This window comes from Nocardia nova, assembly GCF_002933465.1.
Lineage (GTDB): Bacteria > Actinomycetota > Actinomycetes > Mycobacteriales > Mycobacteriaceae > Nocardia > Nocardia nova_B.
The window spans coordinates 1-57,671 of sequence record NZ_PSZE01000035.1; the positions used below are offsets into that span (position 1 = coordinate 1).

43 protein-coding genes and 3 pseudogenes (1 of these 46 running past the window's edge) are annotated in these 57,671 nt (G+C 68.4%); 11 read left to right on the forward strand and 35 right to left on the reverse strand.

Annotated features, from left to right (window positions below; all coding sequences use genetic code 11):
* The 3 genes from C5E41_RS28915 to C5E41_RS28925 all read right to left on the reverse strand — a co-directional run.
* On the reverse strand, nucleotides 1-565 hold a 565-nt coding region (locus C5E41_RS28915; protein ID WP_146097728.1), incomplete at its 3' end, for an NAD(P)-binding protein.
* A 74-nt stretch (nucleotides 566-639) separates the two neighbouring features.
* Nucleotides 640-1,500, reverse strand: a complete 861-nt coding sequence (locus C5E41_RS28920) for a class I SAM-dependent methyltransferase (RefSeq protein ID WP_219823279.1) — start codon at nucleotides 1,498-1,500, stop codon at nucleotides 640-642.
* Nucleotides 1,501-1,635: 135 nt separating this feature from the next.
* Complete coding sequence (locus C5E41_RS28925; RefSeq protein WP_104378894.1) at nucleotides 1,636-2,907, reverse strand: adenosylmethionine--8-amino-7-oxononanoate transaminase; 1,272 nt, start codon at nucleotides 2,905-2,907, stop codon at nucleotides 1,636-1,638.
* 120 nt (nucleotides 2,908-3,027) lie between these two features.
* Here C5E41_RS28925 and C5E41_RS28930 point away from each other — a divergent pair, with 120 nt between their 5' ends.
* The 3 genes from C5E41_RS28930 (at nucleotide 3,028) to treY (ending at nucleotide 8,815) form a co-directional block, all read left to right on the forward strand.
* Nucleotides 3,028-4,017, forward strand: a complete 990-nt coding sequence (locus C5E41_RS28930; RefSeq protein WP_258081330.1) for a bifunctional helix-turn-helix transcriptional regulator/GNAT family N-acetyltransferase — start codon at nucleotides 3,028-3,030, stop codon at nucleotides 4,015-4,017.
* 128 nt (nucleotides 4,018-4,145) lie between these two features.
* Nucleotides 4,146-6,392 (forward strand): glycogen debranching protein GlgX, encoded by a 2,247-nt coding sequence (gene glgX, locus C5E41_RS28935; RefSeq protein WP_146097729.1) that lies wholly within the window; start codon nucleotides 4,146-4,148, stop codon nucleotides 6,390-6,392.
* On the forward strand, nucleotides 6,389-8,815 hold the full coding sequence (gene treY / locus C5E41_RS28940; RefSeq protein WP_104378896.1) for a malto-oligosyltrehalose synthase: 2,427 nt from the start codon (nucleotides 6,389-6,391) through the stop codon (nucleotides 8,813-8,815). The genes glgX and treY overlap by 4 nt, the downstream gene beginning before the upstream one ends.
* Nucleotides 8,816-8,833: 18 nt before the next feature.
* On the opposite strand, the gene C5E41_RS28945 is transcribed toward treY, so the two are convergent.
* The 3 genes from C5E41_RS28945 to C5E41_RS28955 all read right to left on the reverse strand — a co-directional run bounded on the left by C5E41_RS28945 (nucleotide 8,834) and on the right by C5E41_RS28955 (nucleotide 12,449).
* On the reverse strand, nucleotides 8,834-9,364 hold the full coding sequence (locus C5E41_RS28945) for a transglycosylase SLT domain-containing protein (protein WP_104378897.1): 531 nt from the start codon (nucleotides 9,362-9,364) through the stop codon (nucleotides 8,834-8,836).
* Between the two features lie 525 nt (nucleotides 9,365-9,889).
* Nucleotides 9,890-11,134, reverse strand: a complete 1,245-nt coding sequence (locus C5E41_RS28950) for a DUF2235 domain-containing protein (protein ID WP_104378898.1) — start codon at nucleotides 11,132-11,134, stop codon at nucleotides 9,890-9,892.
* Nucleotides 11,135-11,234: 100 nt separating this feature from the next.
* Entirely contained in the window at nucleotides 11,235-12,449 is a 1,215-nt protein-coding gene (locus tag C5E41_RS28955; RefSeq protein WP_104378899.1) for an RNA-guided endonuclease InsQ/TnpB family protein, read from the reverse strand.
* Between the two features lie 591 nt (nucleotides 12,450-13,040).
* On the opposite strand from C5E41_RS28955, the gene dnaE reads away from it, so the two are divergent.
* The gene (dnaE, locus tag C5E41_RS28965) at nucleotides 13,041-16,586 is read left to right on the forward strand and encodes a DNA polymerase III subunit alpha (protein WP_104378901.1); all 3,546 of its coding nucleotides are present in this window, start codon (nucleotides 13,041-13,043) and stop codon (nucleotides 16,584-16,586) included.
* A gap of 53 nt (nucleotides 16,587-16,639) precedes the next feature.
* Here the strand turns inward: dnaE and C5E41_RS28970 are convergent, their stop codons facing one another.
* Nucleotides 16,640-16,879: a hypothetical protein gene (locus C5E41_RS28970; protein WP_104378902.1), complete on the reverse strand. Its 240-nt coding sequence runs from the start codon at nucleotides 16,877-16,879 to the stop codon at nucleotides 16,640-16,642.
* 108 nt (nucleotides 16,880-16,987) lie between these two features.
* Here C5E41_RS28970 and C5E41_RS28975 point away from each other — a divergent pair, with 108 nt between their 5' ends.
* Nucleotides 16,988-17,431 (forward strand): nitroreductase family deazaflavin-dependent oxidoreductase, encoded by a 444-nt coding sequence (locus C5E41_RS28975; RefSeq protein WP_104378936.1) that lies wholly within the window; start codon nucleotides 16,988-16,990, stop codon nucleotides 17,429-17,431.
* Nucleotides 17,432-17,594: 163 nt separating this feature from the next.
* Nucleotides 17,595-18,950 (forward strand): threonine ammonia-lyase IlvA, encoded by a 1,356-nt coding sequence (ilvA, locus tag C5E41_RS28980; RefSeq protein WP_104378903.1) that lies wholly within the window; start codon nucleotides 17,595-17,597, stop codon nucleotides 18,948-18,950.
* A gap of 64 nt (nucleotides 18,951-19,014) precedes the next feature.
* Here the strand turns inward: ilvA and C5E41_RS28985 are convergent, their stop codons facing one another.
* A complete protein-coding gene (locus C5E41_RS28985; protein ID WP_258081331.1) occupies nucleotides 19,015-20,265 on the reverse strand; it encodes a serine hydrolase domain-containing protein in 1,251 nt (416 codons plus the stop codon).
* Between the two features lie 190 nt (nucleotides 20,266-20,455).
* Here C5E41_RS28985 and C5E41_RS28990 point away from each other — a divergent pair, with 190 nt between their 5' ends.
* The gene (locus tag C5E41_RS28990) at nucleotides 20,456-21,919 is read left to right on the forward strand and encodes an alpha/beta hydrolase family protein (RefSeq protein ID WP_104378905.1); all 1,464 of its coding nucleotides are present in this window, start codon (nucleotides 20,456-20,458) and stop codon (nucleotides 21,917-21,919) included.
* Between the two features lie 39 nt (nucleotides 21,920-21,958).
* Nucleotides 21,959-22,576 carry a class I SAM-dependent methyltransferase gene (locus C5E41_RS28995; protein WP_104378906.1) on the forward strand — a complete coding sequence of 206 codons (618 nt, stop codon included), beginning with the start codon at nucleotides 21,959-21,961 and terminating at the stop codon, nucleotides 22,574-22,576.
* A 63-nt stretch (nucleotides 22,577-22,639) separates the two neighbouring features.
* Here C5E41_RS28995 and C5E41_RS29000 read toward each other — a convergent pair.
* The 8 genes and pseudogenes from C5E41_RS29000 to lspA form a co-directional block, all read right to left on the reverse strand.
* Nucleotides 22,640-22,951: pseudogene (locus tag C5E41_RS29000) on the reverse strand (VOC family protein); the annotation flags it as partial.
* A 1-nt stretch (nucleotide 22,952) separates the two neighbouring features.
* The gene (gene rarD / locus C5E41_RS29005) at nucleotides 22,953-23,837 is read right to left on the reverse strand and encodes an EamA family transporter RarD (protein WP_308706041.1); all 885 of its coding nucleotides are present in this window, start codon (nucleotides 23,835-23,837) and stop codon (nucleotides 22,953-22,955) included.
* Between the two features lie 226 nt (nucleotides 23,838-24,063).
* Entirely contained in the window at nucleotides 24,064-24,903 is an 840-nt protein-coding gene (locus C5E41_RS29010; RefSeq protein ID WP_104378907.1) for a PhzF family phenazine biosynthesis protein, read from the reverse strand.
* A 93-nt stretch (nucleotides 24,904-24,996) separates the two neighbouring features.
* Entirely contained in the window at nucleotides 24,997-27,444 is a 2,448-nt protein-coding gene (locus C5E41_RS29015; RefSeq protein WP_104378908.1) for a cation-translocating P-type ATPase, read from the reverse strand.
* Between the two features lie 271 nt (nucleotides 27,445-27,715).
* A pseudogene (locus C5E41_RS29020) lies at nucleotides 27,716-27,893 on the reverse strand (ADP-ribosylglycohydrolase family protein); the annotation flags it as partial.
* A gap of 67 nt (nucleotides 27,894-27,960) precedes the next feature.
* A complete protein-coding gene (locus C5E41_RS29025) occupies nucleotides 27,961-28,620 on the reverse strand; it encodes a hypothetical protein (protein ID WP_258081332.1) in 660 nt (219 codons plus the stop codon).
* Between the two features lie 12 nt (nucleotides 28,621-28,632).
* On the reverse strand, nucleotides 28,633-29,559 hold the full coding sequence (locus tag C5E41_RS29030; protein ID WP_030514692.1) for an RluA family pseudouridine synthase: 927 nt from the start codon (nucleotides 29,557-29,559) through the stop codon (nucleotides 28,633-28,635).
* Nucleotides 29,556-30,224 (reverse strand): annotated as a pseudogene (lspA, locus tag C5E41_RS29035) (signal peptidase II); the annotation flags it as partial. The gene C5E41_RS29030 and the pseudogene lspA, both read right to left, overlap by 4 nt.
* A 296-nt stretch (nucleotides 30,225-30,520) precedes the next feature.
* On the opposite strand from lspA, the gene C5E41_RS29040 reads away from it, so the two are divergent.
* Both C5E41_RS29040 and C5E41_RS29045 read left to right on the forward strand, forming a co-directional pair.
* On the forward strand, nucleotides 30,521-31,516 hold the full coding sequence (locus C5E41_RS29040) for a hypothetical protein (RefSeq protein ID WP_308706039.1): 996 nt from the start codon (nucleotides 30,521-30,523) through the stop codon (nucleotides 31,514-31,516).
* Complete coding sequence (locus tag C5E41_RS29045; RefSeq protein ID WP_104378910.1) at nucleotides 31,513-32,211, forward strand: sensor domain-containing protein; 699 nt, start codon at nucleotides 31,513-31,515, stop codon at nucleotides 32,209-32,211. Before C5E41_RS29040 ends, C5E41_RS29045 begins: the two co-directional genes overlap by 4 nt.
* A gap of 5 nt (nucleotides 32,212-32,216) precedes the next feature.
* Here the strand turns inward: C5E41_RS29045 and C5E41_RS29050 are convergent, their stop codons facing one another.
* The 3 genes from C5E41_RS29050 to C5E41_RS29060 form a co-directional block, all read right to left on the reverse strand.
* On the reverse strand, nucleotides 32,217-35,486 hold the full coding sequence (locus tag C5E41_RS29050) for an arabinosyltransferase domain-containing protein (protein WP_104378940.1): 3,270 nt from the start codon (nucleotides 35,484-35,486) through the stop codon (nucleotides 32,217-32,219).
* Nucleotides 35,487-35,670: 184 nt separating this feature from the next.
* Nucleotides 35,671-36,168: a hypothetical protein gene (locus tag C5E41_RS29055; RefSeq protein WP_104378911.1), complete on the reverse strand. Its 498-nt coding sequence runs from the start codon at nucleotides 36,166-36,168 to the stop codon at nucleotides 35,671-35,673.
* A gap of 112 nt (nucleotides 36,169-36,280) precedes the next feature.
* Nucleotides 36,281-37,609: a DNA polymerase IV gene (locus C5E41_RS29060; RefSeq protein WP_258081336.1), complete on the reverse strand. Its 1,329-nt coding sequence runs from the start codon at nucleotides 37,607-37,609 to the stop codon at nucleotides 36,281-36,283.
* A gap of 236 nt (nucleotides 37,610-37,845) precedes the next feature.
* On the opposite strand from C5E41_RS29060, the gene C5E41_RS29065 reads away from it, so the two are divergent.
* The gene (locus tag C5E41_RS29065) at nucleotides 37,846-38,724 is read left to right on the forward strand and encodes a UTP--glucose-1-phosphate uridylyltransferase (RefSeq protein ID WP_104378913.1); all 879 of its coding nucleotides are present in this window, start codon (nucleotides 37,846-37,848) and stop codon (nucleotides 38,722-38,724) included.
* 77 nt (nucleotides 38,725-38,801) lie between these two features.
* Here the strand turns inward: C5E41_RS29065 and C5E41_RS29070 are convergent, their stop codons facing one another.
* The 16 genes from C5E41_RS29070 to C5E41_RS29145 all read right to left on the reverse strand — a co-directional run.
* Nucleotides 38,802-39,377, reverse strand: coding sequence for a C40 family peptidase (locus C5E41_RS29070; RefSeq protein ID WP_104378914.1), 576 nt, complete (start codon nucleotides 39,375-39,377; stop codon nucleotides 38,802-38,804).
* A gap of 621 nt (nucleotides 39,378-39,998) precedes the next feature.
* On the reverse strand, nucleotides 39,999-43,226 hold the full coding sequence (gene ileS / locus C5E41_RS29075) for an isoleucine--tRNA ligase (protein ID WP_104378915.1): 3,228 nt from the start codon (nucleotides 43,224-43,226) through the stop codon (nucleotides 39,999-40,001).
* Nucleotides 43,227-43,541: 315 nt separating this feature from the next.
* Nucleotides 43,542-43,742, reverse strand: coding sequence for a hypothetical protein (locus C5E41_RS29080; RefSeq protein ID WP_104378941.1), 201 nt, complete (start codon nucleotides 43,740-43,742; stop codon nucleotides 43,542-43,544).
* A 133-nt stretch (nucleotides 43,743-43,875) separates the two neighbouring features.
* The gene (gene wag31, locus C5E41_RS29085) at nucleotides 43,876-44,709 is read right to left on the reverse strand and encodes a DivIVA-like cell division protein Wag31 (protein ID WP_104378916.1); all 834 of its coding nucleotides are present in this window, start codon (nucleotides 44,707-44,709) and stop codon (nucleotides 43,876-43,878) included.
* Nucleotides 44,710-44,784: 75 nt separating this feature from the next.
* Complete coding sequence (locus tag C5E41_RS29090) at nucleotides 44,785-45,087, reverse strand: YggT family protein (protein ID WP_030514706.1); 303 nt, start codon at nucleotides 45,085-45,087, stop codon at nucleotides 44,785-44,787.
* 124 nt (nucleotides 45,088-45,211) lie between these two features.
* Nucleotides 45,212-46,015: a cell division protein SepF gene (locus C5E41_RS29095; RefSeq protein ID WP_104378917.1), complete on the reverse strand. Its 804-nt coding sequence runs from the start codon at nucleotides 46,013-46,015 to the stop codon at nucleotides 45,212-45,214.
* Between the two features lie 187 nt (nucleotides 46,016-46,202).
* Nucleotides 46,203-46,925 (reverse strand): YggS family pyridoxal phosphate-dependent enzyme, encoded by a 723-nt coding sequence (locus C5E41_RS29100; protein ID WP_104378918.1) that lies wholly within the window; start codon nucleotides 46,923-46,925, stop codon nucleotides 46,203-46,205.
* 44 nt (nucleotides 46,926-46,969) lie between these two features.
* A complete protein-coding gene (pgeF, locus tag C5E41_RS29105) occupies nucleotides 46,970-47,695 on the reverse strand; it encodes a peptidoglycan editing factor PgeF (RefSeq protein ID WP_104378919.1) in 726 nt (241 codons plus the stop codon).
* A gap of 387 nt (nucleotides 47,696-48,082) precedes the next feature.
* Nucleotides 48,083-49,303: a cell division protein FtsZ gene (ftsZ, locus tag C5E41_RS29110; RefSeq protein ID WP_104378920.1), complete on the reverse strand. Its 1,221-nt coding sequence runs from the start codon at nucleotides 49,301-49,303 to the stop codon at nucleotides 48,083-48,085.
* 424 nt (nucleotides 49,304-49,727) lie between these two features.
* Nucleotides 49,728-50,504, reverse strand: coding sequence for a cell division protein FtsQ/DivIB (locus C5E41_RS29115; protein ID WP_104378921.1), 777 nt, complete (start codon nucleotides 50,502-50,504; stop codon nucleotides 49,728-49,730).
* Between the two features lie 46 nt (nucleotides 50,505-50,550).
* Nucleotides 50,551-51,996, reverse strand: coding sequence for a UDP-N-acetylmuramate--L-alanine ligase (gene murC, locus C5E41_RS29120; protein ID WP_219823280.1), 1,446 nt, complete (start codon nucleotides 51,994-51,996; stop codon nucleotides 50,551-50,553).
* 101 nt (nucleotides 51,997-52,097) lie between these two features.
* Nucleotides 52,098-53,273: an undecaprenyldiphospho-muramoylpentapeptide beta-N-acetylglucosaminyltransferase gene (gene murG / locus C5E41_RS29125; RefSeq protein ID WP_104378923.1), complete on the reverse strand. Its 1,176-nt coding sequence runs from the start codon at nucleotides 53,271-53,273 to the stop codon at nucleotides 52,098-52,100.
* The gene (gene ftsW / locus C5E41_RS29130; RefSeq protein WP_104378942.1) at nucleotides 53,270-54,769 is read right to left on the reverse strand and encodes a putative lipid II flippase FtsW; all 1,500 of its coding nucleotides are present in this window, start codon (nucleotides 54,767-54,769) and stop codon (nucleotides 53,270-53,272) included. Before ftsW ends, murG begins: the two co-directional genes overlap by 4 nt.
* Before the next feature lie 20 nt (nucleotides 54,770-54,789).
* The gene (gene murD / locus C5E41_RS29135) at nucleotides 54,790-56,253 is read right to left on the reverse strand and encodes a UDP-N-acetylmuramoyl-L-alanine--D-glutamate ligase (protein ID WP_104378924.1); all 1,464 of its coding nucleotides are present in this window, start codon (nucleotides 56,251-56,253) and stop codon (nucleotides 54,790-54,792) included.
* A 48-nt stretch (nucleotides 56,254-56,301) separates the two neighbouring features.
* Nucleotides 56,302-57,378 carry a phospho-N-acetylmuramoyl-pentapeptide-transferase gene (gene mraY, locus C5E41_RS29140; protein ID WP_062966230.1) on the reverse strand — a complete coding sequence of 359 codons (1,077 nt, stop codon included), beginning with the start codon at nucleotides 57,376-57,378 and terminating at the stop codon, nucleotides 56,302-56,304.
* Nucleotides 57,375-57,671: the 3' end of a UDP-N-acetylmuramoyl-tripeptide--D-alanyl-D-alanine ligase gene (locus C5E41_RS29145; RefSeq protein ID WP_104378925.1), read on the reverse strand. It continues 1,224 nt past the right edge of the window; the window shows 297 of its 1,521 coding nt (coding positions 1,225-1,521); its start codon lies off the right edge, out of view — the gene reads right to left on this strand; its stop codon occupies nucleotides 57,375-57,377. Before C5E41_RS29145 ends, mraY begins: the two co-directional genes overlap by 4 nt.

Genomic DNA, 57,671 nt, shown 5'->3' on the forward strand with positions numbered 1-57,671 from the left:
TCGCGGCGGTATCCGGCCCCCGTCCCCCGCCGGTTGCCCGGACATCTCCGGCGGTGTCACGCGCCTCCGGAGCCTTGTTCACCGCGGCGTTCCGTCGGGTCACACCCGTCGCCGGCGCCGGGTCGCCGGGGCGGCCACCACCGACCGGTTCCGTTGTTCCCCAACGGCTTTCGATGTCTACGCCGGTGACGGCGCGTCCCAGTCGCAGCCGGTCGTCGCCGAGTGCGGTGCGCAGAATGTCGAACAGGTCCGCACGGTGGACGGCCACCACCGGGCCGTACCGCTCGGCCATTGTCCCGGTGTCGGTGCGGGTCAGCCAGCGGCCGGAGCGGTCACGGATTCCGCCCTCGGTATCGGCCAGCGCCCGCGAGCGCACCCGCGCGCCCACTCCGATCGCATCCAGGGCTCGTAACCCGTTGGGCCACAGTGTCAATCCCGACCCCGCCTGGCCGATATCGGCGGCCCGCTCCCAGACCTCGACATCGTGCCCGCCCCGGCGCAGGCCGATCGCGGCGGCCATTCCGCCGATTCCCCCGCCGACGACGATCACTCGCAGTGCCCGCATTCCCCACTCCTCGGCTCCTAGGCGTCGGAGTCCAGCCAAACACACCGCGCCCACCGCCGCAGGCCACGGCGGCGTCACCCACCGATGCGCGCATGTGCCAGCCGGCACAGGTCCACCGGCTGCAGCGCATCGGCCCGCTTCCACCGATCCGCCGGTACGGCCGCTCGGTGGCTGATGTGCTCGACCGTGGTGAATCCGTACCGGCGCAGGACCTCGTCGAGGATTTCCGGAGCGAAGGTGCTCAGCCACGGTTCGCCCTGCGCGCTGGTGATCGGCTGGACGGATTCGGCGTAGGCGTGTCCGTTGCCGTCGCGCAGTGCCGGATCGAGCATGTACTCCATCACCAGTTCCGTGCCGGGGGCCAGACCGGAGAGGGCGGCCAGCGTGGTGTCGATCGCCTCGGCGGTGAGATACATGCTGACGCCGAGCCAGCTGACCAGTGCGGGACGGGCACGGTCGAATCCGGCATCGGCCAATCGCCGCGGCAGATCGTCGCGTTCGAAATCGACGGGTACGAAAACCACCTCGCCGACCGGGCGGATATCGCCGATGGCGAGGATTTCCCTTTTCCACCGCTGGGTGCTGGGATGGTCGACCTCGAATACCCGGATACCTTCGGCCGCATCGCGATATCCGAAACTGTCGAGTCCCGCCCCGAGAATGACATATTGCGCCGCGGCCGATTCCGCGAGGCGCTGTTCGACCCACTGGCTGCGCACCGTCGCCTGCGCCCGGACCGCGGCGAGCAGCGGATGTTCGCCGTGGTGCAGGTGGTAGCCGATGAGCTCCTCCGCATGGGGGCCGAGCAGGGCGGACGCCATGGTGTCGCGGAACAGATAGGGCTCGTTGTCGACCAGCAGGTGGGCGGCACGGGCCGCGGCCGCCATCATCGCCGAGCGACTGGGTTCGGTGCCGATCATCGAATTCCCTTTCACCGTCCGAAGGATCCGGTGGATATCACCGCGCGAATGCCGATGATAGACAGGAATTTTCGTGCTCGCTGTCACCGTATCACACGAAGATAAATTTCCGATATACGACGAACCGCGGCGGAGGGGAATTCGGGGGCCTCAACCGGCCGCGGCGGTGGCGACCACGCCGGCGGCGATGCGGGCGATATCGTCGGCACTGCTGATGAACGGCGGCATGGTGTAGACCAGATTGCGGAACGGCCGCAGCCACACGCCGGCCTCGACGGCGGCGCGGGTCGCGGCGACCATATCGATCGAGTGGTCGAGTTCCACCACCCCGATCGCGCCGAGCACGCGCACGTCCACCACGCGCGGATTATCCCGCGCCGCAGCGAGTCCCGATGTCAGCCCGGCTTCGATCGCGGCGACCTCGCCCGCCCAATCCCGTGAGAGCAGCAGTTCCACCGAGGCGACCGCGACCGCACAGGCCAGCGGATTGCCCATGAAAGTGGGCCCGTGCATGAGCCCGCCGTGGGCCGCGCTGACGGTTTCGGCGATCCGGGTGGTGCACAAGGCGGCGGCCAGGGTCATATATCCGCCCGTGATGGCCTTGCCCACGCACATCACATCGGGCGCCACCCCCGCGGCCTCGGCGGCGAAAAGCGTTCCGGTGCGGCCGAATCCGGTGGCGATCTCGTCGAAGACCAGCAGCACGCCGTGCTCGTCGCACAGCCGGCGCAGCTCGTTCAGGTAGCGCGGATGATGGAAACGCATCCCGCCCGCGCCCTGCACGACCGGCTCGACGATCACCGCCGCGGTCTCGTGCGCATGCGCGGCCAGCAGCCGGTCGAGCTCCGCGACGTAGCCGGGATCGAAGTCGACCGGCGGTACGGGCGCGAAGATCTGCTCGGCCAGCACATCGGTCCACAGCGAGTGCATGCCCCCCTCGGGATCGCACACGCTCATCGGAGTGAAGGTGTCACCGTGATACCCACCGCGCCAGGTGAACAGCCGCCGTTTCTCCGGTTGTCCGAGCGCCCGCCAATACTGCAGGCACATCTTGGCCGCGACCTCGACCGACACGGAGCCGGAATCGCAGAGGAACACCTTGTCCAAACCGTCGGGAGTCAGCTCCACCAGCAGTTGGGACAGCCGCACCGCCGGTTCGTGGGTGAGCCCGCCGAACATGACGTGACTCATCCGCTGCGACTGCTCGATCAGCGCGGCGTCCAGCACGGGGTGCCGGTAGCCGTGCACCGCCGCCCACCATGAACTCATCCCGTCGACCAGTTCGCGGCCGTCGGCGAGGGTCAGGCGGGTGCCCGCGGCCGAGGCGACCACCAGCGGTTCGGTGCTCGCCGGGAAGCCACCGTAGGGATGCCAGACGTGCGCGGCGTCGAGGGCGGTGATTTGGTCGGCTGTCAGGGCCACGCGAATCCCTTCACGAGACGGTCTTGAACATCGTTCAAGTTATCACCGCGGCGAATCGGGTGTACACGGGGCCGTCGCGCGATATATTTGACTCAGTCAAAGAACTGCGAAAGGAGGGCCGTGACGATCTCCGCACTCGATCAGGACGACGTCGACGCCGTGCGCGCGTTCAACCGCCGCTACACCCGGGTGATCGGCGTGCTCGAGGAACACCTGCTCGACAGCGACTTCTCGCTCACCGAGGCACGGATCCTGTTCGAACTCGCGCACTCCGGACCGCTGGGCGTCCGCATGCTGCGCACCGACCTGGGCCTGGACCCCGGCTATCTGAGCCGGATCCTCACCCGCTTCGAGAGCGCCGGGCTGGTGCGCCGGCACCGATCCGACTCCGACGCTCGGCTGCAACTCGTACAGCTCACCGAAGCCGGACGGGCCGCGGCCGACGATCTCGACCGCCGCTCCGCACGCGACATCGCCGCACTGCTGGCCGGGCACAGCGCCGCGGACCGGCGTCGCCTGCGCACCGCGATGCGCACGATCGAACAACTGCTCGCCCCATCCACCCCGGCGAGCCGCGCAAGCGTCCCAGCGGCGAGCCACACCAGCGCACCAGCGGCGGACCGTACGAACGAGGTCCGCCTCCGATCTCCACATCCCGGCGACTACGGCTGGATCATCCAGCGCAATGCGGTGCTCTACGCCGCCGAATACGGCTGGGACACCGACTACGAGGCGCTGGTCGTGAAGATCGTGGCCGACTTCCTGGCCGGGCACGATCCGGACACCGAGCGGGCGTGGATCGCCGAGACCGGCGGCGCGGCGGCCGGTGCGGTGTTGTGCGTGCGCGAGGACGAGACCACCGCCCGGCTGCGGCTGCTGCTCGTGGAACCGTCGGCGCGCGGGCTCGGCGTCGGCACCGCACTGGTCGAGCAGTGCCTGCGGTTCGCGACCGAGGCCGGATACCGGGACATGGTGCTGTGGACCAACGATGTGCTCACCGCGGCGCGGCGGATCTATCAGCGCGCCGGATTCGAGCTCGTCGATTCCCGGCCACACCACAGTTTCGGCGCCGACCTCGTCGGCCAGACCTGGCGGCGCAGCCTGCGGTAACCGCGGTGCCGCGGGAACCGCGAGGCCCGTCGGCCGCGGCCGGGCCATCGATAGCCACCGGATTACCGGCCCGGCACGACTCGGCCCACCCGCACCGGCGGCTCCGGCGCGACGGTTACTGTCGGTATATGGTTCGGCCCGATACATCCGGTGAGATGACGCCTCTCGGCGTCTGGCCGGGTGCCGCCTATCCGCTGGGCGCGACCTACGACGGCGCCGGCACCAACTTCTCGGTGTTCTCCGAAGTTGCCGAACAGGTCGAGCTGTGCCTGATCGATCGCGCGGGCGGTGAGCACCGCATCCCACTCGACGAGGTCGACGGATACGTCTGGCATGCCTATCTGCCCACCGTCGCCCCCGGGCAGCGCTACGGGTTCCGCGTGCACGGCCCCTACGAGCCCGCCCGCGGATTGCGCTGTGACAGCAGCAAACTACTGCTCGATCCGTACGGCAAGGCCTTCACGGGCCGGTTCGCCGCCGATGCCACCCTGCACACCTACGGCGCGGATACGCTGGGACACACCATGACCGGCGTGGTGGTGAACCCGTACTTCGACTGGGCCGGTGACCGCGCGCCGCGGCGGCCATTTCACGAAACCGTCATCTACGAAGCCCATGTCAAGGGTATGACGATGACGCATCCGGCGGTTCCGCAACGACTGCGCGGCACCTACGCGGGTATCGCGCATCCGGCGATCATCGACCATCTGCTGTCGCTGGGTGTCACCGCAATCGAACTGATGCCGGTCCACCAGTTCCTGCACGACCGAATCCTGCTCGACCGCGGACTGCGAAACTACTGGGGGTACAACAGTTTCGGCTATCTGGCACCACACCACGAGTACGCGGCCGATCCGCGGGCCGGGGCCGCGGTCACCGAATTCAAGGCGATGGTCCGCGCACTGCACAGCGCCGGCATCGAGGTGATCCTCGACGTGGTCTACAACCACACCGGCGAGGGCAATCACCTCGGGCCGACGATCGGCCTGCGCGGGATCGACAACGCGGCGTATTACCGTCTGGCCGAGGACGATCCGGCGCACTACATGGACTACACCGGCACCGGCAACAGCCTCAACGTGCGCCATCCGCACACCCTGCAGCTGATCATGGATTCGCTGCGGTACTGGATTCTCGATATGCACGTCGACGGCTTCCGCTTCGATCTGGCGGCCACGCTGGCGCGCGAATTACACGATGTGGACCGGCTTTCCACGTTCTTCGATCTGGTGCAGCAGGACCCGGTGGTCAGTCAGGTCAAACTGATCGCCGAACCGTGGGATGTCGGCGAAGGCGGCTACCAGGTCGGGAACTTTCCGGGGCTGTGGACCGAATGGAACGGCAAGTACCGCGATACCGTGCGTGACTACTGGCGCGGCCGACCGGCGACCCTGGGCGAATTCGCCTCCCGGTTCACCGGCAGTTCCGATCTGTACGAGGCCACCGGCCGCCGCCCGGGCGCGAGCATCAACTTCGTCACCGCTCACGACGGGTTCACGCTGCGAGATCTGGTGTCCTACAACGACAAACACAATCACGGCAACGGCGAGGACAACCGCGACGGCGAGAACGACAACCGGTCCTGGAACTGCGGGATAGAGGGTCCCACCGACGATCCGGAGGTCTGCGCGCTGCGAGATCGTCAGAGCCGCAACATGATCGCCACCCTGGCGCTGTCGCAGGGCACACCCATGCTGCTGCACGGCGACGAGATCGGGCGGACCCAGCAGGGCAACAACAATGCCTATTGCCAGGATTCGCCACTGTCCTGGATGGACTGGGGCGCCGCGCAAAAGTACGCCGACCTGCTGACGTTCACCCGCACGGCCTTCGCACTGCGCCACGCCCATCCGGTGTTCCGGCGCCGGCGCTTCTTCGACGGACGTCCCGGCACTCTCGACCGCAGGCGCCCCGGCTCGGTATCCGATGGGCGCCCCGGCGCCGTATCCGATGGGCGCCCCGGCGCCGTGTCCGATGGGCGCCCCGGCGCCGTGTCCGATGGGCGCCCCGGCGCCGACTCCGGCGATATCGCGTGGTTCACCCCCGGCGGCACGGAGATGACCACCGCCGACTGGAATACCGGCTTCGCCCGCTCCCTGGCGGTGTTCCTCAACGGCGAAGCGATCGCCGAACCGGGCCCGCGCGGGGAACGAGTGCGCGATGATTCCTTCCTGCTGTGTTTCAATGCCCACGACGCACCCCTCGAATTCGCCGTACCCGGACCGGAATTCGGCGCGCACTGGACGGTAGCGCTGGATTGCTCGACACCCACCGGGCGCACAGATGCCACCTACCCCGCAGCGGCCACGGTCGCCGTACCCGCCCGCTGCCTGCTCGTTCTCCGCCGTACCGAATCCACACCGATATCGAGATGACAGACACCCCTTCCCCTGAACACCGCACCGGCCCGATCGCTCGCCGGACCCCCGTGCGCAGCACGTACCGGCTACAGCTGCGCCCGGACGCCCTGACCTTCGCCGATGCCCGCGCGATCGCCGAATATCTGCAGCAGCTGGGTATTTCGCATCTGTATCTGTCCCCGGTGATGACCGCGATGCCGGGCTCCGCGCACGGCTACGACGTCACCGATCCGACCACCGTGTCGGCGGCACTGGGCGGGCCGGGCGGGCTGAAGGCGCTCGCCGACGAGGTGCGCGGCCGCGGCATGGGCCTGATCGTCGATCTGGTGCCCAATCATGTCGGTGTCGGCGATCCGCGGCGCAATCCGTGGTGGTGGGATGTGCTGCGCAACGGCAAGAATTCGAAATTCGCGCATTTCTTCGACATCGACTGGAGCTCGGGCAACGGCGCGGGCGGGCGGCTGGCGCTGCCCGTCCTGCACAGCGAGAACGATCCGGCCGCGCTGACCGTCGACCGCTCGGGCCCCGAACCCGTCCTGGCCCTGCGCGATCTGCGTTTCCCGATCGCCCCCGGCACCGACGGGGAGAACGCGCTGCGCATCCACGACCGCCAGCACTATCGCCTCGTCAGCTGGAAAGCCGGGATCTGCAGCTATCGGCGATTCCTGGCGGTCTCGGAGCTGGCGGCGATCCGGCAGGAGGAGCCGGCGGTCTTCGACCTGACCCATCGCGAACTGGCCGCCTGGTGCGAACACGATCTCATCGACGGGGTGCGCGTCGACCATCCCGACGGATTGGCTTATCCGGCCGCCTATCTGGCGAAATTGCGCCGACTGATCGGCCCGCAGCGGCTGCTGCTGGTGGAGAAGGTGCTCGGCCGCCACGAACCGCTCGACGCCACCCTGCCGGTCGACGGCACCACCGGATACGAAGCGCTCGCCGAGGTCGGCGGTATCTTCGTCGATCCGGCCGGGGAGAACGCGCTCACCGAGCTGTCGCGGCGGATGTCGGGACACGGCAGCGATGCCGCCTGGATGGCCGATACCGAACACCGCATCAAACGCGCGGTGGCCGAACGCCTGCTCGTGCCCGAGGTCCGGCGACTGGTCGGCGCGGTGAAGCGCGACGCCGCGGTGAACGGATTCGATTCGGCCGCGATCAGCGATATGGCGCTGACCAACGCCACCATCGAGGTGCTGTCCCATCTGCCGGTGTATCGCACCGACTACGCACCCCTGTCCGGGGTGCTCAGCACCGTGGTGGCCAAGGTGCAGCAGCGCAACCGGGAGCTGACCGCCCCGCTGTCGGTCCTCGTGCGGGCGCTGGCCGCCGGCGGGGAAGCAGCGCGGCGGATGCATCAGGTCGGCGGCGCGGTCGCGGCCAAGGCGGTCGACGACACCATGTTCTATCAGGCGGCGCGTCTGGTGTCGCTGCAGGAGATGGGCGGTGACCCGGGCAGGTTCGGCCGTTCGGTGCTGGAATTCCATCTCGCCAATGCCGAACGCGCGGGGCGTCGCCCGGCCACCATGACGACCCTGTCGACGCACGACACCAAGCGAGGCGAAGATGTGCGCGCCCGCATCACGGTGCTGTCGCAGGTCGCCGACAGCTGGGCCAAGGCGGTGGGCGCCTGGTTGGACCTCGCGCCCGCACCGGATGGGCCGACCGCGAACTTCCTGCTGCAGAACATGTTCGGTGTGTGGCCGGTCGACGGGCGCCGCCCCGCCACAGTGCCGAGGTTTCGCGAACGCCTGCACCTGTTCGCGGAGAAGGCGGTGCGCGAGGCCGGCCTGCGTTCCTCGTGGGAGGAACCCGACGTCGACTTCGAGGCCGAGGTGCATCGCTGGCTCGACACCGTGATCGACGGGCCGGTCGGCGCCGAACTGGGCGAGCTGGCGACCCGGCTCGCACCGCACGCGTGGTCGGATTCGCTGGGGCAGAAGCTGCTTCAGCTGTGCGGTCCCGGCATCCCCGATGTGTATCAGGGGTGCGAGTTGTGGGAGGACTCGCTGGTCGATCCGGACAACCGGCGGCCGGTCGATTTCGGGCATCGGCTGGCGATGCTGCAATCCCTCACGGGCACACCGGAATTGGAGAACTCCGGTGCGGCGAAGATGTGGATCGTCGCCTACGCCCTGTGGTTGCGGCGAGAGCGGCCGGACTGCTTCGTCGGCGGCTCCTACACACCACTGTTCGGCAGCGGCGACCGCAGCGAACACCTGGTGGGATATGCGCGCGGCCGCAGCGGTGAGGCGCCACAGGTGATTGTTGCCGCGACCCGCTACAGCGTGGCCCTGGCCGAGGGCGGGTGGGCCGATACCGTCCTCGACCTGCCCTCGGGCACCTGGACCGACCGCCTCACCGGCCACACCTTCACCGGCCGCACCCGGTTGGAGAAGCTGTTCGCCCGCCTGCCGGTGGCGCTGCTGGTGCGCTGAGGCCGGATCGAGCCCGGATCAGTACGCGGAGAACACGTGGTCGATCGAGCCGTAGCGGTGCGCGGCGTAGTTGCAGGCGGCGGCGATGTTGGCGACCGGGTCGTAGATGTCCCCCGAGGTGCCGTCGACGTGGTAGGCGGCGAAGGTGGGATCGATGACCTGCATCAGGCCCTTGGAGGGGATGCCGGCCGCGGCGTTGGAGTCGTAGAGGTTGATGGCACGCGGGTTGCCGCCCGACTCGCGCATGACATTGCGGTAGATGCCGTCGTAGCTGCCCGGAATGCCGTGCTGCCCCATCACGAAGAGCGCGTGCTTGATCCAGCCGTCGAGGTTGTCGGTATAAGTCTGCGGGATCACCTGCTGCAGCGGCTGCGGCAGGGTCTGCAGGAATTGCTGAGCCTGATCCTGCTGCGGCTGCGGCAATCCGTGCACCCACTGCTGGGCACTCTGCTGCAGCTGCGGCGGCACGCCGGCATCGGCGTGGGCCGCGACGGGCACGGTGACGACGGCGGCGAGGACGGCGAGGGGTAACAGTCTTCTGATCTGCATGGTGATGCGAACTCCGGATGCGTCGAACGGTGGTGGGACCAACGCGACGATCCACAGGACGAAAGCCCGCTCGCCGCGGTGAAAACAGACCGTTTGTCTGCTTCTTGGCAAGTCACAGAATGATTGCGGCAAGTTAACGTAAACATAACGTCAAATGAACAATGGATTTTATTACGCTGAGAAAAATCGGCTGGACCTGCAGTGATGTGTGCGACCGATCACACCCCGGTTTTATCTCGATCAGGTCACGCGTCCTCGCCGCATGCACGGTTCGGACCGCCGCGGCCGTCTAAGGCACTGAGACACAAGCGAACCCGGGCGCGCACCGGACGCGCCCGGGGAGGGGTTCGGCCGACGGGCACCGCCCGGCGACTCGGCAGCACCACACGGCGAACGAGGCGCCGCCGATCCGCCGTCGGCCGCCCCGGCGGTCGCCGAAACCGGTCATTTCCGGCAGTTCAGCAGGGCCGTAGCTCCGCACCGCCGGCGAGCGCGCCGGGCGAGCGCCGAGATGGGCGGCGGCGATCAGGCGGCGGTCCCGGCCACGGAGCCGCTACCCGTCGGGTGCTGTCCGCCCGCGACATATTCACCTGCCGGGTGATCGCCGATGCTGTCGTCGCTCGCACCGACCGGCAGGGTGGGCAGCGGTCCGGCCAGTTCCTCGGCCCAGCGGACGACGTTCGGTGGGCGGTAGGTCGCGCACGGCGCGGCACAGTCGGCGAGGTAGACACGTCGATCACCGGGGGCGGACAGACGGCGCCAGGAATCCGCGTAGAAGCGGGGGTTGCGCGGATGCAGCGCCCAGCCCACGCGATTGAGGACGCGGTAGAAGACGGTGAGCGAATCGTGCGCCCGCGGAGGCGAATCCGGCACCGCGACCGCCGGCTCCGGCGCGGCGGCCGATTGCGCGGAGGTACGGCGGTTCAGGAGTTGTTCGATGCGCTCGTCGTCGAAGCTCAGTCCCGCGGTCCGAGCCTGGTCCACCATCCACCGCAGCGTGATGTCGGAGAGCCGGCTGTCGACGTAGCCACCGCCGATATCGGTGTGCACACCCTCGAACCAGACCTGCTGCACCCGGTCGGCGCCGCTCGGGCCGCCCTCGGGGTCGTCGGTGATTTCCCACAGGCACGGCGCGTACATCCGGCGGCGTTCGTCGATCGCGAGCGCCTGGCGCGCGTACCGCACATTTCGCGACAGCCGTACGTCGTGGAAGCGGTAGCGCCACGACGTCAGCAGCGGCACCCCGAGCGCGCCGACGGTGTCGAAGACGCCGAGGAAGGTGATCGGCACCGGGTAGACGCAGTGTCGTTCACGGAATTCGATCCACTCCGGCCGATCCGGACCGTCGGGATCCACTTTGCGCTGACGGTAGATCTTCAGCGCCTCGGGATAGGCGCGCTCGACCATCGCGTCGGCGGTGAGCAGCCCGAGCCGGTTGATCATTCCGACCAGACTGCGGGCGGTATAGGCGCCACGACTGAAGCCGAAGACGTAGATCTCGTCCCCTGGTTCCCAGTTCAGTGCCAGCTGCCAGTACATCGTGGACAGGTTGGCGTCGAGGCCGAGCCCGAACGCGCCGCCGAGCAGTTTGTCGGCCAGATAGCCGCGGGAGCCGGGGCCGTCGACATAGAAAACCCGTTGTCCCACATGGTCGCCCGCATCGGTGACGGCGCTCGACCGCACCGACTCGGCGATCTTCACAACGTTGGAGACCGTCGGATTGCTCTCCGATCCCCACGTGCCGTCACAGCACACAACCAAACGCTTCATACCGGCAATCCTCGCGCCCCGTACCGTGCCGCTCGCGAGTAGCGAACTACTCGAATTTTGACAGTCCTCCCACGAATGAACGCGGAAATCTCCGCACCGGCTAGGGCGGAGGCAGTAATTCCTCACGGTTTCCTGCTGGTTCCTGCTTCCCAGACCGACCGTTGTCGAGGTCTCCACAGGCTGTGACCGCCAGCCCGGCGGCCAAGATGTTCCGTGCAGCGTTGATGTCCGCATTCAACGTCATGTCGCAGCGGGTGCATACGAAACGCGCTTGGCTCTTACGCGATCTCGCGTCCACCGCGCCACACGCTGAACACGCCTGTGACGTGAATGCTGCCGGGACTTTGACAATCGTACTCCCGGTGTACCGGGCCTTCGCCTCCAGCGCAAGCTGAAGCTGATACCAACCCTTGGCGAGAATGGCGCGGTTCAGTCCAGCTTTTTGCCGTACATTGGTGCCCGGAGCGTTCACGCTGCCCTTCGCGCTGCGGGTCATGCTCCGAATCTTCAAATCCTCCAGCACCACAGTCGCATTCGCTGTCGCGATCCGGTGCGCGACCTTGGCAGCAAAATCTTTGCGCTGGTCTCTTTCGCGCCTCCGAAGGCGGCGTATCCGGCCGACCGTATCCGCCCGGTTGTGCGAGTTCACCTTCTGCCGAGACAACTTCTTCTGCAAGCGACGAAGCCGGGCTACCGCGCCGTCGGCACCGAAGGATCCGTTCAGCGTCGCACCATCCGAACAGGCGACCGCAACGCTCACACCGCGATCCACGCCGACCGCGCTGCCCGGCCGCCCATGACATCGGGGGCGTGCTTGTCCGTCGTCGATGAGAAAGGACACCATCCATCGGTCACCATCACGTCTCACCGTCGCAGACCGTATCTTCCCGCCGAGCGGACGCGACCATCGGAAGCGCACCCATCCCAGCTTCGGCAGCTTTACACGGCCCGCTTTGCGCCCCCACCGCTCCACGACAATCTTCGAGCCTTCCGGGAATCGGAACGATGGGGCCCACCGGCGCCGCGAACGCCACCGCACCTTCCATGTGCCCTGCGTGCGGCAAGCCCTGTCCAGGTCCATCAACGTCTGCTGAAGACAATGCGCGGGCACACTTTTCAGCCAGTCGTGTTCCGATTTCGCCTCGGGCAACTGCGCGGCCTGCTCCGCGTAATTGATCCATGCACCCCGCGAGCGGTACATGCGTCGTTGCTCCAGCCCAGTATTCCAGACGGACCTGCAGCCGGCGGCAAACGTCTCGCACCGAGCCTGCTGATCGGAAGTGAGTTCGAGACGGTACCTCCGCCCGGTCAACACGGCGGGGTCACCACTTCCGGTGCCGGTCGGCGTGGCGTCCGATCACCGTACCGACAGGAGTACTCGCTTCTACTTCGAACGCATCTGCCGTCCCGCTCACGTTCCGCCCCCTGAGCCAATTACGTTGTGCGTCAACGCCTGCCCTTGACTGCCTCAGTGTTACCGAGCAGCTGTCGAGTCACAAGATATCAGTGACGCCCGACAAGCCGGCCTCCTTGCAGGACCTCTGCACCACCCGGCTTCCCGAAGAGAATGATGACGGCCGACCGCCCTCGTCTCGGTCGACCGTCATCGGCGAGACGGGGAGCGGCACGCTGACCGCCGACCGCCGTGACGCACCGATCTGCCCTTCCGGACCGTTCGTCTCTCGCAGCCGGGTTATCGCCGCCGGGCCCGCGTGGCGTTACCGGTGCGACTCGAATCCGTTCCGGCTGTCGCCCGCCCGCCGCGGTCGCGGTGGTGAGGTTCGCCACGGCGATGCGCGACACTCCCCGGCGAATCCGGGAGACTCGCCCGACACGCCGAGCTCCGAATTGCACGCATGTAGTTCCCTGGCATCGGCTGTCGGTCCGGTCGACTAGGATTCCTCGCGTGGCCGACTCGGGATTCGTACATCTGCACAATCACACCGAGTACTCGATGCTCGATGGCGCCGCCAAGATCACGCCCCTGTTCAAGGAGGCGGAGCGGCTCGGGATGACCGCGGTCGGGATGACCGACCACGGCAATATGTACGGCGCCTCGGAGTTCTACAACTCGGCCAAAAAGCAGGGCATCAAGCCGATCATCGGCATCGAGGCCTACATCGCGCCCGAGTCCCGGTTCAACACCAAGCGCGTGCAGTGGGGTGACCCGAGCCAGAAGAGCGACGACGTCTCCGGTTCCGGCGCCTACACCCATATGACCATGGTCGCCGAGACCGCGACCGGTCTGCGGAATCTGTTCAAGCTGTCGAGTCTGGCCTCGATCGAGGGCCAACTCGGCAAGTGGGCGCGCATGGACGCCGAGATCATCGCCCAGTACGCCGAGGGGATCATCGCCACCACCGGCTGCCCGTCGGGCGAGGTGCAGACCCGGCTGCGACTGGGGCACGAGCGCGAGGCGCTGGAGGCCGCGGCCAAGTGGCAGGAGATCTTCGGCAAGGACAACTTCTTCCTCGAACTCATGGACCATGGATTGTCCATCGAGCGCCGGGTGCGCGAGGGCCTGATCGACATCGGCAAGAAGCTGGGTATCCCGCCGCTGGCCACCAACGACTGCCACTACGTACACGAATCCGACGCCACGAATCACGAGGCGCTGCTGTGCATTCAGACGGGTAAGACGCTCTCGGACCCGACCCGGTTCAAATTCGACGGCAGCGGCTACTACCTGAAGTCGGCCGCGGAGATGCGTGAGATCTGGGACGGCGAGGTCCCCGGCGCCTGCGACAACACCGTGCTGATCGGCGAGCGCGTGCAGTCCTACGAGGATGTGTGGACCCACCGCGACCGGATGCCGAAATTCCCGGTGCCCGAGGGTGAGACCGAGGCGTCGTGGCTGCGCAAGGAGGTCGCGCGCGGCCTGGAGTACCGCTTCCCCGACGGCGTCCCGCAGAAGTACCTCGATCAGGTCGAGTACGAGATCGACGTGATTTTGAAGATGGGCTTCCCGGCCTACTTCCTCGTCGTCGGCGACCTGATCAACCACGCCCGCGAGGTCGGGATCCGGGTCGGGCCCGGCCGTGGTTCGGCCGCCGGTTCGCTGGTCGCCTACGCGCTGAAGATCACCAATATCGACCCGCTGCCGCACGGTCTGCTGTTCGAGCGATTCCTCAATCCCGAGCGCGTCTCGATGCCCGATATCGATATCGACTTCGACGATCGCCGCCGCGGTGAGATGGTCCGCTACGCCACCGAGAAATGGGGTAGCGACCGGGTCGCCCAGGTCATCACGTTCGGCACCATCAAAACGAAAGCGGCGCTGAAGGATTCGGCCCGCGTCCTGTTCGGCCAGCCCGGCTTCGCGATCGCCGACCAGATCACCAAGGCGCTGCCGCCGCCGATCATGGCCAAGGACATCTCGGTATCGGGTATCACCGATCCCGAGCACGAGCGGTACAAAGAGGCCGCCGAGGTCCGCACCCTCATCGAATCCAACCCCGATATCGCCAAGATCTACGACACGGCGAAGGGTCTGGAAGGCCTGATCCGTAACGCCGGCGTGCACGCCTGCGCGGTGATCATGTCCTCGGAGCCGCTGACCGACGCGATCCCGGTGTGGAAGCGAGCCCAGGACGGCGCCATCATCACCGGCTGGGACTATCCGTCGTGTGAGGCCATCGGCCTGCTGAAGATGGACTTCCTCGGCCTGCGCAACCTCACCGTGCTCGGGGACGCGATCGACAATGCCAAGGCCAACCGCGGCGTCGACGTCGATCTCGACGCGCTGCCGCTGGACGATCCGAAAACGTTCGAACTGCTCGCCCGCGGCGACACGCTGGGTGTGTTCCAGCTCGACGGTGGGCCCATGCGCGATCTGCTGCGACGCATGCAGCCCACCGCCTTCGAGGACATCGTGGCCGTCGGCGCGCTGTATCGCCCCGGCCCGATGGGCATGAACGCGCACAACGACTACGCCGACCGCAAGAACGGGCGCCAAGAGGTCAAGCCGATCCACCCGGAGCTCGAGGAACCACTGAAGGACATCCTCGGCGAAACCTACGGTCTGATCGTCTATCAAGAGCAGATCATGCACGTCGCGCAGAAAGTGGCCGGCTACTCGCTCGGCCGAGCAGACATCCTGCGCCGCGCGATGGGTAAGAAGAAGGCCGAGGTGCTGGCCGCGGAGTTCGAGGGCTTCGAGGCGGGCATGTTGGAGAACGGCTACTCCAAGGCCGCGATCAAGGCGCTGTGGGACACCATCCTCCCGTTCGCCGGTTACGCGTTCAACAAATCGCATGCCGCCGCCTACGGATTGGTCTCCTACTGGACCGCCTATTTCAAGGCCAACTATCCGGCCGAATACATGGCCGCCCTGCTCACCAGCGTCGGCGACGACAAGGACAAGGCCGCGGTCTACCTGTCGGACTGCCGCCGCCTCGGTATCACGGTGCTGCCGCCCGATGTCAACGAGTCCGAGCAGAACTTCGCGCCGGTCGGCACCGATATCCGTTTCGGTCTGGGCGCGGTGCGCAATGTCGGCACCAACGTGGTGTCCTCGATCATCGCCGCACGCACCGAGAAGTCGAAGTTCACCGACTTCTCGGACTACCTGAACAAGATCGACACCATCGCCTGTACCAAGAAGGTCACCGAATCCCTCATCAAGGCAGGCGCTTTCGACTCGCTCGGACATCCGCGCAAGGGCCTGCTGCTGGTGCATTCCGATGCCATCGACGCGGTGATGGCCACCAAGAAGGCGGAGGCGATCGGGCAGTTCGACCTGTTCGGCGGGCTCGACGACGCCGACGATTCGATCTCCTCGGTCTTCGACGTCAAGGTGCCCGACGAGGAGTGGGAGGCCAAGCACAAGCTGGCCCTGGAGCGAGAGATGCTGGGACTCTACGTATCCGGCCATCCGCTCAACGGGGTGGAGCACGTGCTCGCCGCACAGGCGGATACGCCGATCCCGGCGATTCTGCAGGGCGATGTCAAGGACGGCGCGCAGGTGACCATCGGCGGCATCCTCGCCTCGGTGACCAGGCGCGTCAACAAGAACGGAATGCCTTGGGCCTCCGCACAATTGGAGGACCTCACCGGTGGTATCGAGGTGCTGTTCTTCCCACAGGCCTATTCGGTGTACGGGATGGATATCGCCGAGGACGCCGTCGTACTGGTGAAGGCACGGGTCTCGGTGCGCGACGACCGGATCTCGCTGATCGCCAACGATCTGGTGGTCCCGGATCTGTCGTCGATCGGCATGGAGAAGCCACTGGCGGTGACGATTCCCACCCGGCTGTGCACGCCCGACAAGGTGAGCGCGCTCAAGCGGGTCCTGTCCAGCCATCCCGGCACCGCCGATGTGCACATCCGCCACGTCGGATCCCGCGAGAAGACCACGATGCTCAAGGTCGCCGACAACCTGCGGGTCTCGCCGTCCTCGGCACTGATGGGTGATCTGAAGGCGCTGCTCGGCCCGGGTTGTCTGGCCGGTTGAGGACGTGCGTGACGTCGGCGGCCCCGACCGGGCGTCGCGCCACGAAGGGCGGGTCAGCCGGCGGTGCGCGGCGGGCGTCCGGCCGTGACACCCACGATCCAGCGCAGCGCCGCGGCACCGGCGGCAACCAGGACGGCGAGCTGTGCAGATCCGGTGATCAGGCCCAGAACCAGCGCGACCAGCGCACCCAGCGCGACGGCCTCGAGCTTGTACACCGGCCACGGCACACCCGCGAGCCGCACCGTCTGCGTGGTACGGCGGACCGGGCGAACGATGGGGCTGACCGCTGTCATGTCGTCAGGCTACATGTATCCGGAATTTCGGTCCACCGAACATTTGCGGCGATCCGGTCACGAACGCCGCCGGGAACACATCCGCGGCCATCGATTGTTATGCGGGTCATGCCACTCACCGGAGAATACGCACCCAGCCCGTCCGCCTGGTCCCGCGAGCAAGCCGAGAAGTACGAGGCCTCCAACGGGACCGAAGCCAACACCCTGCCCGACCGGGGAATTCCGATCGTTCTGGTCACCAGTGTCGGCGCCAAGACCGGCAAGTTGCGCAAGACCCCGCTGATGCGGGTCGAGCACAACGGCGAGTACGCGGCGGTGGCCTCACTGGGCGGCGCCCCGAAGCATCCTGTCTGGTACTACAACCTCAAGGCCAACCCGACCGTCGAGCTGCGCGACGGCGATGTGGTGAAGGACTACACGGCACGCGAGGTGACCGGCGAGGAGAAGGCCGTCTGGTGGGAGCGGGCCGTCGCGGCCTACCCGGACTACGCCGACTACCAGAAGAAGACCACCCGCGAGATCCCGCTCTTCGTCCTGACCCCGAAGTCCTGATTCACCCGGATCACGACGGTCACCGGTTCACGACGGTCACCGGTTCACGACGGTCACCGCTGCGACGCCCGGCCCACGGCCCGGGCGGCGCCGGTTTCGGGCGTACCGGACCACTACGGAAGCTGCCGCGCGCCGGAGCTAGCGCGACCGATAGCATGTTCGGGTGTCTGAACCGCTGGATGTCGTAGAGAAGGTATCCGCTCCGCTGCCCGAACTGAGCGCGGACGAGATCGACGCGGCCGCCAAGCGAATTTCCGACATCGTCGAGCCGACGCCGCTACAGCGAATCGAGCGGTTGTCGGCGGCCACCGGCGCGAACGTCTACCTCAAGCGCGAGGACCTCACCGCGGTGCGCTCCTACAAGTTGCGCGGCGCCTACAACCTGATCGTGCAGCTCGATGCCGGCGAACGCGCGGCCGGAGTCGTCACCGCCAGCGCCGGCAATCACGCCCAGGGCGTCGCCTTCGCCTGCCGCGCGATGGGGATTCAGGGCCGCATCTACGTACCGACCACCACACCCAAGCAGAAGCGCGACCGCATCCGCGCCCACGGCGGCGAATTCGTGGAATTGATCGCCGTCGGCGACACCTTCGACGCGGCGGCCGCGGCGGCCGCCGGCGACGTCGCCCGCACCGGCGCCACCATGGTCCCGCCGTTCGACGACGCCCGCACCGCGGCCGGGCAGGGCACCGTGGCGGTGGAGATTCTCGAACAGCTGCCCAGCGTCCCCGATCTGGTGATCGTCCCTGTCGGCGGTGGCGGGTGCCTGGCCGGCATCGGCACCTATCTGCGTGACCGCTCGCCGGCTACCGCCATCCTCGGCGTCGAGCCGGCGGGTGCGGCCTCGATGACGGCCGCACTCGTCGCGGGCGGTCCGGTCACGCTGCCGCAGATCGATCCTTTCGTCGACGGCGCGGCCGTGCGGCGGGTGGGCGACCTGCCCTATGCCACGGTCTCGAAATTCGGTGGGCGCGTGGTGTCGCATGCGTCGCTGCCGCTGCTCATCGGCACCGAATCGCCCAGGGGCGCGGGGTCTTTCCGCATGATGCAGGTCGACGAAGGCGCCATCTGCACCGCCATGCTCGAGCTGTACCAGAACGAGGGTGTGATCGCCGAACCGGCGGGTGCGCTGTCGGTGGCCGCGCTGGCCGAGATCGATATCGAGCCGGGGTCGACGGTGGTGTGCCTGCTGTCGGGCGGCAACAACGACGTCTCGCGCTATGGCGAGATCATCGAGCGGTCGCTCGTGCACCGGGGCCTCAAACACTATTTCCTGGTGAACTTCCCGCAGGAACCCGGTGCGCTGCGCCGGTTCCTCGACGAGGTGCTCGGCCCCGACGACGACATCACACTTTTCGAATACGTCAAGCGCAACAACCGGGAGACCGGGGCCGCGCTGGTCGGCATCGAACTGGGCGCGCCGTCCGGCCTCGAAGCACTGCTGGCGCGCATGGAGGCCTCGCCGATCCAATGCCAGCAGCTGGATCCCAACTCCCCCACGTACCGGTACCTCACCTGATCTCGACGAACGAACTGCCCTGTGCTGCACGAGTTTCTGCGGCACAGGGCAGTTCGGCGTCCGATCAGGCGGCGGGTCGCTGCGACGAACGACGGCCGTCCTGCATGGCTCGCGCGCCGCGAACCACCAGCGGCAGCACCCAGGCCGCGGCCAGCTGATCCCACACGAACGAGTGGGGCGTGAACCGGTTGTGCACGAAGCCGACGGACAGGCCCAGCCGCGGTTCGGCCCAGCCGAAGGATCCGGCCAGGCCGATATGGCCGAATCCGGAAGAGGCCCCCGGAATCGGGAACGTGTGATAGCCCAGATGCCACATCATCGGGAAGTAGAACAGGGCGTGGTCGAGCCGGCGGGTCTGCACGCGCCGGATATGGCGCATGGTCTGCGCCGACAGATACCGGCGACCGCCGATCATGCCGTCGTCGGCGAGCACGCCGTAGACCGAGGCCAGCGCGCCCGCGGTGAAAACGCCGTTGCCCGCGGGCATTTCGGTCGCGAGGATGGACGGCTCGTCACCATCGAAGAGGGCATGCAGGCCCGGCAGGAACAGGGCGCGAATCGCGGCGCCGGGCGGACCCGGAAAACGCCCCGCCTGCCCGAGGACCAGGGCACCGAGTGCGGTGCCGGCCACGGCTAGCCGAGAACCGGCGAGAGCGGCGACCGTGGTATTCGATCCGGGCGCCGGGCGTCCGAGATGCAGGCCGTCGATGCCCAGCGGCTCGGAGACTTCGGTGCGGAACAGCTCGCGCATACTCATACCGGTGACCGCGCGGGCCAGCCCCGCCAGCAGCCATCCGTAGGTGAGGGCGTGGTAGGCCGGTACCCCCAGCAACCGGTCCGGCGCGGCGGCGGCCAGGCGGTGTTCCATGAGTTCGTGGTCGAGCACCTCGTCCAGTCCGCCGGCGACACTCGGCAGCGAGGACAGTCCGGCGCGGTGAGTGAGCAACTGCGCCACCGTGATTCGCGATTTTCCGGCCGCGCCGAATTCCGGCCAGTATTCGGCCACCGGGGCCGCGTAGTCGATCAGGCCGCGGTCGGCCAGGCGATGGATGACAGTGGAGGCGATGCCCTTGGTCGCGGAGAACGCGACGCTACCCGTATCGCGGGTCCAGGGCGTGGTGAGATCGGAGTAGCCGGTCCAGACATCGACCACCGGCTCACCGTGCCGAAGCACGGTCAGACCGCCTCCGGCTCCGGCACGGCCCCCGACAATCCGCGCGAAATTGCGCACCAAGGGTTCGAACTCGACCGCGGCCGAGCCACGCACACCTGCGGGCAGAGCCGCAGAACCTGCGGGTAAAGCGTCGTTGCTCACATACCCTACGGTACGGGCGTACCGTTGCGCGGGCAACGACGTTGTCCGCACGGTGACACCCCCGAGACCGGTTCGAGGCGGACCCGACGCGGCACCGATCGTTTCCGTGACCTTCACGACCGCTTCGACACCCGGTGTCGTGATCTGCCGAAGCACCTTTGTGCCCGCGGCGGTGTGCCATCGTTGAGGCATGCGATCGTCGCGATCAACGAGGTCCGATCTGCCGGGTGCCAACGCGGGGAGCCCACCGAGATCCGAGCGGCACGGACGTCTGATCGTCGTGGTGGCCGCGCTGCTGGCGGTGGCCCTGGTGGCGGCCTGCTCGAGTTCCCAGAAGACGACCGTCACGCCGCGCCCCGCGCCGGTCACCGGCGACTGGAACGGGGTGCTGCCGGTGCCGGGTCCGCAGCTGCCGATCGGAGTGACATTCACCGAAAACGGTGGCAGCGTGACCGTTCCGGCGCAGGGCATCTACGATCTCCCGCTCGAACAGGTCGACGTCGCGCCGAACGCCGTCGCCTTCACGATTCCCGGGTTGCCGGGCGACCCGCATTTCCACGGCCGCTACGACCGTTCCGCGGACGCCGTCACCGGCACCTTCACCCAGTCCGGGCAGGATCTGGCACTGACCATGCATCGCGGGAAGGTGCCCACTCCGCCGCGTCCGCAGGAACCCCAGCCGCCGTGGCCCTACACATCCGAGGACGTCAGCTACCGCAGCGACGACATCACCATCGCCGGGACGCTCACCCGGCCGCGCGGGCGGGGACCGTTTCCGGCGGTCGTCCTGGTGACCGGCAGCGGACCCCAGGATCGCAACGAGGAGATCGCCGGGCACAAACCGTTCCTGCTGCTCGCCGATACGCTCACCCGCGCCGGATACGCCGTCCTGCGCACCGACGACCGAGGCGTGGGTGGCACCGGCGGGCAACTCGACACCTGCAGCTACACCGACCTGACCGACGACATCATGGCCGGACTGGGCTATCTGCGCAGCCGTCCCGATATCGACGGCAACCACATCGGCCTGCTCGGCCACAGCGAGGGCGGCTATCTCGCACCGCTGGCCGCCACCCGCCCCGACAGCCGGCTCGCCTTCGTGATCATGATGGCCGGACCCGCCGTCTCCGGCTCGGAGGTGCTGCTCGCGCAGAACGACCTGCTGCTGCGCAGCGAGCACGCCGACGCCGACGCCATCCGCAAGCAGGTCGGCTACATCACCACCCTGACCACGTTGATCCGCACCGGCGACGACGAACACATCCGCCGTTTCGCCACCGAACACAACGACTCCCTGCCACCCGAGCAGCGGCAGCCGCAATCGGCGATCGATCAGTTGACCACCCCGTATTTCCAGGCCCTGGTCGACTACGACCCGGCACCGGCCCTGCAGGCACTGCGTATTCCGGTGCTGGCTTTCTACGGAACCAAGGACATGCAGGTTCCGGCCGCCCAGAGCGCCCCGGCCGCGCGGGCCGATCTCGCGGGCAACCCGAATGCCGACATCCACGTGTTCGACGGGCTCAACCATCTGATGCAGCCCGCCGATACCGGCAGCCCGAGGGAATACCCGACCATCGAAACCACGATCGCACCCGAGGTGCTGAGCTACATCACCACCTGGCTCGGCACATACGTCACCCCCGTGCCCTGACGGGTAGCGGCGCGCAGGGTGACTTGACACAGTGAGAGGGTGGGAATCTACAGCGAGCGGGTGCTGCCGCGGTTGATGGATCGGGTCTGCGGAGTGCCGGCCAACGATCGGCTGCGCCGCCGGGTGTGCGAGGGGTTGCGTGGCCGGGTGGTGGAGATCGGATTCGGCTCGGGTCGCAATGTGCCGTTCTATCCCGCCGGGGTGAGTCACGTCAGTGCCGTGGAGCCGGCGGATCTGGGATGGCGGCTGGCGGCGGCGCGGGTCGCGGACTCGCCGGTGCCGGTGGAGCGGGCCGGCCTGGACGGACAGTCGTTGCCGTTCGCGGACAACAGTTTCGACAGCGCGCTGTCGACGTGGACGCTGTGCACGATTCCCGATATCGCCGTCGCGCTGCGGGAGGTGCGGCGAGTTCTGCTGCCCGGCGGCACCTTTCATTTCCTCGAGCACGGGCTGGCGCCGGATGCGAACGTGCGCGCCTGGCAGCATCGGCTCGATCCGGTTCAGCAGGTGATCGCCGGTGGATGCCACCTCAATCGCGATATCCGCGGATTACTGGACGAGGCCGGATTCGAGATCATCGAACTGGACCGGTTCTACGATTCTCCGGCACCGAAAACCTTCGCCGCCCTGTCGCTGGGTGTCGCGGTCTCGCGCTGACACCAGTGGATTCGATCGCGGAAAAGGCCGGCGGACGAAGCGAATTCGGCCGCCGGGCGCACACTACCGCTGTTCGCCGTTCGCCGCGGGCCAGCCACCGTAGTGCACGGTCAGCCACTCCAGGTAGTGACCGCTGGGGTCGAGGACATAGATTCCGCGACCGCCGTCGTTGTGGTTGATCTCGCCTTCCCGGCTCTGCCGCGGATCGGCCCTGAACCTCAGGCCTCGATCCCGGATCTTCGCGTAGGCCGCGTCGAATTCGGGTTCGGAGACCAGCAGGGCGTAATGCTGCGGCTGAATCTCGGTGATATGCGGCGGGACCGGAGCGAAATCGAAGGTGACTCCGTTGTGCACGGTGACCGGAATGAACGACCCATTAACCCAGCGCGTCCCGCCGTGCCAAGCGCCGGGATCGGTGCAGAGCGTCGGCGGTGAATACCGCCAGCGCCGTCCAGATCAGTCCGAATCCGATCCAGCGCGAGGCCGGCATCGGCTCGTGCCCCACCAGCACACCCCACGCCAATTGCAGTGCGGGAGTGAGATATTGCAGAATCCCCATGGTCGACAGCGGCACGCGCGACGCGGCGAAGGCGAACAGCAACAGCGGGATCAGCGTCACCGGGCCGGTGGCGACCAGCAAGGCGGTGTGCCCCGCACCGTGCCCGAACTCGGCGTCCCCGCGCACGCCCAGAGCGACGACGACCGCCAGCGCGAACGGCGCGGACACCACGCCCTCGGCGGCGACGCTGCGCATCGGGTCGAGCCGGATCACCTTCTTCACCAGACCGTAGGTGGCGAAGGAACAGGCCAGCACGAGCGCGATCACCGGCGGCTTGCCGTAGTCGACGGTCAGCACCACCACCGCGGCGCCGCCGAGCCCGAGCGCCACCCACTGCGGCCACGCCAGCCGCTCCCGGAACAGCACCACCCCGAACAGGACCGTGACCAGCGGGTTGATGAAATAGCCGAGCGCGCATTCCACCACGTGCCCCGACGTCACGCCGTAGACGTAGGTCCCCCAGTTGATCGAGATCGCCGCCGCGGCCACCGCCGCCAGCCGCCAGGTCCGGCCGTCGATCGCCCCCAGTTCGCGCAACCGCCCGGCCGCCAGCAGTAACACCAGCACCACGACCAGGGTCCACAGAATCCGCTGCGCCAGGATCTCCACCGGCCCCGCGAATCCGAGCAAACCGAAGAAGGCGGGGAACATTCCCCAGATCAGATACGCTCCCGCGCCGACCGCCGCGCCGCCACCGGCCAGCGAGCGCCCCCACCGACCTCGGCCCCCCGCACCGGTCGTCTCCTCCACGTCGTTCACCGATCCACGCACCTGCACCAGCCGCACGCTACTTCCGTCCGGTAACGCCTGTCGAGCGGGTTTCGGACCGCGCGCTCATTCGTCGGCACGACCGCAGACCGACGCGGTCACGGGTGCTCGACGGCCGCCGGCCCACGGCGGCCCGATCCGGCGCACGGAGCGGATTCGTTCAGGGCGAGGTCGGCAGAATTTCCGCCCGCGGGAGTCGGACCACCCCGTCGAGGTAGCGGTGGCAGCGGCCGGTGAGCAGCACGCGCGAGCCGCTGACCGTGCAGCGCAGACGGCCGGTGCGGGCGGAGAGCTGGCGGGCCGATAGATCGCCGCGGCCCAGATCGCGGGCCCACAGCGGTGCCAGCTGGGCGTGCGCGGAGCCGGTGACCGGATCCTCGTCGACACCGACGCCGGGGGCGAAGAAGCGCGAAACGAAATCCGTGTGGTCACCGGGTGCGGTGAGGATCACCCCGCGGCGCAGCACCGGGAAGGCGGCGAAATTCGGGCGGGCGCGAATCACTTCCGCTTCGGTGGCGACCACGACCACCTCGTCCTGGCCGGTCAGCACGCGCAGCGGCCGCACCCCGAGGGCCGCGATCAGATCAGGGTTCGGGACGGTATCCACGGATTCCACGAGCGGCAGATCGAGTTCGAGCTCGTCGCCGCTGCGGCTTACCCCGAGCCAGCCACTGCGGGTGTAGAAGTGCAACTGGCCGGCGGTGGGATGCATATCGTCGAAGATCTGCGCCGCGGTGGCGAGGGTGGCGTGCCCGCACAGGTCGACCTCGGTGGCCGGAGTGAACCAGCGCAGCCAGAACGCCGGGCCGTCGCCGGGCGGCAATCCGGCCTCCACCGGCAGCGCCGAGGTATAGAAGGCCGTTTCCGACAGCCGGTTCTCCTCGGCCAGTCGCTGCAGCAGCTCGTCGGGCAACCAGCCGAACAACGGCATCACCGCCGCCGGATTACCCGTGAAGGGCGCATCCGCGAACGCATCGATCTGATGCAGCAGGACCTCCATACTGCCGAAGGTACCCGCGTTGCGAATCGATGCGTGGCACAAGGACGTTCACGGCGCGCCATACCATGCGACCAGTTGACGCGCCGTCGCGGCTCAGTCCTTGCGCCCCAGCGACTTCCGGCCCGGCGAGTCCGGGAACAGGTGCCGCTGTTCACCGGTCACCGTCGCGGTGATCCACCACGCCACCTCCACCAGCACGATGCCGACCGCGCCGCAGGCGAACGCCACCCCGGTCAGCTCGGCGTTCGACGGGTCGAGTTTGAAGAAGTGGCGGGTGAACGGCACCGTGAACAGGATCAGATAACCGGCGACCGAACCGGCGATCAGCAGGATCTTCCACCAGTTCCACGGCCGCGCGACGATCGCCAGCACCCACACCGCGATCACCAGCAGCGTGATCAGCGCCGTCGTGCCGATCTGCACCTCGCGCGCCTCGGTCGGCAGGCTCTGGTCCGCGCTCCAATAGGCGATCAGGTAGGCGATGAAGGTCATCACCCCGATCACCGTGCCGGAGGGTATCGCCAGCCGCAGCACTCGCGGCACGAAACCTGTTCGCGCCCTTTCGTTGTTGGGAGCCAGCGACAGGATGAAGGCAGGAATGCCGATGGTGAACCAGGCGGCGATGGTGACGTGCCGCGGTAGGAACGGATACGACAGCGGGGCGTAATCGAAGATCTGCGATCCGATGCCGGCCACTCCCACGAGGAAGGCCAGCAGAACCGAGTACACCGTCTTGGTGAGGAACAGATTCGAGACTCGCTCGATATTGCCGATCACCCGCCGGCCCTCCCCCACCACATACGGCAGGGTGGCGAAACGGTTGTCCAGCAAGACGATCTGCGCGACCGCGCGGGTGGCCGGACTGCCCGATCCCATCGCGACACCGATATCGGCATCCTTGAGCGCCAGGACGTCGTTGACGCCGTCGCCGGTCATCGCGACGGTGTGCCCGCGCGACTGCAACGCTCCCACCATCGCCCGCTTCTGATCCGGGCGCACCCGGCCGAAGGTGGTTTCGCGGTCCAGCACATCGGCCAATTCGGCCTGGGCGGTGGGCAATCGGCGCGCGTCGACGGCATGGTCACCGCCGGGCAGGCCGAGAGAGGAGGCCACCGCGCCCACCGACACCGCGTTGTCGCCGGAGATCACCTTGATCGCGACATCCTGGCCGGCAAAGTAATCCAGCGTTTCGCGCGCGTCCGGGCGAACCTTCTGTTCCAGCACCACCAGCGCCTGCGGCGTCACCGTGCCCGGCGCGTCCGGGTCGTCGACGGGCCGATCCGAGGACGCCAGCAGCAGCACCCGCAGCCCCCGCGCGCCGATGTCCTGCGCGGTGGCGGCGATGCCGGAATCCGGGTCGAGTAGCACGTCCGGCGCTCCGAGCAGCCAGTTCCCGTGCTCGCCGTAGGAGATGCCGCTCCACTTCTTGGCCGAGCTGAACGGGGCGACCGCGGTGGACGACCAGCCCGGATCCTCGGTCACGGCCTCGGCGATGGCGAGCACGCTGGCGTTGGGACGCGGATCGTCGTGGGCGAGCGCGGCCAGCACCGAGCGCAACCGCTCTTCCCGCACATCACCGACGACCCGCAGTTGCGACAGCCGCATCCCGTTCTCGGTGAGGGTGCCGGTCTTGTCCGCGCACACCACGTCCACCCGGGCCAGGCCCTCGATCGCGGGCAGCTCCTGGACCAGGCATCTGCGCTGGCCGAGCCGCACCACACCGACCGCGAACGCGATCGAAGTCATCAGCACCAGGCCCTCCGGCACCATCGGGACCAGCGCGGCGACCATACCGTTCAGCGCGTGCCGCCAGCTCTGATGGCTGGAGAACAGCTGGTTGTAGATCGTGACCAGGCCGGCCGGAATCAGCAGGTAGGTGATGACCTTCAGGATGGTGTCGATACCGCTGCGCAGCTCCGAATCGACCAGCGTGAACTTCGATGCCTCGTGCGCCAGCTGCGCGGCATAGGCGTCCTTGCCGACCTTGGTCGCTCGGTAGGCGCCCGATCCGGCCACCACGTAACTGCCGGACATCACCTTCGCACCGACCGACTTGTCGATCGGGTCGGCCTCACCGGTGAGCAGCGATTCGTCGACCTCGAGCAGTTCGCATTCGACGACCTCGCCGTCGACCACGATCTGGTCACCGGGCCCCAGCTCGATCAGATCGTCGAGCACCACATCCTTCGGGCCGACTTCGGTGGCGGCACCGTCGCGGCGCACCACCGGTTTGGCCTGGCCGACGATGGCGAGTTTGTCCAGGGTCTGCTTGGCGCGCAGCTCCTGCACGACGCCGACCACGCTGTTGGCCACGATCAGCAGGCCGAACATGCCGTCGATGATCGATCCGGTGGCCAGGACCAGCACGAAAAGGACGCCGAGGATGGCGTTGATCCGGGTGAACACATTGGCCCGGACGATGTCGGCAACCGATCGGCTCGCCCGATCCGGCACATCGTTGGTCTGCCCGTCACGAACGCGCTGCGCGACCTCGGCCGCGGTCAGGCCCGGTGCGCGCGCTTGCTGCTCGGTGATCGACATGTCCGACAGCCTAGAGGGTTTCCGGCGAATCGGACGGCAACCCGGTCCCGAGCCCACAGGCGGGCAATCATCCGGCATCCGGCCGAACGCGCGGTGCGATCCGGCCATCGACGACGCGGCGGGTGAGCGCGACCAGATCGTCGCCGCGCAGCCGTGGATATCCGTGCAGCAGCGCGACCCACTGCGGCGGAATCGCCGACGCGCCCCAGCGGGACCGCCGGGTGGTGCAGCGCCCCGTGTTCGGCCGCCGCGAGCGCGATACCCACCGCCTCGCGGTGTCGTCGGTCCACTCCCCCGGTTCCCACCGCAGTGAGCCGCCGCCGCGCATCACGATCACCGAATCCGGTGCCGGATGGGTGAATTCGTATCCGGCGCCCAGTGCGTCACCGGCGGCTGTCCCCCAGTAGCACCCCCTGCGCCCTGTCCCGCTGCCCTGCGTCTCGATCCACCGGCACATCCTCTCCCCTCGCCCGCTGCCTCGATTATGCCGCGCGGAACCGACAGCGCCGGACGGGCTCAGTGGTCCGGAATCGGGCCGTCGTCGGGTCCCGGCGCCACGACGTCGACGTGTTCGGGCAGCAGCGGCAACACCGCGAACGCGCCCGCGGAGGCATCCGGTGGCAGCGCCTGCACACTGCGAATCCCGGTGCGGGAGGCCAGACCTCGCAGCTGGGCGAGGGTGCCGCGGACCACGAGGTTCACCGCGCAGGCGCAGCCGGAGTGCAGGCGCGCGGCCAGCACCGCCGCGAGACGCCGGGAGCGGTCGTCGTCGGCCTGCACGTGATCCATCGCACCGGCAGCCGCCGCCTGCGCGGACCGCAGCGCGGCGGTCCCGGCCGGGACCGGCACCGTGATCACCGGGCTGTCCACGCGGTCGATCGGAACGTGGTAGAGCACCTGCGAAATACGCAGTGCCGCACCGATATCGATGACAGCATCGGCGCTCAGGCCGGTGCTCGAGACCACCAGCGCCCAGCGGGGAGCGGTATCGACGCCGGACAGCGATTCGTGCGCGCGCTCGAGATAGTCGGCGACGCGTTCACCGGAGTCCGGCCCGAGCCGGTCGGTGCCGAGGACCGACGCGCGCGGCGGCCGCGCCCAGCCCGCGACGACCACGGCGATCAGCAGCACCACCACGACCGCGAAACCGATTGCGGGGCGCCACTTCTCACTCACCGGCCGCACCCGTCACACCGCGCGCAGCACATCCAGGGCATGCTCCAGATCGTCGGGATAGTCGCTGGTGATCTCGATCCAGCGGCCGTCGGCGGGATGGGCGAATCCGAGACTGCGCGCGTGCAACCACTGCCGCTGCAGACCGAGCCGCTCGGCCAGTCGCGGATCGGCGCCGTAGGTGAGATCACCGCAGCACGGGTGGCGAATCGCGGAGAAGTGCACACGGATCTGATGGGTGCGCCCGGTTTCCAGGTGGATGTCGAGCAGGCTCGCGGCCTGGAACGCCTCGACGGTGTCGTAGTGGGTGACGCTGGGCCGGCCGTCGGCGGTGACCGCGAATTTCCAGTCGTTGCCGCGAGCCCGCCCGATCGGGGCGTCGATGGTGCCGCTGGAGGGATCCGGATGTCCCTGCACCAGTGCGTGATAACGCTTGTCGACCGTGCGCTGTTTGAAGGCCCGCTTCAGCACCGTGTAGGCGTGCTCGGACTGCGCCACCACCATCACCCCGGAGGTGCCGACGTCGAGCCGGTGCACGATGCCCTGCCGTTCGTGCGCGCCGGAGGTCGAGATGCGGTACCCCATCGCGGCCAGTCCGCCGACCACGGTGGGACCCGACCAGCCGACACCGGTGTGCGCCGCGACGCCGACCGGCTTGTCGACCGCGACGATATCGTCGTCGGCGTAGAGGATCTTCATGCCCTCGACCGGAGTGGCCTCGACGGTGAGCTCCCGTTTCGGTTCGGGGAACTCCACTTCCAGCCACGCTCCGGCCACGAGCCGATCGGACTTACCCGCCGCGGCGCCGTCGATCTGCACCGAACCGTCCTCGGCTAGTGCGGCGACCGCGGTCCGCGACAGGCCGAGCAGCCGCGAGAGTCCGGCGTCGACCCGCATGCCGTCCAGACCGTCGGGGATCGGCATCGCTCGTGTTTCCCTCATTCGCCCGCCTTCCCGCCCCGGGCAGCGCCCTGATCGTCACCGGCGCCCTGATCGTCGTCGTGGCCGGCGCGGGTGCCGTCGGGTTCGAATCCGAACACCGTCAGCACCACCAGCAGAATCGCCCCGCACACGATCGAGGAATCGGCGACGTTGAACACCGGCCACCACTTGGTGACGGCGATGAAGTCGATCACATGTCCCTGCAGCGGACCGGGCGAACGGAACAGCCGGTCCACCAGATTGCCCAGCGCACCACCGAGGACCAGGCCGAGACCGATCGCCCAGCTCAGCGAGCGCAGAGTGCGCCCGATGCGGATCACCCCGATCACGACGGCGACCGCGATCAGGGTCAGCAGCCAGGTCATGCCCGTGGCCATGGAGAACGCCGCGCCGGAATTGCGGATCAGGGTCAGTCGCACCACGTCGCCGATGATCGAAATCGGTTCGCCGGGCGTCATCTTCGCCACCACCAGGGCCTTCGTGCCGAGGTCCACGGCCAGCACGACGGCCGCGATCACCAGCAGCCACGGCAGGCGGCGCGGGAAGGCCGCCGGGGCGCCGGAAGGCCGCGCGGGCGATCCGGCCGCCGAATCGTCGCCGGTCCCGGCGGCGCTCGCGGCCTTTCCGCGATCGTCGCGGTCCGGCGCGGTCCCGTTCGACGCGGTCCCATTCGTCGCCGCCTCGCCGGGAGCGTCGGCGCCGGAGCCGTCCGGAGCCGGAGCGGAATCCGCGCTGTTGCCGCGAGTGCCGGAACCGCCGTCGCGGTCGGCGCCCCGATCCGCCGCGGACTCGCGCGGGGGTTCGTCGGGGTCGTCGAGGTGCTGCTCACGCGGCCGGTCCGTATTCACAGCTAGACATCATTCCCTATCACGTCATCACCGGTTCGCGGTGCTGTCACCCAGCGCGTGGACGGACAGGGAGTCAAAGCTGTTTTTCAGGAACCGGTCGTACCCTGTTCGGCGTGACGGTGTTGTCTTCCCACTCCTGCGCCTCGGTGACCGGTCTGCGCCCCGCGGGCGCGCCCGGCCGGGTCCCGAATCCGCGCGCGGCGCGCTCGGGAGTGCTGTTGATGGTGCTGGCGTTGACCCTGTCCGCGCTCGGCGTCGGTTGCAGCGACGGAACCGAGGCCACCAGCGACGCCGAGGTGGAGCCCTCCGGTTTCGGCAAGGAGGTCACCCTGCCGATCTCCGCCGCGGTCGCCACCCTGGTCACTCCAGGCGAGGAACCGCACACTCCGCTGCGCCCGGCCCTGCGCCCCGGCACCTCGCAGCAGGTGACCCTGCGCACCGACCACCACGTCGAACAACAGATCAACGATCAGGCGGTGCGGGACTTCTCGCCGCCGTCGGTGACCATTCCGCTGACCGCGGACGCGAAGGCCGACGGCGTGGATCTCGTCCTCGGCACGGCCACGTCACCGGATCCGGCCCTGGATCGGCAACTGGTCGCGGCCGACGGATCCCACGCCGGCATCGAGTTCACCGACCTCGGCGCCGTCACCGCACTGCGGATGGCACCGGCCCCGTCGACGCCCGACACCGCCCGCGCCGCCATCGAACAGGCCTTCTACCAAGCGGTGTATGAGGCGATCGCCTTTCCCGTCGATGCGGTCGGCGAGGGTGCGGTGTGGACGGTGCATCAGCGCGTCTCGGGAGTGGTTCCGCTGGACCAGATGACGACCGCGACGCTCACCAAGCGCGACGGCAATCTGCTGACCATCGCCCTCGACATCACCCAGACGCCGAAATCGGCCACCTGGCAGCTGCCCAACAATTCGGGCGACCTCGACATCATCGACTACCTGATGCACGGTGCGGGCACCATCACCGTGGATCTCGGCCTGCCGCTTCCGGTTTCGGGCGCGATCACCATCGGCGGCAATCAGTGCTACCGCGATCCGCACACCGATGTGCTGCTGCGCCAGGACATCCGGACGCAGGTGCAATGGGGCGAGTGAATCGCGCCGCGGGCGTGCTCGCGGGTGTCGTCGTCGGGGTGAGCGCATGCGGGCATCACGACGATTCGCTGCCGTCGCTGCCCGCGACGGCGACCGTACCGCCGATCACCGCCCCGGCCGTCACCGATTCCGATGCCCTGCGGGCGCAATTGCTCACCCCATCCGATCTTCCCCCGGGTTTCACGCAGCTCGAGGACGCCTCGGCCGGTAACGGGCAGACGCCGCCGGACCGTTCCCGCACCGACCCGGCCGAATGCGCGAAAGTGCTGGCGCCCGTGGGTGATCTGTACAGCGGGCCGTCCGCCCGGGGCGCGGTGCACTACTCGTCGCCGAATTTCGCCAGCATCGATATCGATATCGCCAGCTACGCCGACGGCAATGCGGCGCAGGCGTTCGCGGCGGCGCAGCAGCTGCTGCGCGACTGCCGCAGCTATTCCGGCACCGACGCCGACGGCACCTCCGTCGACTACCGGCTGGGCGGGCTCGATCAGCCGAAGGCCGGTTCGGCGTCGACCTCGTTCCAGATCCGCACCACCAGCGGCGGCATGTCGCTGTATTCCGCGGCCACGATCGCCGTCGTCGGCAGCAGTGTGGTGCAGATCGCGGAAACCTCACCGGCGCAGGTGGATCCGTCCTCGCTGCAGGACCTCACCACCAAGCAGGTCCGGCGACTGGAAGGTGTCGCCGGACCGTAAGGGCCTCACCCCCAGGCGGTGTTGATGTGGCCCGGATTCCACATGCCGCCGTGGGTCTCCCGAGTCACCGTGGGCACCGCGGCGGTCGCGGAGGTGTCCCGCGGTGTCAGCCGCTGCAGCTCACCCCAGTCCCGGCGCCAGTCGTCCTTCAGATAGGTGGCCAGGGTCTGCGAGCTCAGCAACTGCTGGCTCCAGCCCAGCGGGCCGCCGCCATCGTGGCTCTCCCACAGCGTGGTGTCGTGTGCGGCGGCGCGATCGGGCAGGATGCGCCAGCTCGGAACCTGCGCGATCCCGTCGCGGTGATCGTAGGGCCGCTGGCACGGGAACTGCAGTCCCACCGCCCAGTCCAGCAGCACCGGACTGTGCGAGCCCACCATGTCCTGCAGCGTCGTGGTGCGCGGGACGCGCGGCGGCGTCAGCGCCACCCACTGGTTGGGATCGCGGCTGCTGTCCTGGGCGACGATGCGGATCACATCGGCCTGCGGCGGAATCTGGCCGAACGGCACCCGCAGGTTGCGCCACGACGGCGTCGGCCCGATATCGACCGGGATCACCGACCCCAGCGCATGCGCCTCGGTTGGTGAATCGCTGGTGCCGTATTCGATCTCGACCCGCTGGCCGGGGGTGACCACGCCGTCCTTGTCGATCGACCGAATGCGCCCGGCCGCGGTGACCGCCACGATCCCGGTGCGCTCGGCTGCCGGGGGCAGCCGGTACCAGCCGGTGGTGAGTTCGGCCGGATCCTGCTCACCGGCGGTGCCCAGTTCCGGTGTGGTGGCCGAGTCCAGGCCGTACGGCAGTGGCGCACCGGCGGTCTGGGTCCCGGCCTCGCCCTGGTTCTTCCCGCTGTCGAAGGCGCTGGAGATACTGCTGCTGTTGGTCGGCTCCCCCTCCGGAGTCAGATCACCGACCCCGTTGGGCACGAAGCCGGTGGCGCCGGCGGTGAAGGTCGCCTGCGGGTCGCCGGTCAGCGGCGGCAGCATCGACGCGTTGGGATCGGTTTCGACCAGGACATCGTTGGCCAGTCCGCACGGTTTGCCCAGTACCGCATCCACATTGGAGCGGGCCAACGAGAACGCCGGATACTGGGCGACCGCGCCCTTGGCGAACGAGGCCATCTCGAACACCACCAGCAGCGCCGCGGCCACGGTCAGCGGCGGAATCTTCGCCCATCGCCACGCTGGCCGCGAAATCCGGTGCGGGGTACCGGGTTCCGGCGCGCGCACATGCCACCATCCGGCCAGTGCCAGCAGCACCACGGCCACGGCGAGGAAGACCTTGCTCAGCCCGAAGCCGTGGATCGACGGCGGTTTGTCCCACCACGGAATGCCGTAGCTGGACACGTACCACCATTCGTTGACGCTGGTGAAGATCTGCGCCATCACCAAGGCGACCACGGCGCCGAACAGCGCCCGGTTGCGCGGCGACCGCATCACCCGCGGGCCGACCGCGACCGCGGTCAGCACCGCCACCGCACCGGCCAGCCCGGCGTACACGCCGTTGTGGTGGGTGAATTTGGTGGGTGTGGTCGCCATCAGCAGCATCGACGCGAAGGTGATGCCGAGCAGCCGGCGCGCCGGCCCGCCCGCGGTGAACGGGATCCGCCCGCCCTTGCGCAGCAGGACGAAGACGCAGACCAGCAGGCCCAGCCACATCGCCACCATGCCGAAGCGGCGCCCGATCGAACCGTCGGCGGTCGGCATGAACAGCCACTGATAGTTCAGGTAGTCGTTGTACCAGGGGTCCGACGGGCCGACCGCGGTGTGCACGCGGCGCATCTCGAACATCGCCGAGAGCGGCTGCACCGAGAACGCGATGGCCAGCACCAGGGCGCCGGCCGTCGCCAGCGGCGCGAGTAGGGCACCGTAGCCATACCCCACGGCCCAGCGCGAGCGGCGCTCACCGGTCCGCGGATCGGCGGCCAGCTCACCCGCCCGGGCACTGCCGAAGCGGAACACCGAGCGCATCCCGGCCAGCAGCGGCGCCACGCAGATCACGCCCGAGGGCGCCGCGGTGAAACTGAACGCCGCCACCAGGATCGCGATCGCATACGGCAGCAGGCGCCGGGTCGCGATGGCACGTTCGACGAAACACCAGGTGAGCAGGACACAGACCGCGATCACCGGTTCCGGCCGCAGACCGTTGTTGTAGGGCAGCCAGACCGCCAGGAAGATCAGCGCGCCGGTCCACACCGCCACCCGGTCGTGGCGCACCGCCACCCCGAGGCGGGGAATCACCTCCCGGCTCAGCGCCAGCCACGTCACCACACCGGCCAGCAGCGTCGGAATCCGCATCCACGGACTCGCGGTGCTGATCTCGGTCATATGCGCGATGATGTCGTACGGCGGTGTGCCGACCGGGTTCTCGGGCACGCCGAAGAACCGGAAGTAGTTCGCCATATAGCCCGACACCAGCGACGCGCGCGCCATGCCGAACTGATAGCCGTCGTCGGAGGTGGTCGAGCCGATGAAATGCCAGATCACCAGTCCGCCCAGGACCACGGCGTCGACCGGGCCGAAACTCCACCACCGCTGCGGCAACCAGCGCCGGATGCGACGGCCGTCGAGCCGGTCCAGGCGGAACAGCGCGGCCAGCGCGATGAGGGTGAACACCACCGCCAGCACGGTCGCGATCCGCTTGATCACGGTGGGCACCACGGAAAACCGGCTGTCGACCTGCGCGGTGACGCTGGTTCCGGCGGCCCGGGTCAGGTCGCTGTACACGCCCACCAGTTGCGGCCGCCAATCACCCTGCAGCGTCACCGGTTTCGCGTCGGCGCCGGTGAAAGTTGCTGTGGTGTGCGAGATTTCGGAATGCACAGTGAAGGCGCAGTCGCCGCCGAGCCGGTCCACCGGCACACTGGCCAGGGACTGATTGCGCAGCACCGCTTCGAACTGACCGGGCTTACCGTCGGTTCCGGGCCGCACCCGCGCGACGAAACCGTAGCGCTCCAGGTCCGGGGCGCCGGCCGGCATGGTCGCGGTCAGCGTGGAGCCCTGCGCGGGCAGCTGCGCGATCGCCGCGCACGGGACGGTGGCGTCGAAGGTCAGCGGAGCATAGGAGACCAGCGGCGCGTCGAAGCCGCGCGTCGAGTCCTGCTGCGGCCACGACAGCGTGGTGTGGTCGACCTGGACCGGCATCAGTGGTACGGCGATGGCGCACAGGACGCCCAGGAGGCCGGCGATCAGCGCGATCGGCTGGGCCCAGCGAGCGAGTCGTGACCGGTCGACCCGGTGCCCCTGTCCTGCCGCGGGCGTGTCGTCCGCCCTCACCATCGTGTCGGTCACGGAGGCAGATGCTAGCGCGGGGTGTCCGGGACGAACGAAGTCGTCCGACCTTTCTCAGTCTTTGTTTAGTTTCGTTGTGCATCCGGCACGGTGTAGCGCCTCGTCGTCGCCCTGCCGACGACTCGGGCCGGCGTTCCCCACGGAACGCCGGCCCGTGCCGGTACGACGAGAGCTATTCGCACGCGGGCGACTGCTGGCCCAGGTTCTTCAGTCCGGCGCAGGCCCAGCTCTTCTGCAGCTTCCAGCTGTTGTCCTGGGCGACGAACGGCACGTCGGCCTTGGTCGGCGCACCGCCGTTGACGGAGAAGTCCACCTTCGCGGTCAGCGTGTCGCCGCCGAGATACGCCACATCGGTGACGTTGATCTTGGCGTTGTTCTGCTGGTACGCGTCGGTCAGCTTCTGCATCATCTCGGGGTCCTTGGCCACGGCGTCCTGACCGTCCTCGAGCCACTGCGCCTTCTGCGCGGCCGGCACGCTCGGGTCCAGCGCCTGCGCCAACTCCGAGTTCAGATCGGCGACCGTGGGCACCGGCGGCACGTTGGCAGCCGAGGTGGCGGCGGCCTTGGTCGTGGTGGACTTGTGGCTCGAGTGCTTGTCACCGCTGCCGCAGGCCGACATGCCGAGCGCAGCCACGACAGCCAGGGTGGCGACCGCGATGCGTCCAGTCATCTGAAGCTTCAATGCTCGTCCTTTGCGTTCGAGTTGGTCTGGTTCCGTTCACGTGACAGCTCCCACCCGACCGGCGGCAGTGCACGAGTGGCCTCACGCTACCCGCCAAATTTCAACGAAGACTAAGGAGCGGATCGGCCGGGGTGAGATCGTCATCGTCGGCAGCGAACGTATACGCCGGTCCCGGCCCTGTCGAGCGGGTCTCGAATCGGACGGTGACCCGGCCGTGCCCGCTGCCCTGTACCCAGCCGTGGCCATACCGGGGATGCCCGACATCGCGTCCGGGATACCAGAACTCGGTGGTGTAGGAACGCGTCGGCGGCGGCACGACCGGCTCATCCGCCAGCGCCGGCGCGGCGATCGGTTCTTCGAAGACCGCGGCGCCCACCGCACCGGTGTCGCGGTCCAGCTCGGGGAACAGCGATTCCTGCCGCACCGCGGACAAACCGCCGAATCCCACGCCCACCAACCGGATCGAGCCCAGTTCGACGGGATCGATGGCCGAGCGCTGAGCCGCGGCGGTGAGGGTGGCCGGATCGGTGGTGGCATAGGGCAGCGTGAGCGAGCGCGTCACGATGCTCATATCGCCCTTCTTCAATTTCAGGACCACCGTGCGCGCCGCGCGGCCGTCGCGCAGCAGCCGCCGGTGCGCGGCCTGGGCCATCGCCTCGATCGCGGGGCGCAGCTGCGCCAACGTGACGATGTCGGTCTCGTAGGTGGTTTCGGCGCTGATCTGTTTGGCCTCGGCCCGCTCGGCGACCGGTCGTTCGTCGATACCGCGGGCGAGCCGGTGCAGCGCCGCGCCGACACTGCCGCCCAGCAGCGAGACCGCCTCCGGCTCGGGCAGCGCCGCGAACGCACCGACGGTTTCGATGCCCACCGAACGCAGCCGGTGTTCGGCCACCGGCCCGATTCCCCACAGTTTGCGCACCGGCAAGCCGGCCAGCAGCGCCTGCTGTTCGGCCGGTGAAATCACCCGCACCCCATCGGGTTTCGCGAGTCCCGAGGCGATCTTGGCCAGTTGTTTTCCGGTGCCGGCGCCGACCGAGGCCACCAGCCCGGTTCGCTCCCGCACCGATTGCCGCAGCTGCTCGCAGAATTCGCGCACCTGCCGGACATCGGCGCCGGCGAGCTCGGCGGGCTCACCGAATGCCTCGTCGAACGACAGCGTCTCGAGCACCGGAATCCACGACCGGAGGGTTTCGAAGACCTGCCCGCTGACTTCGCCGTAGACCACCCCGCGCGGCGGGATCACCACGGCCGTGACGCCGACCAGCCGACGCGCCTGATGCATGGGCATCGCCGACCGGGCGCCGAAGACCCGCGCCTCGTAGCTGGCGCCCGCGACCACGCCCCGGCCGCCCATCCCACCCACGAGTACGGGCCGGCCGCGCAGCGTCGGGCGGGTCAGCTGTTCGACCGAGGCGAAGAAGGCGTCCATATCGATGTGCAGCACCCAGCGCCGCGCCGCGACCGTGTCGGTTCCGAAATTGCTGTCGGGTTCCTGTGCGTGCAGATGCACGGCCGACCCACCCCCGGCACCCGCACCGACCCCGGCGGATACTCGCTGACCAGGCACGAGAGAGCTGGTAGCCGCGTCGGGGGCAGAGTGCATACCCGGAAATCTACGCGTGGGGACCGACATATCCGGCAGCGGAAGTGTGTGATGATCGGTTCATGACCATCCGCAAGGCAGTGATCCCAGCCGCCGGCATCGGCTCCCGCCTGCTGCCGCTGACCAAGGCCATCCCCAAGGAGATGCTGCCGGTCGGCGACAAACCGGTGATCGAGCACACCGTGCGGGAGCTGGTAGCCTCCGGCATCACCGATATCACGATCGTGGTGAGCGGCGGGAAGTCCCTGATTCAGGACCATTTCCGCCCCAATCCGGCATTGGTGGCGCAGCTGCGCGCCGACGGTAAATCCGCCTATGCCGACGCCGTGGAAGAGGTCGGCGAACTCGGCCGGCTCGGCCACATCACCTATCTGGACCAGCACGGTCCCTACGGCAACGGCACCCCGGTGCTCAACGCCGCCCGCGCGCTGGGCGACGAGCCGATGCTGGTGTTGTGGCCCGACGACGTCTTCGTCGCCGAGGTGCCGCGGGCGCAGCAGCTCATCGACGCCTACAACAAGACCGGGTCGCCGGTGCTGGCGCTGATGCCGATGGATCCGGCCGACTCCCAGCGCTACGGCGTGCCGGTGGTCGAGGATTCCTTCGAGCCCGGTCTCATGCGCATCAGCGGGCTGCGGGAGAAGCCGAAGCCGGTGGACGCGCCCTCGGCCTACGCCGCGATCGGCGGATACGTCGTCACTCCCGGCATCGTCGACGAACTGCGCAAGCAGGTCGACCAGTGGTACACCCACCGCACCGGCGAGGTGTACCTGACCGACGCGATCAACGTGTTCGCGGCCTCGAGCCCGGTCTACGGACAGGTGATTCGCGGTCGCTGGTACGACACGGGCAATCCGGCGGACTATCTGGTCGCCCAGTTCGCCTCGGCGCTCAGCCATCCCCAGTACGGGCCGCTGCTGCGCGATCTGTGCAACGAGTGACAAGCACGGTGTAACGAGCGAGAAGCGTCGGCGAGTGTCCGGGCTGCGGCGCGAGATCCGCAGCCCGGACACTCGGTTCAGAAGAAGCGCCGGATCGCGTAGATGTCGAATTCGCTCAGCGGCGTCAGTCCGATCGGCACACCGGGCCCGTAAGCGTTGAGCAGCATGCCCCCGCCGGCGTAAATGCCCTCGTGGGAGCCGTCGGTATTCACGATGACCACGTCGCCGGGCATCATCGCACCGAACGGCACGGCGCTGCCGGCGGTGGCCTGCTCCCAGGTGGTACGCGGCAGCATGATGCCGACCTGCCGGAACGCCCACTGCACCAGCCCGGAGCAGTCGTAGGCGTTGGGCCCGGTCCCACCCCATTCGTAGGGCTTGCCCGCCTGCGAGCCGGCGATGCTCAGGGCGATCGACGCCCGCGGGCTGGGCAGCGGCAGCGCCGCCGAACCGCTGGCGCTGCCGGAGGCCGATCCGCTCCCCGCACCGGAGCCGCTACCGGAATCGCCGGATCCGGAGGAACTGCCGGTGTCGGCGGGTGCGGCGGTGGCCGGACCTGCCCAGATCGATATGGAGACGGCCGCGGCGATCGCGGCCAGGAGATAGCGGGTGGATCTGCGGCGCGAGGATCCGCGCACGGATGACGGTGCCATGTGCTCGCCCTTCGATATGACATGCATCCACCACGGCACACCGACCGGCGATTACACAGCACACAGCATGGACTTGGGATGGCCGCTTCCCCACGGGCATCTCAGCCGGTCAACTACCTGGTAGTGCAGTTTTCAGCGGGGGTCGATCCAGGAAAAACGCCTAACCTCAACTAAAGAGTGACGGTTGCTGTGACATAGCTGTTTTAGCGCAAGTCACATGCACACCACAAGTGCCAATCCGCAACCGTGATCTGCTCCGGCCTCACGGGACACACCCCAGCTCATGCCGGGAATCGGCGTACGCACGCCTCGCTCGCACCTGTCGCGGTACTCCAGGGCCATGTGTAACCCACGTCTACCTGGGTATACACGGTGCGCGTCCCAGACCCGGCGAAGGACACCCAGGCTCGCGCGGCCGCATCGAACTCGCGCGCGCCCTTCCGGCACGGCGGGCAGAAAATTCGCGACGCGCACACCGCCCACCGCATCGGCCACCTCGGCGCCCGCCGGCGCGAAGCTCAACTCGGTGGCGAGGCGGGACGACCGCGCTCCGCACCGACATCGAACGACGAGGTCCGCCCGGCACAGCGCCGGGCGGACCACGCAGACGACATCCGTCGATCAGGCCTTGGCAATCGCCGCGCGTACACCGCCGACCACATCGGCGGCCTCGGCGCCCGCCGCGCCGAAATCGAGTGCGGTGGCGAGGATCTCCCCGGCGATCAGGTCACGATGGGTCCGCGCCCACTCCGCGCGCTCCTGCGGCACCTCCAGGACCACGGTGATGCGGTCGGAGACGTCGAGGCCCAGCGACTTGCGGGTCTCCTGCAGATCGCGGATCAGGTCGCGGGCCCAGCCCTCGGCCTCGAGTTCCTCGGTGACCTCCGAATTCAGCACCACCAGGCCGGCATTGCCGGGCAGGGCGGCGGTGGATTCGGGTTCGGCCGCCACCAGGCGCTGGGTGTACTCCTCGGGCAGCAGCACGATGCCGTCGTCGTGGCCGGGCACCAGCGCCTTGACCACACCGTCGTCCTCGCGCCACTGGCCGGACTTCACCGCCTTGATCACGCCCTGGACGTCCTTGCCCAGCCGCGGACCGGCGGCACGGGCATTGACGACCAGTTCGAACCGGCCGTGGGCGGCCACCTCCGTGGTCAGGTCCACCTTCTTGACGTTGACCTCGTCGGCCACGAGCTCGGCGAACGGACGCAGCCGCTCAGCATCCGGCGCGGCGATGGTGACCTCGGACAGCGGCAGCCGCACCCGCAGGTTCTGCGCCTTGCGCAGGCTCAGCACCGTCGAGCACACCGAACGCACCTCGTCCATCGCCGACACCAGCTCCGGATCGCGCGGCAGCTCGGTCTCGGCCGGCCAGTCGGTCAGATGCACCGACCGCTCCCCCGTCAGCCCACGCCAGATCACCTCGGTGATCAGCGGCAGCAGCGGGGCGGCCAGCCGGCAGGTGACCTCCAGCACGGTGTGCAGGGTGTCGATGGCGTCGCGATCCTCCTCCCAGAACCGCGAACGCGACCGGCGCACATACCAATTGGTGAGCGCGTCGGCGAACGAACGCAGTTCGTCGCAGGCGGTGGCGATGTCGTAGACCTCGAGCGCCTCGGTCATCACATCGCGGGCCGCGGCCAGTTTGGCCAGGATGTAGCGATCCAGCACATGCGCCGAATCCGTCCGCCACACACCGGGTTTCGAGGCATAGAGCTGCAGGAACGTCCACGCGTTCCAAAGCGGGCGCAGCGCGTGGCTCACGCCTTCGCGGATGCCGCGTTCGGTGACGATCAGGTTGCCGCCGCGCAGCACCGGCGACGCCATGAGAAACCACCGCATGGCATCGGAGCCGTCGCGGTCGAACACCTCGTTGACGTCGGGGTAGTTGCCCTTGGACTTGGACATCTTCAATCCGTCGTCGCCGAGTACGATGCCGTGCGCCACAACGGATTTGAACGCCGGTCGGTCGAACAGCGCGGTCGAGAGCACGTGCAGGTTGTAGAACCACCCCCGCGTCTGCCCGTTGTACTCGACGATGAAGTCACCGGGGCTGTGTGCGCGAGCAACGGAAGTCCCCGCGGTGTCCGATGTGACGGCTCCGCCGTCGAACCATTCCTTGTTGTCGAACGGGTAGTGCACCTGCGCGTACGGCATCGACCCCGACTCGAACCAGCAGTCGAGCACCTCGGGCGTGCGCCGCATCATCGACTTCCCGGTGGGGTCGTCGGGATTCGGGCGCACCAGCTCGTCGATGCCCGGCCGGTGCAGATCCGCCGGGCGCACGCCGAAGTCGCGCTCCAGCTCGTCCAGCGAGCCGTACACGTCGACCCGCGGATAGGCCGGATCGTCGGAGATCCACACCGGAATCGGCGCACCCCAGTACCGATTGCGGCTGATGTTCCAGTCGCGCGCGTTCTCGAGCCACTTGCCGAACTGCCCGTCGCGGATGTGTTCGGGCACCCAGGTGATCTGCTGGTTCAGCTCCACCATGCGGTCGCGGAATTTCGTGACCGCCACGAACCACGAGGGCACCGCCATGTAGATCAGCGGCTGACCGGATCGCCAGCTGTGCGGATAGGAGTGCTCGATCGTCTCGTGCCGCAACAACTTTCCGGCGGCCTTGAGATCCTTGATGATGGCCGGATTCGCGTCGAACACCATCAGGCCCTCGTACGGCGGCACCATTGAGGTGAACTTGCCGCCGGCGTCCAGTGGCTGCACCACCTCGATCCCGTTGGCGGAGGCGACGTCCATGTCCTCCTCACCGAACGCGGGCGCCAGGTGCACCACGCCGGTTCCGGAGTCGGTGGTCACGTAGTCGGCGTTCAGCACGCGGTGCGCGTTGGGGTGGCCGAGGAAAAAGTCGAACGGCGGCCGATAGCGCAGGCCCGCCAGCGCCGCGCCCGAATACTCCGACAACACCTCGAGTCCGTCGTCGGCGGTGCCGAGTTCCCGGGCGTAATGGGAGACCCGCTCGGCAGCCAGCACGTACCGCTTACCGTCCTTGCCGCGCACGTGGGCATAGGTGATGTCCGGGTGGACGGCGATCGCCAGGTTCGACGGCAGCGTCCACGGCGTGGTGGTCCAGATCAGCGCATTGGCGCCGTCGAGCTCGTGCAACGGATGGTCGGTCGCCACCTCGAGCAGCATGTCGACGGTGACCGCCGGATCCTGGCGCATCCGGTAGGCGTCGTCGAGGCGCGCCTCCTGATTCGACAGCGGCGTCTGCTCGTACCAGCTGTAGGGCAGCACCCGGAAGCCTTGGTAGACAAGACCTTTGTCGTACAGCGACTTGAACGCCCACATCACCGACTCCATGAAGTCGAGATCGAGGGTCTTGTAGTCGTTGTCGAAGTCGACCCACCGCGCTTGGCGTGTCACATAGTCACGCCACTCATTGGTGTAACGAAGCACAGAGGATTTGCACGCGGCATTGAATTCCGCGAGGCCCATCGCATCGATCTGTGATTTGTCCGTGATACCGAGTTGCTTCTCCGCTTCGATTTCCGCGGGCAATCCGTGTGTGTCCCAACCGAAGCGCCGCTCCACGCGCTTACCGCGCATCGTCTGGAACCGCGGAACCAAATCCTTCACATATCCGGTGAGCAGATGTCCGTAATGTGGCAAACCGTTGGCGAACGGCGGCCCGTCGTAGAAGACGAACTCGTCGCACCGCTCCCCGCGATTGTCGATGCTGGCACGGAAGGTGTCGTCGGCGGCCCAGTAGTCCAGCACCCGGCGCTCGAGCTCCGGGAACGACACGCTCGCGCCCTGCCGCGAGCCGGCATCCGCGGCGGTGAAGTCGACGCGGGGATAGGCGTTGCGGGTGGATGTCTCGTCCGCCATGGCGGCTGTGGTCTCCCTCGTGCCAGTGCGCTCGTTCGGCGCAGTCGGTGGGCACGGGGACGACTTCGGCGCCTGTGCGCCGCTGCCGCGGTACCACCCCGCTTGTCCGGCCGGATGTTCCGGCGGGCGGACCTCTCGTTACGAGCTGTGACGGGCTCACCCGTTCGGTTCTACTGGGCGCCTGTGGCGCCGTTCTTCCGAAGGCTCCCCGGTGATGGCCGGATCACTGCCGATCTACAGGTTTGATTGTAGCCAGTGCGGGCAACATTATTTCCGTGCCCTGCTCCCCACGCCGTTCACCGCACCTGTGCCCGCTCAGCGCTTGGCATGACGGCCGGGACGTGATTGCGGGTCGTCCTCGGGCTCACGCATGGCCAGTGCGCTGACCAGCAGCAGGATCGCACCGATCACGCAGACGACGATGCAACCCCACGCCCAGATCACCGATCCGGTCGTCAACGCCGTCACCAACAGGGCGAAGCCGATCGCGGCCAGGACGAGCGTCAGAACGAGCATGGTCACCCCCTAGGCGGGCAGGGCGGGCCGCAGCGCCCCGAGGGGCCGGGCGGCTCGGCAGAACTACGACCACACAGCGGCATGCGACGCCGGACCCCGTCGTATCGGCGGGGTGGCGGGCACCCGGGACGAGCTATTTGCCACCCTTGGCGTACGACGCCGGACCATGGCTGTTCGATATCGCCTCGAAGGCCTCACCACCGTCGACCGGAACGGCCGAACCGCGGTTCTCCAGCTCCTCGAGCTGCGATTCCAGGTAGGACTTCAGGCGCACCCGGTACTCACGCTCGAAGGTCTTCAGCTGCTCGATACGGCTCTCCAGCACGCTGCGCTGCTGGGTGATGGTGGCCATGATCTCGGTGTGCTTGCGCTCGGCGTCGGCCTGCAGGGCGTCGGCCTTCTCCTTGGCCTGGCGCAGCTGGCTGTCGGAGCGGGTCTGCGCGTCCGACAGCAGCGAATCGGCCTTCTGCCGCGCCTCGCCGACCATCGCGTCCGAGCGGGTCTGCGCTTCGCTGACCATTCGCTCGGAATTCGCCCGGGCGTTGGAGAGTAGCTGTTCGGCCTCGGCCTTGGCGTCGGTGGTGAGCCGGTCGGCCATTTCCTGCGCCAGGCTCAGCACCTTCGCGGCCTGCAGGTTCGCGTCCGCGGCGGAGTTGTCCTTGGGGGCCACCGGCGCGGCGGCCGGCACCGGCACCGGCGGTGCCACCGGGGCGGGCTTCGGCGGTTCCGGTTGCGGCGGAGCGGGTTTCACCGCCTGCGGCGCAGGACGCGACTTCTTGGCATCCGCCAATTCGGCATCCAGCTCAGCAACCCGCTGGCGCAGGTCCGCATTCTCCTCGATGAGGCGCGAGAGCTCCTGTTCGACCAGGTCGAGGAAGGCGTCGACTTCGTCCTCGTTGTAGCCGCGCTTCCCGATCGGCGGTTTGCTGAACGCGACGTTGTGCACATCGGCTGGAGTCAGCGGCATGGAAGGATCCCTTCGCGCTTCGTACGGAGATCTAACGTAGATCTTCTAGCAAGCTCTTCTTCTCGGCCCATTCTGTCACACCGGAGCTATCGGCTGCCCGAGCCTGCTGACTATGGACATCAGAATGAACACGATGAAAAGCAGGACCATAATCGACAGATCCAGTCGAATTCCTCCCAAGTTGACGGGAGGTATCAGGCGCCTCAACAGTTTCACGGGTGGATCGGTGATCGTGAAGATCACCTCCAGAACGACGGCGACGAACCCCCGCGGATGCCAGTCGCGCGCAAAGCTGCGGATGAACTCGACGATCACTCGGCTGATCAGCAACAGCCAGAAGAGGAACAGGAGTACATACAGCACCTGAAACAAGGCCACCTGTCCACTTTGCCTCAGATTCGGTGTCGTGCAAACTCCCCGCGCCGTGCATCCGGCGTCCTTTTCCCCCCACGCGGCTCACCCGACCGGGGCCGCCGCCGCGCCACGGCACCCGGTTCGGGGTTTATTTCTGGTTGTAGAAGCCGTTTTCGGCGATGCGCCGGCGCTCCTCGGCCGATACATCGACATCCGACGGTGAGAGCAGGAACACCTTGGTGGCCACCTTGTCGAACGAGCCACGCAGCGCGAACGCCAATCCGGCGGCGAAATCCACCAGGCGGCGCGCGTCGGCGTTGCTCATTTCGACCAGGTCCATGATCACGGGCGTACCGTCACGGAAACGCTCGCCGATGATCGCGGCCTCGGCATAGGTGCGCGGACGCAGTGTCGTGATCTTGGACAACGGACCTCCGTCCTCGAAGACGGGGGTGCGGCGCGGAGCCGGCTCGAACCGGGCGCGCTCCTCCATCCGCCGCTCTTCCATCCGCCGTTCGGCCTCGGGGTCGACCGCCAGCGCACCGTGCGTGGTGCCACGCACCATCGGAGTGCCACCGCCGAGTCCGCGCGAGCGGCCCGAGGGTGCGGACTCGATCCGGGTCGGGCGGCGCAGGGGCTCGTAGCGGTCGTCGGAGTAGGACTCGTCGGCGAACTCCGAGCGGCGCGGCACCGTGTAGCCGGGCTGATAGGGCGCCTTGTAGGCCGGCTCCGGGTAGCCCGGATCCTCGGCGAAGCGGTCGTCGCCGAAACGCGAGCGCGCGGCGTCGTACGGATCGTCGCCGAAACGCGAGCGGCGCACACCGCGGTCGTCCGCACCCAGCGGACCACGGTCGTCGATACCCCGAGGGCCACGGTCGTCGACGTAGTCGTCTTCGTATTCCTCGAGCGGGACCATGCCGAAGTAGGCCTTGAACCTGTGCAGCGTACTCATGCTCCCACCTCACTAACGCTGGGCTCCAGCACGAGCATGCTCGTGGCTGCGCTGATGTCTCGCTCGCTACGCTCGCTCATCCTGGTCGACCTTCCTACGGCCCCGACTGACCTGGGGTGTTGAAGTCCTGCTCAGTCCTCGTCAGCCCCAAGCATATGTTTCGAATGTGACTGATGAGGTTTCTTTGCTACTGCGAGGTTATCGGTCGTTCGCCCATGAGAGCAGTACCGACACGCACGCAGGTAGACCCGTGTCGAATGGCGGCCTCGAGGTCGCCCGACATGCCCGCCGACAATTCGGTCGCGCCCGGATGCGCCGCCAACAGCGTGCGATGCAGACCGGCCAGTTCGGCGAAGGCCGCATCCGGGTCCGCGCCCAGCGGCGGAATCGCCATCAGGCCCGCGAGCTGCAGATTTTCCGATTTCGCGACCTGATCGGCGAGCACCGGGAGATCATCCGGGACGACGCCGCCGCGCGCCGGATCACGATCCAGGCTCACCTGCAGTAGCACACGTAGCGGATCCGCGCGCGCTCGGTCCGCACGCGCGGCCGCCGTGGCGGTGTCAAGGGCCCTCACCAGACGCTCCGAGTCCACCGAGTGCACCGTATCGGCCCAGTGCACAACCGATTTCGCTTTGTTGCGCTGCAATCGGCCGATCATATGCCAGCGCATCTGGGCCAGATGGCCTAATGAGGCCACCTTCGCGGAAGCCTCCTGCTCCCGTGATTCGCCGAATTCCCGCCGGCCGAGCCGATACAGGATCTCCACGTCGGAGGCCGGAAAGTATTTGGTCACCGGCAGCAACCGGACGGCGGCCCGATCGCGCCCGGCGGCGCGACACGCGGCATCGATGCGCTGTTCCAGGCGGGCGAGGGCGGCGGCGAGCTCGGCTTCGCGAGAATGTTCCATCCCCGGCCCGGATTCTGTTGTGCCGACTTCGGATTCGGCGTGGTTCACCGCTCGTCCTCCATCCAGATCACCCCGGCGATGCGGCCGGTGGGCGCGCCGCGGCGGTGGCTGAACAGGGTTTCGTCGGTAATGGTGGACCGCGGATCGACCGCGACCGCGCCGACTCCGGCCGCCTCCAGCTGACGGCGGATGCCGGCTCGCAGGTCCAGCCCGGGCGTGCCGCGCCGGGTGGTGGTGGCGCTGCCGGGCAGATGGGCCTCCACATCGTCGCGCATGGCGGCGGGCACCTCGTAGTCCTCGCCCCCGGCGGCCGGGCCGAGGAAGGCGCCGATGCGGTGCGGCTCGGCGCCGACCGACATCATCGCCTCGAGAACCTTCGGCACGATCCCGATGCGGGCGCCGACGCGTCCGGCGTGCACGGCCGCGATCACACCGGCCACGTCGTCGGACAGCAGCAACGGGACGCAATCGGCGGTGAGGACCACCAGCGCGAGATTCGGCACGGTGGTGACGAGCGCGTCGGTCACCGGTACCGGTTCGGCGCGCGGGCCGTCGACGATCTCGACGTTGCGGCTGTGCACCTGTTCCATCCAGACCAGGCGGCCGGACGGCAGGCCGATGCCCTCCGCGAGGCGGATCCTGTTGCGCCGCACCGCTTCCGGATCGTCGCCCACGTGGTCGCCCAGGTTGAACGAGTCGTAGGGCGCCACCGAGAACCCACCGGCCCGCGTGGTCGTCACCCGTCGCGTCCGCACCGAAGCCTGTGTCATATCTCCGAGATTAATAGCCCGCGCCGGTCCGGAGTCGAGCGTGCCGCCGAGTGATCCGGAACGGATGGGGCGAGGCGACGGAACGGGGCACAGCGCGAGCATGCCCAGCTAAGTACCCCCGGCGTGCGAGTTCATGCACACGGCAGTGCCGCCACACGACAGCGCCGCGTTCACCACCGCCGGGGCGACGCCGTCCCTGCGGGTGTCCGGTATCACACATCGTGGCCCCGGACATCGTTGGCGACACCCCGAAGACCTACACCCCGGACCGCCGCGCGGCGACTGCCCACCGGAATTCCCGTGGCCCACAAGGTTTCGATCGCCCTGGGCCGCGAACGCCGCTGCCCCCTCCGAAACGTTCGGAGGGGGCAGCGAGATCGGCGTCTTCTACCGGCGCATGAAATCGGGGACGTCCACGTCGTCGGTGTCCTCGTCGGGCATCTGAATGTGCGAGCGGCTGTTGTGCGCGATGGTCGGCTCGGTGGCCGGGCGCGGTTCGTAGGACGGTGCCGGGCCGCGGGCCGGCGTCGGGTCGGCCGCGCGCTCGGGCTCCGATTGGCGGGTACTGCCGAACTCGCGGCGAGTCGTGGACTGGCCGATGTCACCGGCTCGGCCCGCGCCGATATTCGTTCTGCCCGCCGGTTCGATGCGCCGGGCCGGAGTGCCCCCGTCGAAGCCGGCGGCGATCACCGTGACCCGGACCTCGTCGCCGAGCGAATCGTCGATCACCGTGCCGAAGATGATGTTGGCCTCGATGTGCGCGGCCTCCTGCACCAGCGAGGCGGCCTCGTTGATCTCGAACAGACCGAGGTCGGACCCGCCCGCGATCGACAGCAGCACGCCGTGCGCACCGTCCATCGACGCCTCCAGCAGCGGCGAATTGATCGCCGCCTCCGCGGCTTTCACGGATCGTCCCTCGCCGCGGGCGGAGCCGATGCCCATCAACGCCGAACCGGCGCCGGACATGACGCTCTTGACGTCGGCGAAGTCGACGTTGATCAGACCGGGGGTGGTGATCAGATCGGTGATGCCCTGAACACCGTTGAGCAGCACCTCGTCGGCGGAGCGGAAGGCGTCCATCAGGCTCACCGCGGCGTCGCCGAGCTGCAGCAGCCGGTCGTTCGGGATGACGATGAGGGTGTCGCAGGATTCGCGCAGCGCCTGGATACCGGCTTCGGCCTGGTTGCTGCGCCGCTTGCCCTCGAAGGAGAACGGCCTCGTCACCACACCGATGGTCAGGGCGCCCAGCTTGCGGGCGATCGAGGCCACCACGGGCGCGCCACCGGTCCCGGTGCCGCCGCCTTCACCGGCCGTCACGAAGACCATGTCGGCGCCCTTGAGCACCTCTTCGATCTCGTCCTTGTGGTCCTCGGCGGCCTTGCGGCCCACCTCGGGATCCGCGCCGGCGCCCAGACCTCGGGTGAGTTCGCGGCCGACGTCGAGCTTGACGTCCGCATCACTCATCAGCAGTGCCTGCGCGTCGGTGTTGACGGCGATGAACTCGACTCCCTTGAGTCCCTGTTCGATCATTCGGTTGACGGCGTTCACGCCGCCGCCGCCGATACCGACGACCTTGATCACTGCAAGGTAGTTGTGCGGGGGCGTCATGGGCTCTCGCCTTCCTTCGATCCAAAGCCTGTCGTTTTCGGATTCTCGGCAGAGCGCCGATTCGAGGTTCCCGGTCCGCCCGGGTTTTCACTCGAACAAACCCTAAACCTGAACCATAGGGTTGGCGTTATGTCAAGTATCCGACTGGTGCGGAACGCTATTCGCACCCGTCGCGATCCGTGCGCAGGCGCGCCGACACGAGGGTCAGAATCTTGTCTGATCCGTCTCGTCCGAGCCCGTCGGGCATGGTATCGCGAACGGCCGCCACAGACACCGAGATCGGGTCTCGATATCCGCACGACCGCGGATTCACTGGCCCCGCACGCGACTGCGGCACCCGGACGGGCCCAGGTGCCACGGCCATCACGCACGGCCATCGACTCCCGGCCGCCGGTCGAAAACCGCAACGGCACAACGAGTGTCACTATCTTACCGTTACCAGATCGGGACTCGAAACGTCGAATACCGTTCCCGGTCGCGTCAGCACCGGAAGCACCACCGCGGCTTTGCGTTCGGAGTCGTCCGCACCGCCCCAGACCACCGTACGGTCGTCGCGCAGCTTCAGTTCGATATCCGAAACCGACCGCGCCACAACCTCTCCCACCTGCGCACGAAGCGCCGGCGGCGCGGCGTCGAGAACCGCGACCGCGGCCCGGGTCACCGGATCGGCGCTGCCGGGACGGCCGGTGACCAGCTTCGCGACGCCGGGCGGCGGCGGTTCGATCGCGAATTCGACACTGTCGGCGTCGAGCAGGTGCGGTCCCTGCGGACTGTCGAAGAACACCACCGCGGTGCGCTCGTCCACCGTGACCCGCACCGTGGACGGGAATACCCGCTGCACCCGCGCCGACCGCACCTTCGGCAGCGACGCGACCCGGCGCGCGATCGCGTCGGTGTCGATGCGCAGCATGGAGCGGCCGTCGGGGATCTGCAACACCGCGCGCACATCCTGCTCGGGCACCGTGGACACCCCTTCGACCCGCACAGTGCGCACCGAGAGCGCGGGAGTGAAATAGGCGACCACGAGCAGCGCGATCACCGCCGCCACGATCGGTGCGCCCCACAGCAGGATCCGCCGCCCTCGGCCGTCGAAGGACAGCCGCGCGCGGGCCCCCGCGCGGCGGAGACGGTTGTCGCCGTCCGCGGCGAACTCGTCCTCGGCGTCCGGATCGGACTCGTCGATCGTCGCGCGGCGTGTCATCTCCACCTCCCTCTCCGGCCGCCACCGCCGGGCGGGGGCGCGGTGCTCACCGTCCCGTCGACGGGCGCACCCGCAGTCCGTCCAGAATCTGCCCGCCGAGCATCGTCACGTCGCCGGCGCCCATGGTGATCACCACATCGCCCGCGCGCGCCAAGCTCGCGGCCTGCCGGCCCACCCGCGACATATCCGGTTGATAGTGCACGGGTTTGGTGACCGCCTGGGCCACCAGTGCGCCGTTCACCCCGGGCAGCGGCTTCTCGCGGGCGCCGTAGACGTCGAGGACCACGACCTCGTCGGCCAGCGACAGCGCCGCGCCGAACTCCTCGGCGAAGGTGGCTGTGCGGCTGTACAAGTGCGGCTGGAACACCACGATCACCCGCCCCTGCCGGGAGCGGGCGCCGTCGGCCGCCTCCTGGCGGACCAGTTCGGCCGCCGCCCCCAGCACGGCCCGCACCTCGGTCGGGTGGTGGGCGTAGTCGTCGAAGACCCGCACCCCGTTCTCGCGGCCGACGAACTGGAACCGGCGGTGTACGCCACCGAATCCCTCCAGGCCCTGCAGGATTTCGTCCACATCGGCCCCGGCATCGCGGGCGGCGAGCAGCGCGGCGAGGGCGTTGAGGGCCATATGGCGGCCGGGCACCGACAGGCGCAGCGTGCGCGGCGCGGGCTCGTCGCCCAGTTGCACCGTGGCCACACCGCCCACGTCGCGCGGTTCCCAGGCCACCAGCCGGGCCTGCATCGGCACCGGTACGCCGACCGCTTCCGCCGAGCCGTAGCCGGCCACCCGGATATCGAGTTCCCCGGCCGCCACGCGGTCGGCGACCCGGCGGGCCAGTGCGAGCGAGCCGGGGTCGTCCAGGCAGACCACGAGCAGGCCGCCGGGGACCAGTCGCGCCACGAAGTCGTCGAACACCTGGACGTAGGCCTCGTCGGAGCCGAAGAAATCCAGATGATCGGATTCGATGTTGGTGACCACGGCGACGTCCGGATCGTATTGCAGCAGTGAGCCGTCCGACTCGTCGGCCTCGGCCACGAAATAGCCGCCGGTGCCGTGATGGGCGTTGGTGCCCGCCTCGTTCAGCTCACCGCCGACGGCGAACGACGGATCGAAACCGCAGTGCTGCAACGCCACGACCAGCATGGAGGTGGTGGAGGTCTTGCCGTGGGTGCCCGACACCAGCAGGGTGTGGTGGCCGCGCATCAGTTCCGCGAGGACCGTGGGACGCATGAGCACCGGCACACCGCGCCGATTCGCCTCGACCAGTTCGGGATTCGTCTTCGGGATGGCGGCATAGGTGGTCACCACCGCGCTGGGGCCACCCTCCAGCAGATCCAGCGCACTCGCGTCGTGGCCGATGCGAACCTGGGCCCCGCGCGCCCGCAACGCCAGCACGCCGCGGCTCTCCTTGGCGTCCGACCCCGACACCTCGCCGCCGCGGGCGAGCAGAATCCGCGCGATCCCCGACATGCCGGCCCCGCCGATGCCGACCATGTGGACCCGCCGCAACAGTTCCGGCAGTTCGGCGGGAGCCTGCCCGGTGTGGTTCACCGGGTCCGCCGCGGTTCCCACTTCGGCCGTCTCGTTTCCTCCGGTCACCGTCCGGTCACCTCCAGCACGATTCGCGCCACCGTATCCGCGGCGTCGCGATGTCCGGCACCGGCGGCGGCGACCGACATGTTCGTCAGCGCGGCCGGGTCGGTGAGCAGCGCGATCACCTCGTCCATCACATACTTCGGCGTCATCTCCGCATCGGCGACGATTCTGCCACCGCCCTGCGCGACGATCGGGCGGGCGTTGAACTCCTGTTCGCCGTTGCCGTGCGGCAGCGGCACGTAGAACGCCGGCAGGCCGACCGCCGACACCTCGGCCACGGTCATCGCGCCCGAGCGGCACACCGCGGCGTCGGCGGCGGCATAGGCCAGATCCATCCGCGACAGATACGGCACCGCAACGTATTTCGCGCCGTCACGGCCGGATTCGGTATCGATGCCGTCCAGATCGAGCGTGTTCTTGGGACCGTGCGCGTGCAGCACCGAGATACCGGCCGCCAGCAGTTGCGCGGCAGCGCCGGAAACCGCCTCGTTCAACCGGCGCGCCCCCTGAGAGCCACCGAAGACCAGCAGCACCGGCCCCTGCCGGGGCAGGCCGAAGTGGTCGCGGGCCTGGTTTCGCAATCCGGCCCGGTCGAGAGTGGCGATCGAGGCACGCACCGGAATTCCGACCACCTCGGCGTCGGCACGCCCGCGCGCGTGTACACCCGAATTCGGCACGGCGGCCAGGACCCGCGCCGCGCGCCGGGCGCCGACCTTGTTCGCGATCCCGGCCTTCACATTGGCCTCGTGCACTACCAGCGGCACCCGGCGCGAGCGCCGCAGCACTCCCCCGCCGGCCGCGAGGTAGGCGGGCACCGAGACGTAGCCGCCGAATCCGATGATCACATCGGCCTCGACCGCGTCGATCACCGCGCGGGTGCGGGCGACGGCGCTGTGTACCCGGCCGGGCAGGCGCAGCAGATCGGCGGTGGGTTTACGCGGCAGCGGGACCGGCGGAATCAACTCCAGCGGATAACCGCGCTCGGGAATCAGCGTCGTCTCCAGCCCGCGCTGGGTGCCCAGTGCGGTGATCCGGATCGAGGGATCCAGCCGGCGCAGTGCGTCCGCGACCGCCATCGCGGGTTCGATATGCCCGGCCGTGCCCCCGCCGGCGACGATCACCGAGAGCGTCCGTTGCCCGGAACCCGTCGTGCCGCCGCTCTCGCCGGTTGTCACCTCGAATTACCTCGTTCTCTCGCATGTGTCATCGGATAGCTGGGCTCCCAGGCCCGGGTCGTGCGCCACGACGACGCTCCGCGCGCCTCCCGCCGTCCGGCGTCGGTGCTGCGTCGTCGTGCCGAATCCGAATCTATCGACCGCCGGGGTATCGCCGCACTCCCACCCCGCGCCTGAGCGGCCCCGCGGGACGTGCCCGCGCCACGCGACCGACCGGATGAGTCCGATCGCTTGCGCGCCGGCGGCAATTCCCGCCGTCGCGGGCCGGAGGCCGGGCGGGCCCGGCCCGCGCGGGCGGGTGCATAGGTTTCCGGGATCGGCAGCCGCAGCAACCGGCTGAACCGCCCGTCCTGCCCGGCCTTCAACGCGGCGATCGCCTCGGGTTCGTGCCGGGCCGCGCTCGCGATCAGGCCGAACATCATCAGCGTGATCGCCAGCGACGAACCACCGGCCGACACCAGTGGCAACTGCAGGCCCGTGACCGGCAGCAGACCCACCACGTAACCGATGTTGATCAGCGCCTGACCGGTGATCCAGGTGGTCGCGGCCGCGGTCAGCAGTCGCAGGAACGGATCGGCCGAGCGGCTGGCGATGCGCAGGCCGACGAAGACGAACAGCGCGAAAAGCCCTAACACCAGGGCACATCCGAGAAATCCGAGTTCCTCGCCGATGATGGCGAAGATGAAGTCGTTGTGCGCGTTGGGCAGATAACTCCACTTGGCCCGGCTCTGGCCGAGCCCGCGTCCCCAGATCCCGCCGTCGGCGAGGGAGAACAGCGCCTGCCGCGCCTGATAGCCGATGCCCTGCGGATCGTCGCCGGGATTGAAGAACGCGCGCATGCGATCGGAGCGATAACCCGCCGACAGCGCCAGAATTCCCGCCGCGACCGCCCCCGAGACCGCGATCGTCACGAACAGCCGCACCGGCAACCCGCCGAACCACAGCAGCGCGACCAGCACCAGGCCGACCGCGATCGTGGTCGACAGGTTCGGTTCCAGCACGATCAGCAGACAGACCAGCAGACCGGCCGGCACCAGCGGCACCAGGATGTCCTTGTACCCGCTGTGATCGCCGCGGCGGGTTGCCAGCAGGTGGGCACCCCACAGGATCAGGGTGACCTTCACGATCTCCGACGGCTGCACCGAGACGAACCCGAGGTCGAACCAGCGCCGCGAACCCTGTACCTGGGAGCCGATTCCCGGGACCAGCACCAGCACCAGCAACAGCACCGACACCGCGAACAGCGGGAACGACAGCTGGCGCAGGGCCCGCAACGGAATCCGCAGCGCCACATAGAACAGCGCCGCGCCCAGCGCGGCGAAGAACGCCTGCTGCACGAACAGCGAATACGCCGAACCACCGTCGGCGTAGGCCTCCACGCTGGACGCCGACAGCACCATCACCAGCCCGAGCACGGTGAGCAGGGTGGCGATGGTGACGACGAGGTGGAAATCGGCCAGCGGGCGCGCCAGCCAGGCACCGAACCAGGTGCCCATGGGCTTGCGCGCCGGTTTCGTCACTGCTGGCTCCCGATATCTCTCTCGTCCAGGGCCTGCACCGCCGCCACGAAACTGCGGCCGCGGTGGGTGTAGTCGGCGAACATGTCCAGGGAGGCGGCAGCCGGGGCGAGCAGGACGGTATCGCCGCGCCCGGCATATCCGGCGGCGATGCGTACCGCGCGGGCCATCACCGCGTCGGCGCCGTCGAGATCGGCGACCAGAGAGGCCGTGGAGGGTTCCCCGCTCATCTGTGCATCGTCACCCGAACCGAGCTCGACCACCGGGACATCCGGCGCGTGTCGCGCCATTGCCGCCGCGATGATCGGCGCGTCCTGACCGAAGACCACCGCGGCGACGAGGCGCTCGGCGACCTCCTCGACCAGGTCGTCGATATGGGCGCCCTTGAGCTGACCACCGGCGATCCACACCACCTGCGGATGCGCCAGGATCGACGACCGCGCCGCGTGCGGATTGGTCGCCTTGGAATCATCGACGAACCCGACTCCGGCCAGTTCCCGCACGAAGGCGGCGCGGTGCGGGCCCACCTTGTGCTCGGCCAAGCCCTCCTTGACGAACTGCGGGGCCACGTCGATGGCACGGGTCAGCGCGGCCGCGGCCAGCGCGTCGGCGACACCCGCGGGTCCGGGCGGGCTGATATCGCCGACCTCGGCCAGGATCGCGGCCTTGGTGAAGGCGCGGTCCAGCAATTTGCCGTCGACCACGCCGAGTTCGCCGTCGGCCGGCACCCCGATCCGGAAGCCGACGGTGCGGCGCGCCTTGGACTTTCGCGCCAGTGCCGCGGCCACGGCGTCGTCGAGTCCGACCACGCCGACCCGTCCGGTCAGCGCCCGCGCCTTGGCGGCGGCATAGGCGTCGAGGCCGCCGTGCCAGTCCAGATGATCCTCGGCCACATTCAGCACCACACCGGCCTCCGGGCGCACCGACGGCGCCCAGTGCAGCTGGAACGACGACAGCTCGACCGCCAGGATCTGCGGACCCGGGGTGCGGCGCAGCGCGTCCAGGATCGGCAGCCCGATATTGCCGCAGGCGACGCTGGGCAGCCCGGCCGCGCGCAGGATGGCGTGGGTCATCTGAGTGGTGGTGGTCTTGCCGTTGGTTCCGGTGATCACCAGCCATTTACGCACCGGACCGTAGAGCCGCGCCTGATCCACCCACCAGGCGAATTCCACATCGCCCCAGACCGGAATGCCCTCGGTGACCGCGGAGGCCAGCACCGGCGAATCCGGTCGCCAGCCCGGGCTGGTGATGACCAGCGCGAACCGGTCCAGCGCACCGGATTCGAGTAGTTCGGCGCCGGTGGCGGTGTCGAGGCCGAGTTCGGCGGCCTCGGCCATCGCCTTCTCCCCGGCGTCGGTGACCACGGGACGGGCGCCGATATCGCGCAGCGGCTCGATGAGGGAGCGGCCCGAGACCCCCCATCCCGCGACGAGAACGTCACGGCCACGCAGAAATTCGAGCATGGGACCCGGTGATCGCAGGGCCCGCGGAGTATGTTCGACCATCGCTGCTTACCCGACCTGAGAGAGGTATTCGCTGTAGAACAAGCCCAGACCCACCGCCGCCGCGATTCCGGCGAGCAGCCAGAACCGGATGATGACCGTCGTCTCGGCCCATTTGCTCAGCTCGAAATGGTGATGGAACGGCGCCATCTTGAACAACCGGTTGCGGGTGGTCCGGAACACCGCCACCTGCAGCACCACCGACACGGTCTCGGCGACGAACAGCGCGCCGATGACGACCATGAGCAGTTCGGTGCGGGTGGTGATCGACAAGCCGGCCAGCAGGCCACCGAGGGCCAGCGAACCGGTATCGCCCATGAAGATCTTGGCGGGAGCCGCATTCCACCACAGGAATCCGACGCACGCCGCCGCGCCCGCGGCACACACCAGCGCCAGATCCAGCGGATCGCGCACGTTGTAGCAGCCGGCCTCGGCCTTGAATTCGCAGGCGTGGTAATACTGCCAGAACGTGATGATCACGTAGGCGCCCAGTACCAGGCTCATCGAACCCGCGGCCAGGCCGTCCAGGCCGTCGGTCAGATTCACCGCGTTCGACCACGCGACCACGACCAGGCAGACGAACGCCAGGAAGATGATCACGCTCATCGAGACGGTGTTGATCTCGCGCACGTACGACAGATGCCGGCTGGCCGGGGTGCGTCCGCCGGCGCCGCGAAACTGCAGAGCGAGCACCCCGAAGATCACCGCGGAACCGAGCTGGCCGATGTACTTACCGGCGGCGGTCAAGCCCAGATTGCGCTGTTTGCGCAGCTTGATGAAGTCGTCGATGAAGCCGACCACGCCCAGCGCGGTGGCCAGGCCGAGTACCAGCAGGCCCGAGACCGACGGCCCGTCGGCGTGATAGCCGATGCCGATCAGGTGCGAGCCCAGATATCCGGCCCACATGCCGATCAGGATCGCGACGCCGCCCATGGTCGGAGTGCCGCGCTTGGCCTGATGACTCTCGGGGCCGTCGATGCGGATCTCCTGGCCGAATCCGCGCCGGGCGAACATGCGGATCAGCAGCGGCGTCAGCAGGATCGATACCGCCAGCGCGATCCCCGCCGCGAACAGAATCTGCCTCATCCAGCTGCCTCCGCGCCCTGCCCACCCGATGCGAGCACGTGCTGTGCCACCGCCCACAGACCGGCGGAGTTCGACGCTTTGACCAGCACCACATCACCGGCCGCGATCTCGTTGTCCAGCAGGGCGATCGCGGATTCGATATCGGGTACGAGGATCGATTCCTCGCCCCACGAGCCTTCCATGACCGCGCCCTGGTGCAGCGCGCGGGCCGGACGCCCGGTGCCGACCACGATCAGCCGGTCGACGTCCAGCCGCACCGCGAGCCGTCCGATGGTGTCGTGTTCGACGACGGA

Bases quoted from the DNA above. Each gene is read 5' to 3' on its own strand.
- C5E41_RS29100 (WP_104378918.1), bottom strand. From the start codon at position 46,925: ATGGAACATTCTCGCGAAGCCGAGCTCGCCGCCGCCCTCGCCCGCCTG.
- glgX (WP_146097729.1), top strand. From the start codon at position 4,146: ATGGTTCGGCCCGATACATCCGGTGAGATGACGCCTCTCGGCGTCTGG.
- ftsZ (WP_104378920.1), bottom strand. From the start codon at position 49,303: ATGACGCCCCCGCACAACTACCTTGCAGTGATCAAGGTCGTCGGTATC.
- murC (WP_219823280.1), bottom strand. From the start codon at position 51,996: ATGGTCGGCATCGGCGGGGCCGGCATGTCGGGGATCGCGCGGATTCTG.
- pgeF (WP_104378919.1), bottom strand. From the start codon at position 47,695: ATGACACAGGCTTCGGTGCGGACGCGACGGGTGACGACCACGCGGGCC.
- C5E41_RS29070 (WP_104378914.1), bottom strand. From the start codon at position 39,377: ATGGCACCGTCATCCGTGCGCGGATCCTCGCGCCGCAGATCCACCCGC.
- C5E41_RS29010 (WP_104378907.1), bottom strand. From the start codon at position 24,903: ATGGAGGTCCTGCTGCATCAGATCGATGCGTTCGCGGATGCGCCCTTC.
- C5E41_RS28950 (WP_104378898.1), bottom strand. From the start codon at position 11,134: ATGAAGCGTTTGGTTGTGTGCTGTGACGGCACGTGGGGATCGGAGAGC.
- C5E41_RS29015 (WP_104378908.1), bottom strand. From the start codon at position 27,444: ATGTCGATCACCGAGCAGCAAGCGCGCGCACCGGGCCTGACCGCGGCC.
- murD (WP_104378924.1), bottom strand. From the start codon at position 56,253: ATGCTCGAATTTCTGCGTGGCCGTGACGTTCTCGTCGCGGGATGGGGG.
- C5E41_RS29060 (WP_258081336.1), bottom strand. From the start codon at position 37,609: ATGGACGCCTTCTTCGCCTCGGTCGAACAGCTGACCCGCCCGACGCTG.
- ileS (WP_104378915.1), bottom strand. From the start codon at position 43,226: ATGGCGGACGAGACATCCACCCGCAACGCCTATCCCCGCGTCGACTTC.
- ftsW (WP_104378942.1), bottom strand. From the start codon at position 54,769: ATGGGCACCTGGTTCGGTGCCTGGCTGGCGCGCCCGCTGGCCGATTTC.
- C5E41_RS28945 (WP_104378897.1), bottom strand. From the start codon at position 9,364: ATGCAGATCAGAAGACTGTTACCCCTCGCCGTCCTCGCCGCCGTCGTC.
- C5E41_RS29115 (WP_104378921.1), bottom strand. From the start codon at position 50,504: ATGACACGCCGCGCGACGATCGACGAGTCCGATCCGGACGCCGAGGAC.
- treY (WP_104378896.1), top strand. From the start codon at position 6,389: ATGACAGACACCCCTTCCCCTGAACACCGCACCGGCCCGATCGCTCGC.
- C5E41_RS29080 (WP_104378941.1), bottom strand. From the start codon at position 43,742: ATGCTCGTTCTGACGCTCGTCCTGGCCGCGATCGGCTTCGCCCTGTTG.
- C5E41_RS29030 (WP_030514692.1), bottom strand. From the start codon at position 29,559: ATGAGGGAAACACGAGCGATGCCGATCCCCGACGGTCTGGACGGCATG.
- C5E41_RS28990 (WP_104378905.1), top strand. From the start codon at position 20,456: ATGCGATCGTCGCGATCAACGAGGTCCGATCTGCCGGGTGCCAACGCG.
- mraY (WP_062966230.1), bottom strand. From the start codon at position 57,378: ATGAGGCAGATTCTGTTCGCGGCGGGGATCGCGCTGGCGGTATCGATC.
- C5E41_RS28975 (WP_104378936.1), top strand. From the start codon at position 16,988: ATGCCACTCACCGGAGAATACGCACCCAGCCCGTCCGCCTGGTCCCGC.
- C5E41_RS29065 (WP_104378913.1), top strand. From the start codon at position 37,846: ATGACCATCCGCAAGGCAGTGATCCCAGCCGCCGGCATCGGCTCCCGC.
- C5E41_RS29095 (WP_104378917.1), bottom strand. From the start codon at position 46,015: ATGAGTACGCTGCACAGGTTCAAGGCCTACTTCGGCATGGTCCCGCTC.
- C5E41_RS29050 (WP_104378940.1), bottom strand. From the start codon at position 35,486: ATGGTGAGGGCGGACGACACGCCCGCGGCAGGACAGGGGCACCGGGTC.
- C5E41_RS29055 (WP_104378911.1), bottom strand. From the start codon at position 36,168: ATGACTGGACGCATCGCGGTCGCCACCCTGGCTGTCGTGGCTGCGCTC.
- C5E41_RS28970 (WP_104378902.1), bottom strand. From the start codon at position 16,879: ATGACAGCGGTCAGCCCCATCGTTCGCCCGGTCCGCCGTACCACGCAG.
- wag31 (WP_104378916.1), bottom strand. From the start codon at position 44,709: ATGCCGCTGACTCCAGCCGATGTGCACAACGTCGCGTTCAGCAAACCG.